The sequence below is a fragment of the Alitiscatomonas aceti genome (genome assembly GCF_025567195.1).
Taxonomy (GTDB): domain Bacteria; phylum Bacillota; class Clostridia; order Lachnospirales; family Lachnospiraceae; genus Alitiscatomonas; species Alitiscatomonas aceti.
On the sequence record NZ_JAOQJF010000007.1, the window covers coordinates 57,672 to 112,202 of the forward strand.

Annotated in this window: 68 protein-coding genes, 2 tRNA genes and 2 pseudogenes (2 of these 72 running past the window's edge); all 72 read right to left on the reverse strand. The window is 50.8% G+C overall.

All coding sequences use genetic code 11. The annotated features are described in order from the left end of the window. Positions 1–848 carry the 5' portion of a CD1107 family mobile element protein gene (locus OCV69_RS05035; RefSeq protein WP_158358139.1) on the reverse strand. It extends 316 nt beyond the left edge of the window, so 848 of the gene's 1,164 nt are visible here — the first part of the coding sequence; the start codon lies at positions 846–848; the stop codon falls past the left edge of the window. Next, on the reverse strand, positions 845–1,096 hold the full coding sequence (locus OCV69_RS05040) for a DUF4315 family protein (RefSeq protein WP_158358137.1): 252 nt from the start codon (positions 1,094–1,096) through the stop codon (positions 845–847). Before OCV69_RS05040 ends, OCV69_RS05035 begins: the two co-directional genes overlap by 4 nt. Before the next feature lie 35 nt (positions 1,097–1,131). Then, positions 1,132–2,901: a C40 family peptidase gene (locus OCV69_RS05045; RefSeq protein ID WP_158358135.1), complete on the reverse strand. Its 1,770-nt coding sequence runs from the start codon at positions 2,899–2,901 to the stop codon at positions 1,132–1,134. A 3-nt stretch (positions 2,902–2,904) separates the two neighbouring features. Then, a pseudogene (locus OCV69_RS05050) lies at positions 2,905–5,292 on the reverse strand (VirB4-like conjugal transfer ATPase, CD1110 family). Positions 5,293–5,311: 19 nt separating this feature from the next. Beyond that, positions 5,312–5,704, reverse strand: coding sequence for a PrgI family protein (locus tag OCV69_RS05055; protein WP_002576402.1), 393 nt, complete (start codon positions 5,702–5,704; stop codon positions 5,312–5,314). A gap of 17 nt (positions 5,705–5,721) precedes the next feature. Continuing rightward, positions 5,722–6,588, reverse strand: a complete 867-nt coding sequence (locus OCV69_RS05060; protein WP_158358133.1) for a VirB6/TrbL-like conjugal transfer protein, CD1112 family — start codon at positions 6,586–6,588, stop codon at positions 5,722–5,724. Positions 6,589–6,894: 306 nt separating this feature from the next. Continuing rightward, positions 6,895–7,110, reverse strand: a complete 216-nt coding sequence (locus tag OCV69_RS05065) for a Maff2 family mobile element protein (RefSeq protein ID WP_002576404.1) — start codon at positions 7,108–7,110, stop codon at positions 6,895–6,897. A gap of 206 nt (positions 7,111–7,316) precedes the next feature. Continuing rightward, on the reverse strand, positions 7,317–9,074 hold the full coding sequence (locus OCV69_RS05070) for a VirD4-like conjugal transfer protein, CD1115 family (protein ID WP_158358131.1): 1,758 nt from the start codon (positions 9,072–9,074) through the stop codon (positions 7,317–7,319). After that, on the reverse strand, positions 9,071–9,553 hold the full coding sequence (locus tag OCV69_RS05075; RefSeq protein WP_097772871.1) for a PcfB family protein: 483 nt from the start codon (positions 9,551–9,553) through the stop codon (positions 9,071–9,073). Before OCV69_RS05075 ends, OCV69_RS05070 begins: the two co-directional genes overlap by 4 nt. Before the next feature lie 18 nt (positions 9,554–9,571). After that, entirely contained in the window at positions 9,572–10,207 is a 636-nt protein-coding gene (locus OCV69_RS05080; RefSeq protein WP_002576407.1) for a DUF3846 domain-containing protein, read from the reverse strand. Positions 10,208–10,217: 10 nt separating this feature from the next. Then, complete coding sequence (locus tag OCV69_RS05085) at positions 10,218–10,724, reverse strand: hypothetical protein (RefSeq protein ID WP_158358129.1); 507 nt, start codon at positions 10,722–10,724, stop codon at positions 10,218–10,220. A 13-nt stretch (positions 10,725–10,737) separates the two neighbouring features. Beyond that, positions 10,738–11,658 (reverse strand): ParB/RepB/Spo0J family partition protein, encoded by a 921-nt coding sequence (locus tag OCV69_RS05090; RefSeq protein ID WP_158358127.1) that lies wholly within the window; start codon positions 11,656–11,658, stop codon positions 10,738–10,740. A gap of 75 nt (positions 11,659–11,733) precedes the next feature. Further along, positions 11,734–12,579, reverse strand: a complete 846-nt coding sequence (locus tag OCV69_RS05095; RefSeq protein WP_158358125.1) for an ATP-binding protein — start codon at positions 12,577–12,579, stop codon at positions 11,734–11,736. Next, complete coding sequence (locus OCV69_RS05100; RefSeq protein WP_158358123.1) at positions 12,576–13,250, reverse strand: helix-turn-helix domain-containing protein; 675 nt, start codon at positions 13,248–13,250, stop codon at positions 12,576–12,578. The genes OCV69_RS05095 and OCV69_RS05100 overlap by 4 nt, the downstream gene beginning before the upstream one ends. Next, positions 13,231–13,398, reverse strand: coding sequence for a hypothetical protein (locus OCV69_RS05105; RefSeq protein ID WP_009532276.1), 168 nt, complete (start codon positions 13,396–13,398; stop codon positions 13,231–13,233). Before OCV69_RS05105 ends, OCV69_RS05100 begins: the two co-directional genes overlap by 20 nt. After that, a complete protein-coding gene (locus tag OCV69_RS05110) occupies positions 13,395–14,225 on the reverse strand; it encodes a phage antirepressor Ant (protein ID WP_002576413.1) in 831 nt (276 codons plus the stop codon). The genes OCV69_RS05105 and OCV69_RS05110 overlap by 4 nt, the downstream gene beginning before the upstream one ends. A 433-nt stretch (positions 14,226–14,658) precedes the next feature. Then, positions 14,659–15,051 carry a 30S ribosomal protein S9 gene (gene rpsI, locus OCV69_RS05115; RefSeq protein ID WP_158358121.1) on the reverse strand — a complete coding sequence of 131 codons (393 nt, stop codon included), beginning with the start codon at positions 15,049–15,051 and terminating at the stop codon, positions 14,659–14,661. A 26-nt stretch (positions 15,052–15,077) separates the two neighbouring features. Continuing rightward, a complete protein-coding gene (gene rplM, locus OCV69_RS05120) occupies positions 15,078–15,512 on the reverse strand; it encodes a 50S ribosomal protein L13 (RefSeq protein ID WP_022272449.1) in 435 nt (144 codons plus the stop codon). Between the two features lie 179 nt (positions 15,513–15,691). After that, on the reverse strand, positions 15,692–16,519 hold the full coding sequence (locus OCV69_RS05125) for a putative hydro-lyase (RefSeq protein ID WP_158358119.1): 828 nt from the start codon (positions 16,517–16,519) through the stop codon (positions 15,692–15,694). Between the two features lie 11 nt (positions 16,520–16,530). Then, positions 16,531–17,628, reverse strand: coding sequence for a 5-oxoprolinase subunit C family protein (locus OCV69_RS05130; RefSeq protein ID WP_158358117.1), 1,098 nt, complete (start codon positions 17,626–17,628; stop codon positions 16,531–16,533). After that, positions 17,628–18,359 (reverse strand): 5-oxoprolinase subunit PxpB, encoded by a 732-nt coding sequence (pxpB, locus tag OCV69_RS05135; RefSeq protein WP_158358115.1) that lies wholly within the window; start codon positions 18,357–18,359, stop codon positions 17,628–17,630. The genes OCV69_RS05130 and pxpB overlap by 1 nt, the downstream gene beginning before the upstream one ends. A 72-nt stretch (positions 18,360–18,431) precedes the next feature. Further along, positions 18,432–19,196, reverse strand: coding sequence for a LamB/YcsF family protein (locus tag OCV69_RS05140; RefSeq protein ID WP_158358113.1), 765 nt, complete (start codon positions 19,194–19,196; stop codon positions 18,432–18,434). 383 nt (positions 19,197–19,579) lie between these two features. Next, positions 19,580–20,317 (reverse strand): annotated as a pseudogene (gene truA / locus OCV69_RS05145) (tRNA pseudouridine(38-40) synthase TruA); the annotation flags it as partial. Positions 20,318–20,359: 42 nt separating this feature from the next. Beyond that, the gene (locus OCV69_RS05150) at positions 20,360–21,160 is read right to left on the reverse strand and encodes an energy-coupling factor transporter transmembrane component T family protein (protein WP_158358110.1); all 801 of its coding nucleotides are present in this window, start codon (positions 21,158–21,160) and stop codon (positions 20,360–20,362) included. Next, positions 21,154–22,041, reverse strand: a complete 888-nt coding sequence (locus tag OCV69_RS05155) for an energy-coupling factor transporter ATPase (RefSeq protein WP_158358108.1) — start codon at positions 22,039–22,041, stop codon at positions 21,154–21,156. Before OCV69_RS05155 ends, OCV69_RS05150 begins: the two co-directional genes overlap by 7 nt. After that, the gene (locus tag OCV69_RS05160; RefSeq protein WP_022272441.1) at positions 22,042–22,908 is read right to left on the reverse strand and encodes an energy-coupling factor transporter ATPase; all 867 of its coding nucleotides are present in this window, start codon (positions 22,906–22,908) and stop codon (positions 22,042–22,044) included. It abuts the gene before it with no gap. Between the two features lie 194 nt (positions 22,909–23,102). Then, complete coding sequence (locus tag OCV69_RS05165; protein WP_022272440.1) at positions 23,103–24,155, reverse strand: N-acetylmuramoyl-L-alanine amidase family protein; 1,053 nt, start codon at positions 24,153–24,155, stop codon at positions 23,103–23,105. Between the two features lie 18 nt (positions 24,156–24,173). Beyond that, positions 24,174–25,439 (reverse strand): N-acetylmuramoyl-L-alanine amidase family protein, encoded by a 1,266-nt coding sequence (locus OCV69_RS05170; protein WP_158358106.1) that lies wholly within the window; start codon positions 25,437–25,439, stop codon positions 24,174–24,176. Positions 25,440–25,640: 201 nt separating this feature from the next. Then, positions 25,641–26,177, reverse strand: coding sequence for a bL17 family ribosomal protein (locus OCV69_RS05175; protein WP_022272438.1), 537 nt, complete (start codon positions 26,175–26,177; stop codon positions 25,641–25,643). A 135-nt stretch (positions 26,178–26,312) separates the two neighbouring features. Beyond that, a complete protein-coding gene (locus OCV69_RS05180; RefSeq protein ID WP_158358104.1) occupies positions 26,313–27,275 on the reverse strand; it encodes a DNA-directed RNA polymerase subunit alpha in 963 nt (320 codons plus the stop codon). Positions 27,276–27,434: 159 nt separating this feature from the next. Beyond that, positions 27,435–28,028 carry a 30S ribosomal protein S4 gene (gene rpsD / locus OCV69_RS05185; protein WP_022272202.1) on the reverse strand — a complete coding sequence of 198 codons (594 nt, stop codon included), beginning with the start codon at positions 28,026–28,028 and terminating at the stop codon, positions 27,435–27,437. A 15-nt stretch (positions 28,029–28,043) separates the two neighbouring features. Next, entirely contained in the window at positions 28,044–28,445 is a 402-nt protein-coding gene (rpsK, locus tag OCV69_RS05190) for a 30S ribosomal protein S11 (protein WP_022272203.1), read from the reverse strand. Between the two features lie 91 nt (positions 28,446–28,536). After that, positions 28,537–28,905 carry a 30S ribosomal protein S13 gene (rpsM, locus tag OCV69_RS05195; protein ID WP_022272204.1) on the reverse strand — a complete coding sequence of 123 codons (369 nt, stop codon included), beginning with the start codon at positions 28,903–28,905 and terminating at the stop codon, positions 28,537–28,539. A 109-nt stretch (positions 28,906–29,014) separates the two neighbouring features. Beyond that, the gene (rpmJ, locus tag OCV69_RS05200) at positions 29,015–29,128 is read right to left on the reverse strand and encodes a 50S ribosomal protein L36 (RefSeq protein WP_073992704.1); all 114 of its coding nucleotides are present in this window, start codon (positions 29,126–29,128) and stop codon (positions 29,015–29,017) included. 208 nt (positions 29,129–29,336) lie between these two features. Further along, positions 29,337–29,555 carry a translation initiation factor IF-1 gene (gene infA / locus OCV69_RS05205; protein ID WP_015553825.1) on the reverse strand — a complete coding sequence of 73 codons (219 nt, stop codon included), beginning with the start codon at positions 29,553–29,555 and terminating at the stop codon, positions 29,337–29,339. A 218-nt stretch (positions 29,556–29,773) separates the two neighbouring features. Next, the gene (gene map, locus OCV69_RS05210; protein ID WP_158358102.1) at positions 29,774–30,523 is read right to left on the reverse strand and encodes a type I methionyl aminopeptidase; all 750 of its coding nucleotides are present in this window, start codon (positions 30,521–30,523) and stop codon (positions 29,774–29,776) included. A gap of 4 nt (positions 30,524–30,527) precedes the next feature. Next, the gene (locus OCV69_RS05215) at positions 30,528–31,172 is read right to left on the reverse strand and encodes an adenylate kinase (protein ID WP_022272207.1); all 645 of its coding nucleotides are present in this window, start codon (positions 31,170–31,172) and stop codon (positions 30,528–30,530) included. A gap of 111 nt (positions 31,173–31,283) precedes the next feature. Then, on the reverse strand, positions 31,284–32,606 hold the full coding sequence (secY, locus tag OCV69_RS05220) for a preprotein translocase subunit SecY (protein WP_158358100.1): 1,323 nt from the start codon (positions 32,604–32,606) through the stop codon (positions 31,284–31,286). A 1-nt stretch (position 32,607) separates the two neighbouring features. Then, complete coding sequence (gene rplO, locus OCV69_RS05225; RefSeq protein WP_022272209.1) at positions 32,608–33,048, reverse strand: 50S ribosomal protein L15; 441 nt, start codon at positions 33,046–33,048, stop codon at positions 32,608–32,610. Positions 33,049–33,076: 28 nt separating this feature from the next. Then, positions 33,077–33,259, reverse strand: coding sequence for a 50S ribosomal protein L30 (gene rpmD, locus OCV69_RS05230; protein WP_022272210.1), 183 nt, complete (start codon positions 33,257–33,259; stop codon positions 33,077–33,079). A gap of 15 nt (positions 33,260–33,274) precedes the next feature. Continuing rightward, positions 33,275–33,784: a 30S ribosomal protein S5 gene (gene rpsE / locus OCV69_RS05235; RefSeq protein WP_022272211.1), complete on the reverse strand. Its 510-nt coding sequence runs from the start codon at positions 33,782–33,784 to the stop codon at positions 33,275–33,277. An 18-nt stretch (positions 33,785–33,802) separates the two neighbouring features. Further along, positions 33,803–34,171 carry a 50S ribosomal protein L18 gene (rplR, locus tag OCV69_RS05240; protein WP_022272212.1) on the reverse strand — a complete coding sequence of 123 codons (369 nt, stop codon included), beginning with the start codon at positions 34,169–34,171 and terminating at the stop codon, positions 33,803–33,805. A gap of 18 nt (positions 34,172–34,189) precedes the next feature. Further along, the gene (rplF, locus tag OCV69_RS05245; protein WP_022272213.1) at positions 34,190–34,729 is read right to left on the reverse strand and encodes a 50S ribosomal protein L6; all 540 of its coding nucleotides are present in this window, start codon (positions 34,727–34,729) and stop codon (positions 34,190–34,192) included. 164 nt (positions 34,730–34,893) lie between these two features. Then, positions 34,894–35,295 (reverse strand): 30S ribosomal protein S8, encoded by a 402-nt coding sequence (gene rpsH / locus OCV69_RS05250; protein WP_022272214.1) that lies wholly within the window; start codon positions 35,293–35,295, stop codon positions 34,894–34,896. A 307-nt stretch (positions 35,296–35,602) separates the two neighbouring features. Then, positions 35,603–35,788 carry a type Z 30S ribosomal protein S14 gene (locus OCV69_RS05255; RefSeq protein WP_008396318.1) on the reverse strand — a complete coding sequence of 62 codons (186 nt, stop codon included), beginning with the start codon at positions 35,786–35,788 and terminating at the stop codon, positions 35,603–35,605. Between the two features lie 17 nt (positions 35,789–35,805). Continuing rightward, on the reverse strand, positions 35,806–36,345 hold the full coding sequence (rplE, locus tag OCV69_RS05260) for a 50S ribosomal protein L5 (RefSeq protein ID WP_022272675.1): 540 nt from the start codon (positions 36,343–36,345) through the stop codon (positions 35,806–35,808). A 23-nt stretch (positions 36,346–36,368) separates the two neighbouring features. Then, positions 36,369–36,674, reverse strand: a complete 306-nt coding sequence (gene rplX / locus OCV69_RS05265) for a 50S ribosomal protein L24 (RefSeq protein ID WP_022272676.1) — start codon at positions 36,672–36,674, stop codon at positions 36,369–36,371. A 14-nt stretch (positions 36,675–36,688) separates the two neighbouring features. After that, entirely contained in the window at positions 36,689–37,057 is a 369-nt protein-coding gene (gene rplN, locus OCV69_RS05270) for a 50S ribosomal protein L14 (protein ID WP_022272677.1), read from the reverse strand. Positions 37,058–37,088: 31 nt separating this feature from the next. Then, a complete protein-coding gene (rpsQ, locus tag OCV69_RS05275) occupies positions 37,089–37,343 on the reverse strand; it encodes a 30S ribosomal protein S17 (protein ID WP_022272678.1) in 255 nt (84 codons plus the stop codon). A gap of 98 nt (positions 37,344–37,441) precedes the next feature. Then, complete coding sequence (gene rpmC, locus OCV69_RS05280; protein ID WP_021905521.1) at positions 37,442–37,651, reverse strand: 50S ribosomal protein L29; 210 nt, start codon at positions 37,649–37,651, stop codon at positions 37,442–37,444. Further along, a complete protein-coding gene (rplP, locus tag OCV69_RS05285; protein ID WP_022272679.1) occupies positions 37,641–38,078 on the reverse strand; it encodes a 50S ribosomal protein L16 in 438 nt (145 codons plus the stop codon). The genes rpmC and rplP overlap by 11 nt, the downstream gene beginning before the upstream one ends. Next, positions 38,078–38,734: a 30S ribosomal protein S3 gene (gene rpsC / locus OCV69_RS05290; protein ID WP_022272680.1), complete on the reverse strand. Its 657-nt coding sequence runs from the start codon at positions 38,732–38,734 to the stop codon at positions 38,078–38,080. The genes rplP and rpsC overlap by 1 nt, the downstream gene beginning before the upstream one ends. A 9-nt stretch (positions 38,735–38,743) precedes the next feature. Continuing rightward, complete coding sequence (rplV, locus tag OCV69_RS05295) at positions 38,744–39,130, reverse strand: 50S ribosomal protein L22 (RefSeq protein WP_022272681.1); 387 nt, start codon at positions 39,128–39,130, stop codon at positions 38,744–38,746. A gap of 29 nt (positions 39,131–39,159) precedes the next feature. Then, on the reverse strand, positions 39,160–39,441 hold the full coding sequence (rpsS, locus tag OCV69_RS05300; RefSeq protein WP_015553840.1) for a 30S ribosomal protein S19: 282 nt from the start codon (positions 39,439–39,441) through the stop codon (positions 39,160–39,162). A gap of 18 nt (positions 39,442–39,459) precedes the next feature. After that, positions 39,460–40,299: a 50S ribosomal protein L2 gene (rplB, locus tag OCV69_RS05305; protein WP_158358098.1), complete on the reverse strand. Its 840-nt coding sequence runs from the start codon at positions 40,297–40,299 to the stop codon at positions 39,460–39,462. 96 nt (positions 40,300–40,395) lie between these two features. Then, positions 40,396–40,695 carry a 50S ribosomal protein L23 gene (gene rplW / locus OCV69_RS05310; protein ID WP_022272683.1) on the reverse strand — a complete coding sequence of 100 codons (300 nt, stop codon included), beginning with the start codon at positions 40,693–40,695 and terminating at the stop codon, positions 40,396–40,398. Further along, positions 40,695–41,315, reverse strand: coding sequence for a 50S ribosomal protein L4 (rplD, locus tag OCV69_RS05315; protein ID WP_022272684.1), 621 nt, complete (start codon positions 41,313–41,315; stop codon positions 40,695–40,697). The genes rplW and rplD overlap by 1 nt, the downstream gene beginning before the upstream one ends. 29 nt (positions 41,316–41,344) lie before the next feature. After that, complete coding sequence (gene rplC, locus OCV69_RS05320; protein WP_158358096.1) at positions 41,345–41,980, reverse strand: 50S ribosomal protein L3; 636 nt, start codon at positions 41,978–41,980, stop codon at positions 41,345–41,347. Positions 41,981–42,237: 257 nt separating this feature from the next. Continuing rightward, on the reverse strand, positions 42,238–42,555 hold the full coding sequence (gene rpsJ / locus OCV69_RS05325; protein WP_022272686.1) for a 30S ribosomal protein S10: 318 nt from the start codon (positions 42,553–42,555) through the stop codon (positions 42,238–42,240). Between the two features lie 454 nt (positions 42,556–43,009). Then, a complete protein-coding gene (locus tag OCV69_RS05330) occupies positions 43,010–44,458 on the reverse strand; it encodes a S41 family peptidase (protein ID WP_158358094.1) in 1,449 nt (482 codons plus the stop codon). Between the two features lie 34 nt (positions 44,459–44,492). Continuing rightward, a complete protein-coding gene (locus OCV69_RS05335; RefSeq protein WP_158358092.1) occupies positions 44,493–45,692 on the reverse strand; it encodes a murein hydrolase activator EnvC family protein in 1,200 nt (399 codons plus the stop codon). 13 nt (positions 45,693–45,705) lie between these two features. Then, a complete protein-coding gene (locus OCV69_RS05340) occupies positions 45,706–46,620 on the reverse strand; it encodes a permease-like cell division protein FtsX (RefSeq protein WP_158358090.1) in 915 nt (304 codons plus the stop codon). Further along, positions 46,610–47,296, reverse strand: coding sequence for a cell division ATP-binding protein FtsE (ftsE, locus tag OCV69_RS05345; RefSeq protein ID WP_022272690.1), 687 nt, complete (start codon positions 47,294–47,296; stop codon positions 46,610–46,612). The genes OCV69_RS05340 and ftsE overlap by 11 nt, the downstream gene beginning before the upstream one ends. A 1-nt stretch (position 47,297) precedes the next feature. Then, positions 47,298–48,386, reverse strand: coding sequence for a PucR family transcriptional regulator (locus OCV69_RS05350; protein ID WP_158358088.1), 1,089 nt, complete (start codon positions 48,384–48,386; stop codon positions 47,298–47,300). Positions 48,387–48,533: 147 nt separating this feature from the next. Then, positions 48,534–49,634: an ABC transporter ATP-binding protein gene (locus tag OCV69_RS05355; RefSeq protein WP_158358086.1), complete on the reverse strand. Its 1,101-nt coding sequence runs from the start codon at positions 49,632–49,634 to the stop codon at positions 48,534–48,536. A gap of 250 nt (positions 49,635–49,884) precedes the next feature. Then, positions 49,885–50,259 carry a RidA family protein gene (locus tag OCV69_RS05360; RefSeq protein ID WP_022272693.1) on the reverse strand — a complete coding sequence of 125 codons (375 nt, stop codon included), beginning with the start codon at positions 50,257–50,259 and terminating at the stop codon, positions 49,885–49,887. Then, positions 50,256–51,113, reverse strand: coding sequence for a CvfB family protein (locus OCV69_RS05365; protein WP_158358084.1), 858 nt, complete (start codon positions 51,111–51,113; stop codon positions 50,256–50,258). The genes OCV69_RS05360 and OCV69_RS05365 overlap by 4 nt, the downstream gene beginning before the upstream one ends. 21 nt (positions 51,114–51,134) lie before the next feature. Continuing rightward, a complete protein-coding gene (locus OCV69_RS05370; RefSeq protein WP_022272695.1) occupies positions 51,135–51,866 on the reverse strand; it encodes an acyl-[acyl-carrier-protein] thioesterase in 732 nt (243 codons plus the stop codon). A 139-nt stretch (positions 51,867–52,005) separates the two neighbouring features. Beyond that, positions 52,006–52,077, reverse strand: a tRNA-Gln gene (locus tag OCV69_RS05375). Between the two features lie 168 nt (positions 52,078–52,245). Then, positions 52,246–53,631 carry an amidohydrolase gene (locus OCV69_RS05380; protein WP_158358082.1) on the reverse strand — a complete coding sequence of 462 codons (1,386 nt, stop codon included), beginning with the start codon at positions 53,629–53,631 and terminating at the stop codon, positions 52,246–52,248. Positions 53,632–54,071: 440 nt separating this feature from the next. Further along, positions 54,072–54,143: transfer RNA gene (locus tag OCV69_RS05385), tRNA-Gln, on the reverse strand. Positions 54,144–54,262: 119 nt separating this feature from the next. After that, positions 54,263–54,531, reverse strand: the final stretch of a protein-coding gene (locus OCV69_RS05390; RefSeq protein ID WP_158358080.1) for an ICP22 family protein. Its footprint extends 1,135 nt past the window's final position; only the last 269 of its 1,404 coding nucleotides appear in the window; its start codon lies off the right edge, out of view; it ends in the stop codon at positions 54,263–54,265.

Here is a 54,531-nt window from a genome sequence, read left to right on the forward strand (position 1 = left end):
GCAGGTTCCGTGACTTCCGGCTCCTTCTCCCGATACTTGGCAGCTTCCTCTTCATCCATCAGCGCAAGCAGATCGGCCTCGTCCACCATGTTCAGGAAATGCACATTCTGGTTGCCGTCTTTATCGCGGTCGATGATCAGATAAAAGGTGTTGCCCGCCTTTGTCACCAGCGTAATGAACTGCTGGCTGGATTTATCTTCTTCCTCACCGATATCGTCCACCAGCGTCATATTTCCTTCCGGAGTCAAAGCTGCACTGGATTTCGTCTCATCCTCGGATGACATTCCACTCTGCATCAGATCCAGAAACAGCTTCAGCGCATCTTCACTGAACATGCTGCTGTCTTTTGCAGAATCCGTGACATTCAGGTACTTTCCATGTGCATACCCGGTTTTGCCGTTGAAGTTTACCTTATACCAGTCACCGCATTTTTCGATAATCTCCACCGTATCGCCGGAATGCAGATATCCGATAATCTCCTGATCCATGCCGGGACCGGAACGAAAATGCAGACTGGTGATCCCCGGCACCACCGTACCAGTCTGCTTTTGGGACTTTTCGCTGCCGATATTGTATTCTTTGCCGCCCACCGTAACGATCAGGTTCCCATCCGCATCCGTAGAGACCTCATAGCCATCCGGCAGAACCTGCATGTCCGGGTCGATTTCGATGCTGTCGGTATTGTCCGTTTTCCCCGCATTTGTGCTTTCTGCTGCATCCGTCTCCTGTGCAGCGGTACTGACAGGCGTGTTCTTCTGCACATCATCGCCCGTATAGGCAAATGCAGTGGTCGTAAAGGTTCCTGCCGCCATCACGCTGGCAAGCAACATTGCCATCATCTTTTTCATTCCATATTCTCCGTTTCTTTCTCATCCAGTTTCAGGTTCTCCGGGTTGGGAACCGCAGCCTGCGCCAGCTGAATGATGACTGCCAGCTGTTCCGGGGTCAGGCTCTGGGCATGTACCATTTCACAGATTTCGCTGTTTTCCTGCTCGTGGTACTTTCTGTCCCATTCCTTTCTGCGCTCCTCCCATTCATCGCGTTTCCTGCGGGCTTTCTCGCGCTCCGCAGCAATCTTTTCCAGTTTCAAGCTCATATCGTATCCTTTCCGGGCGAATAAACGCCCTATTTTTATCGAATTCTTCCCATGCAGTAGTAGTGCTGCCGCCAGTAGCTCGTCTCAATGGAAGCATAGGAAATTGGTGAGCCACAGTGGATCATCATCCCGTTGCCGACATAAATGCCCACATGGGATGCGCCGCTGGTGTTGTAGGTTTTCTGGAAGAAGATCAGGTCTCCGGGCTTTGCTTCACTCTTCGGGATAATGTCGCATTTTCCCATCAGACCATTGGCCGTCTGTCTGCCTACATTCCAGCCATTCCCGCAGTGATTGATGACCCAGCTTACAAAACCGGAACAATCAAAACTGGTGCTCGGTGAACTGCCGCCCCAAACATAGGGATAACCGAGATATTTCTCTGCTTCGGTAATCATCTTCCGGAATTTTTCATCCGTCAGAGCTTCGCCCGGAATGTCGTAATCCTGGTATTCTCCGCTGGAACCCGCGCCATCCGGCGTTGCAAAGGCAATGCCTGCAAACAGATCATCCCTATTGCCCCGGCACTCCAATGTGACTTCGTAGCGTTGCAGCTGGTCATCTGTGAGGCCGGAATTTCTGGCAACATAGTCCACACCCCGATTGAGCAGCGTTACATTGAGGATTTTATACTCATACTGTACCGTCACTTGATAGGTGTAGGTGTGTCCGGTTCCGGTGATCGGATTATAGCGATAGCCCACACGGGTTTCTTTCCTTGTCCGGATTTCTACCTTTTCTTCCAACTTCAGCTCATACTGCGCTTCAAAAATACTCTGGAGCCGTGCCTGCACCTGGCTTCTCGTATAGTTTTCAAATTCTACGGTCAGCAGAGAAGCAAGCTCATAGGGATTGTGACCGATTTCCGCCAAATTGTAGCGATACTCGTCATAGCCCGGATGGTCGGTTTCAATGCGGTCGATTTGTTTGCGAAGTTTATCTTCCAGCTTGGTATAATCCGTCTCCACGCCTTTCAAATCTTCATCTTCCGCTGTATAGGAAGTCCCCAGCACCACATTGCCGCCGCCATTGATCAAGACAGAGCAGGACGATACCGACCCGGCAATCACCAAAACAAGCAGTCCCACGGCTGCAATCCCGATGATGATATGCGAGTGGCTCTGCACAAACTGAAACGCCTTTTCCGTCATGCTGGCAGTACCCTGCGCAGCTTTGGCCGTGCCAGTTGCTGTGTTCTCCGCTGCGGCTGCACCTGCCTTCGCAGCGGCATACTCTTTTTTGATAGCCTGCTTCTGCCGCCATCTGGAAAAGAAATTCGAGCCAGCCTGCGGATCAGACTTCATGCGTTCCGCAAAGATGGAATCCACGGCATCTTTATCTGCCTTTTTCTCCAACCGCTCCAGCTTTTTGTACTGCCGCAGCTTTCGACCATATTGGAACCGGGAACCGGCACGGGCTGCACCTTCCGCTGAACCTTCGGAAAAATGCGCTGCCTCCACACCGGAATTATTATCCTGGTCGGCATTGCGCACACTCTGATGTGCTTTGGCTGAAATCGCATCTGCCGCAAGATTCCCCGGCTTCTTTGGCTTACCGCCCTTTTTCCCGGAAGCCGCTTCATTCTTCTTCGCCTTTACCTCCTGCTCCGATTTCAGCTTCTTACTGCGCATCTTGGCAAGATCGGTCTCGTGACGAATCTGCCTTCGGTGTTCCGCTTTTTTCTTGCTGCTGTCTCCCGTACTGCTGTCTGCGGTCTTGCTTCTGGAATCGCGAAGGGTGTTCTCCGCACCCTCGCGCTCCTGCCGCAGCTTGTCTCCGAGATTCGGATTTTTCTTGCCAGCCATTGCTTACGCCTCCTTTGCTTCCTGAACTTCGGTTAATTTTGTCGTCATAATCCGGTACAGTTCCAGATCGGTCGGGAAACGATCAACGAACGGCAAAATCACATTTCCGTAGAACAGCAGTCCTTCGCCTTCGCCGGAGTGAGTCACATAGGACAGCTGGTGCGGGCTGATATTCAGCTGATCCGCCAGAATCTGACGGTCACCGGCTGCCTGATTCAGCATATAAATGAAGTCGCTGTTCTCAAAAATGTTCGTCACTTCGCGGGAAGAAAGCAGATCTTTTACGTTCTGGGTGATGCCGGTGGGAATACCACCCCATTTACGGAATCGCTTCCAGATTTCCACGCTGTAAGCCGCTGTCTGCTCTTCTTTCAAAAGCAGATGGAACTCGTCCATATAGTAGCGGGTGGCTTTACCGGCATTGCGGTTGGCGGTTACACGCCCCCAGACCTGATCCTGCACCACCAGCATACCGATCTTTTTCAGCTGCTTGCCCAGCTCCTTGATGTCATAGCAGACCAGCCGGTTATTGATATCTACGTTGGTGCGGTGGTTAAACAGGTTCAGCGAACCGGTCACATAGATTTCCAGTGCCGTTGCCACATGGTGTGCTTCCTTTTCATCCTGCCGGAGCAGTGCCTCGTACAAGTCCTGCAACACCGGCATGTTCTCCGGCACCGGATTCTCAAAATAGGTCTGGTAAATCTGATGAACACATCGGTCGATGACCGTCTTTTCTACCGGCTGCAAGCCTTCTTTTCCGCCCACGATCAGCTCACACAGGGACAGGATGAAATCTGCTTTCAGGGCAATCGGATTATCCTCTTCCGAATAGTTCGCATTGATGTCCATCGGGTTGATATACTGCGTGCTGGAAGGGCTGATTTTAATGACCTGCCCCTCAAATTTCTTCACCAGTGCCGTGTACTCGGCTTCAGGATCGCACACAATTACATCGTCATCCGTCACCAGGAACGCATTGGCGATTTCTCTCTTGGCAGAGAAGGATTTACCGGAACCGGGAGTACCCAGAATCAGCCCGTTGGGGTTTTTGAGCTTTTTCCGGTCAACCATAATCAGGTTGTTGGACAGAGCATTCAGCCCATAGTACAGAGCCTCTTTCCCGGTCTGAAACAGTTCCTAGGTGGTAAACGGAACGAAAATTGCCGTGCTGCTGGTAGTCATGCTGCGCTGAATCTCAATCAGGTTCTGTGCCAGCGGCAGACAGCTCATCAGCCCCTGCTCCTGCTGAAAGTCCAGACGGCGCAGGTTGCAGTTGTACTTCTGCGCGATACTGGAAGCTTGAAACACATTGGTTTCCAGCTCCTGCTCCGTCTCGCCGGTGTTCATCACCAGAAAGGTCAGCAGGAACATACGCTCATTCTGGCTCTGCAATTCCTTCAGCAGTGCCTTTGCGTCCTTGCCGTAAGTTGCCAAATCTGACGGAATGATGTCCATATCGTATCCGGAACGGACAGCTTTCTTCTGTTCCTCAATCTTGGAACGATCCAGCTCCGTAATGGTGTGCTTGATGGATTTGATTGCTTTATTCTGGTCTACCGACTGAATGTGCATAGTCACGATCTGGCTGGATTCCATATCCAGAAAATCCTTCAGCAGCTGATCCGACAGGTCGGAAGCCGTGATCTGGAGATAGGACATGGAGCCATACATCCCGCCCATCTGAAAAATACGGTTCTTCGGAAAGGCAAAACCGGTCGGTGCAATAAAGTCCTTTACCGACAGCCCGCTCTCCGGCAACCACTTCCAATCGAAATTGAATCGGTCATTGTCACCCATGTGGAACATATCGTGCATCAGATGAAGCCGTTCCTTGCCGTTCAGCAATTTTGCCCGGACACCCAAGCGTTTGAAGTTGTTCATCAGGTCGATCTCGATGTGAATGAGCCTCGGCTTTGCCTGTTTCATGGATTCCGCCTCAATGCCAAACGTCAGGTACTTCGTCTTGGTCAGGCCGTTGTTGCCCTGGGCAAGCTGGCGGCGCAGCATGGTGCTGTACTCCGTGCGCACCGGATTGAAATGATCCTTCTGGTACGGGATACGCACCATCTTCTCAAAATTCGAGGCATCCGTAGCCATATTCATAAAAGAAAGCTCAAAGCGGATGCTGGAATCAAAGAAGTTCAGGAAGCTGCACCATTCCTCAAAGATAGCCGTCTGATCCTCCTGCTGTGCCAGCTGGTAATTGATGTCCTGAAACTGAATGGTTTTGGTGTAGTAGTTGTCCGTCACACGGCAGATACCATCCGGGAACATCCGCTGAAAGGGAATGCTATCCTGAGCTGAGTGCGGAACCGTGCTGTCACCCCTTGCACGGTCAATCACCGTCTGCACCTGTTTTTGCTCTGCGGCTGACAGATGGGACGGCATTCGGATGTCATCCTGCTTTTTATTCTTCGCTGTCAGCTTTTCGAGAATTTTGAACAATGCGATTTACCTCCATTTCCACATCTGCCTGCTGCACCAGCAGTGCATAGTAATTTTTTGTTTTGTAAGGCCGCGTTTTCGGCCTCTTGAACTTTGCCTCATAGAAGTGCTTTGCCACCACTTCCAGCGGCTGACCGTCTTTCTCGTACATGGCAAGAAAGAAAAGCGGCAGCATCACTGCCATCATGCCAAGTGCGGCAAGGCTCAGATTTCCGCTGGATTTGAGCAAAAAGAAAACCGGAACGCCAATCAGCGCACCGGCTCCAAAGCAGAGAATCTGCCGTTTGGTCAGGTTCATAAAGACCTTGGTTTTGACCTTTGAAAGGTCTCGCGGCACAGAAATATAAGATGCCATGAATCATTCCTCCTTCCTTAGTGCGCTGCAAACACGGATTTCGCAAGGCTTCCCGTCTTAAACAGTGTAAATGCCAGCAAAACCGTATAGCCCATAACGCCCCAAATGCTGCTGATGATGTTATCCGAAAAGGACAGGTTCTGAATCAGAACTGCATAGATGCCTACACAGATCATGATAAGAAAGCCTTGGAATCCCAGTGCAAACAGGGAACGCAGGTAGTTTTGACCGGTATGGCTCTGCTCATGGTTTCCAAAGGTTGCGAACGGAATCGGCGCAAGGCTCACCATGAGATATATTTCCACCATTCGGCCATACACGATAACAAAGATAATAGCCGACAATGCCAGCATCGTGAACTGAACCACAAAGGTCTGCAAATACAGTCCCAGCAGCGGTCCCAAGTCCATTCCTTCCAATGTAGCCTGCATTGCTGTCAGGGTCGCATCACTGACGGACGTATTGCCGGAAATCAGACCGCCGCTTCGGGAGATCACTTGCTGCGCCACATCAAAGACAGCCATCGTGATATTGAATGTGTTCGAGATCAGAGTCACTGCCAGAAAGGTCTTAAAGACCCATTTGAAAAATGTCCACGTCTCGAAATTTGCCAGATTGTTATGCTCGATGAGCATCTGGATCAGCTCATAACAGGCGATGAATGTCAGCACCATTCCGGCAATGGGCAGGATCACGGATTCCGAGATGTTACGGATCATAGAGAAAACCGCAGGTGAAAAGTTCGCCGGTGTGGTTCCCACATCGCCTGCGATCTGTCCAACCTGTTGGTTGACCGAATCAAACATCCCTGAAAGATTTCCCATGATACCGCTGATGATCATGCTCTTGAGCCAATCTGTGATCTGTTCAAGGATACTCTGCATGAGCCGCCTCCTTCCTTACGCAAACACACCGAACAGCTTCGCCATCCGGGACAGAAGCATGAACAGCTGTGAGAAAAGAGACAGTGCCGATGCAGTTGTAGTAAGAAACGCCATAGATTTGTCCTCCTGTAACTTGTCCGGCCTATCAGCCGGTGCGATTCTAAACTGCGGTTATGCGCCAAACTTCCAACATGTGCACCTGCCGGAGAGCGCAGAAAATAGCCAGCTGCGGATATTGCCTGCACCTGACTATGTAACAGGCAGCTTTCGCCGCCCGGTCGGAATCTTCGCTCCGACAGCTTTCGCTTAACCGAACAGACCGGAAAGCAGTGGAACCAGAGTCGTGCCGATCAGTGCCACGCCGCCGCCAGCCATGAGCTGCTTCATGCCCTGAGACTTTGCACCAGGGTTGTCGTTGCCGTAGCCTTCCAGCAGGTTGATGGCTCCCCAGATACCGAGACCGGCACCCAGTGCGATAACGAGAGTCTGAAGAACGGTTACTGCGCTATTGAAAAATGCCATAAATGTGTACCTCCTTGTACGATGCGCCCTTGTGGGCTGATGAATAGTGATTTTCCATCTGCATGTGCACCTGCAAATGGGCAAACATATAGCCAGATTTCCAATCCCAATCAGAAACCTGGCTATGTAAAGAGGCGGCAGCTCGCCGCCCCTTCTTATTCTGTTGCCAACAGCACACCTATGACATCTTCGTCACCGGAACGAACTTACTTGGCATGATCTGCATTAAGCACTTCGTACTTATCACCGGGCTTGAGTTTCAGCCGATGGTCAAGAAACGCCTCGATGCTGAACGTGTTTTTCTTATCAGCACCGGCAGTGAGCTTGTAGTTCGGATGCTGGGTCAGATCATATTTATCTGACTTGAACGGTCTCACACCGCGCAGCTGCAAAATGCACTTACCGCCATCCAACACAGACAGTTCATCCACCGAGGCCAGGTCATGCCCGACTTTTTGGTAATTGGTGCCGTAGGATGGGCTATTACCTCTGGTATCGGAAGTGTTGTACAGATCAATCGTTTCTTTCCCCAGTGCCTGATTCAGCTCTTTCAGCGTAGTCGGCTCCGAACCGCCAAGAAAAATACGGGAATCCATATTGCCGATGATGGTATCGGCATTGTCCTTGTAGATTGCCTTCAACTGGCTCTGTGCCTGAAGCACCAGACACGCCGAGATTTCTCTTGATCGGATGGTGGCTACCAGCTTTTCCAGATTCGGAATCTGACCAATGTTCGCACACTCATCAATCAGGCAGCGCACATGCACCGGCAGTCTGCCGCCGTAAACATCATCCGCTTTTTCGCACAGCAGGTTAAACAGCTGTGTGTAAATCATGGAAATCAGGAAATTAAAAGTCGGGTCTGTATCGCTCGTAATGAGGAACAGAGCCGTTTTCTTATCTCCCACCGTATCCAGCGACAGCTCATCGTACATAGTGATATCACGGACTTCCTCAATATCGAAGGGAGCAAGACGTGCGCCGCAGCTCACCAGAATCGACTTTAAGGTCTTGCCCGCCGCCAGCTTGAACTTGGCATATTGGCGGACAGCAAAGTGGTTCGGTTTTTTCTTTTTCAGAGCTTCAAACATCTGATCCACTGGATTCTGAAAGGTTTCATCATCCTCGCGTACTTCCATCGCATTCAGGAATTCAATCAGCGTTGCAAAGTTCTGCTCTTCCAGCGGTGCCTCATAGTGGATATAACCAATCAAAGCACAATACAGCAAGGTCTCTGCCTTCGTCCAGAATTCGTCACCGGCCTTGCCGTCCCCTTTGGTGTTGGCAATGAGCGTTGTGGTCAGCTTCAAAATATCCTTTTCGCTGTGAATATACGCGAAGGGATTATAATGCATCGACTTTCTAAAATTGATAGTATTGAAAATCCGGATACTGTATCCGTTCTTCAAAAGGGCTTGGCCGCAGTCGATTACGATATCGCCTTTCGGGTCAGTGACCACATAGGAACTGTGGCATTGTAAAAGATTGGGTTTAAGCCAAAACCGGGTCTTGCCGCTGCCGGAGCCGCCCACCACCAGCACGTTTTTGTTTCGGGCATTTGCCGGATTCTTCGGGCGGTTGCCCATCATCAGCCGCTCCGTCCGGGTCAGAATCACATTGTTTGCAAACACTGGATCTTCAAACGGTTCGATGTCTTTCTGCGTACCCCAACGAGCAGAGCCATACTCCATGCCATGGCGATATTTCTTGGCATTTTTGCCTTTCAGGTACACAGCAAGCCGCAGACCCGCTCCGCAGCACACACCAATCAACAAATCCATCGGATGCAGACTTGGCATCGGATTGGAAAAGGCTGCACCCAGGGCAGAAAGAAAGCCAAGGAGCTTTTCAGACATGTCTGCGCCCTCGGCAATTCTCCACGCTTCTCCCAGATTGGTACATACAAGACCGGCAATGAAGTACGGCAGGTTCAGGAGCAGCTGCTTCTTTGTCTTATTACTCATAGATCACGCTCCTGACTTTTGTGGCGAACCTTATCCGGAAGAATTGCAGCAACCAGCTCTTTGAGCTTGTTAAGCTGCTCCAGAACACTCGGTTTTTCCTTTGTTTTCAGCTTTCGGTTGGTGAATTCCTCAAAAGCGGAAGTCAGTGCATCCGCATCCTTCGCCTTAAAGAACACCGTGTACTTGGGTGGCATTACATTTTGGTCTTTCGTAATGGCATAATCCACACCATATTTCCGTGCCACCTGTTCAAAGCCTTTCAAATCCGTTTTCTCAATGGGGATACTGCTGACTCCCTGATTCTGACCGATCAGTTCTTTGATGCTCTGCTTTCCAACCGGCAGCTGCGCTGTTTTCTGAGCCACCTTTGCCTGATGGTGCCGTTTCCACGCATTATAGCCATTCACGATGGTGCGAAAGGTCAATTTCGTGGTGCTGATTGCCAGATTGACGGTACGATTTTCAACTTCTTCCTGCATGAATCTCCGCCTCCTTCCTTACAAACTATCCCGATCCGGTGCAGGTTTGCTCTTTTCTTGGGGCTTTGCAGCCTTTTCCTCCATCTTCTTCACCATGTCATCCGGAACCGGAATCGCCATGATGCTGCGACCCATACGAACGAACATCTGGGGCTGATGGAACTGTTCCTCAAATTTCTGCATCTGCTCCGAAGTCAGAGAACCAAAGTCATCCTCTGTCAGCCCTACCACCAGAAAATCACCGGCATAAATGTCCTGCATATCCCCGTCTTCGGTGTAAATCGCACGGTTCAGCGGCAGACCATTGATTTTGCCGGATTCATTCAGAATAATGGCCACTTCATCCTCAAATGGATAGGTGACTTCAATATCGCCGCCGACCATGGCCTGCAAATCTTCCAGCTCCGTGCCAACACTGATTTTCTTCGGATAGGCATTGGGCTGTACCAGCAGCACATCCATTGTCCTGGTCTCTGCCAATTCATGTTCTCCAACGGTCTTGAAATCCACACCGGTGAAATCGCCGGAATCCAGAACATAGTCCTGATTGTTCCACGCCTGCGTCACCATGCGTTCCGCATCTTCCTGTGAGGCAGCTTCCACGGAAACCTTTCTCTGGAGAGTCTCTGTAATCTCCACATCAAATTTCTTCATAGGCACCTCCTTAGATCAGGCGCAGTGCCGGAACCAACTCGCCGCCAATGGAAACCACCGTCAGGTTCTCGTTCACATAGTCGATGGTGCGTTCCAGCGTAAACAGATTGATGCTGCATTCGTTGCCGTTCTGGTCGATTTCCGAAACCTCCGCAGCTCCCAACAGATAGCGGGTTCTGTCAGTCTCGATCACATCGCTCTTATCATAATGGAGAAGCAGTTCCCCATCTGCCACCAGATCAGCCTCCATCTCATCGTAAACATCCTCAAAGATGTCTCGACTGCCAGCCTCGGTCAGAAGTTCGCCGCCAGCCCCCGGCAGGATCACCATCACAATGCGTTCCTTCGGGTGATCTTCACGGATTGCCTCCAGCATCACCCAGTTATGAAGCATCGCAATGGACTTCTCAAACATGGGATCATCCATCGGATTCGGCTGCGATGCACCGTTCGGGCAATTCTTGCAGTCCATGCTGCACACTGCGTTGTTCTGATTCTTCTTAAAGTTCATCATCATAATAATCTCCTTCTTATCGTTCCATGTCTCGTTGTTTACTTCGCTGCCACTTTTCCAGCAGCCGGATAATCGTGTCCTGCATCTGCTTCGGTGTATAGGATTTTGGGAAATACTTCCGAAGAACCTCGTTTTTAATCGTCACATGGTCAAGCTCATCCTTTTTGATTTCATTCATCACTTCACACATGGCATCCAAGGTGCAGCCGCCCTCCTGCGAGAGTTTTTTCAACCGCTGTGCCTGCGACAGGGATGGAGATGCCTGTGCATAGTCCATTGCTTCCAGAAATTCTTTCTGTTCAGACGGTTTCAGATAGGAAAGCTCTACTGCCGGATTGAAGGCGATTTTCTTCTCATCCACCATATCCAAAATTTCGGGAATCAGGTTTGTAAGGCGAATATAGCGAAAAATCTGATTTTTACTTGTGCCAAGTTCTTCCGCCATTTCCTCGCTCGACAGTTTTCCAAAATTATTTCCAAGTTGGGAATCGTTTTCTTTCGATGGCCTTCCTGCCTGATGCTTCATTGCCTCCAACTTCATCTTGTAGGAAAACGCTCTCTCGCTGGGAAGGATATTTTCCCGCTGCAAGTTGCTGTCCACCATGAAAATGATTGCCGCATCATCGTCCATTTCATTAACGATGACCGGCACAGTCTCCAAACCTGCCAGCTGCGCCGCATGAAGTCTGCGGTGTCCTGAAAGAATTTCAAATCCGCCTTCCGGGTCAGGACGGACAATCAGTGGTGATACCACACCGATCTGCTTGATGCTCTCCACAGTCTGTTCCATCAGCTCATCGTCCAGCACCTTAAAGGGATGTCCTTCAAAGGGATGCAGGTCAGAAAGCGGCATCTCCGTCCGCTGCTCCTTAGCCGCAGCGTCGGCAGCTGAGCCACTGCGGTTTTCTGTTGTAATACTGGTTTTTGCTTTTGCCATTCAGATTCTTAACCTCCTTCCAGCGGTGATAGATGTCATTCTTACCTGCGAAAAACGCCTTTTTTGCCTTGCACTTCATAGATCAAGTACCTCCTTAACGACCTGCTGTTTTTCTTTTCCAATGCCCTTTCTGCGGTCCTCTCCGCTGATTCGCACCGGCGTACACATTTCCAAAATCCTGCTGTAAATCCGGGCGTATGCTACATCCTGCGGATTGCGGATTTCTGCAATCTTCAGATTGGTTGTGATAATGACCGGAAGCCCGGCCTTGTACCGTTCATCAATGACGGCATAGACCTGCTCCAACGCATATTCGGTACTGCGCTCAATCCCCAGATCATCCAGAATCAGCAAAGAATAGTTGGAAAACGAAGCGATATACCGGTATCGCTCTTCCGAATACATAGCCCCCATCTGGTTCAGGATTTTAGAGAAGTTCGTCATCAAAACCGGAATGCCCTGATCCAGCAGCGCATTGGCAATACATGCCGCCACAAAGGACTTTCCAGTTCCGACATCTCCCCATAACAAAAGGCCAAGGTTTTCAGCCTTGACCTTTTTCCACTGCTCCACATAGCGTTTTGCCATTTGGATATCCTTGTTGTCTTCTGCAACGTCAAAATTCCATTCCAGAAGATGCTTTTCCTGAATCCCAGTTGCTTTCAGCTGCCTGATTCTACGCTGCCGCTCCAGCAGCTCATCCTGGCGTTTCTTCTCCGCCATCGCTTCCTGCTGGCATCTGCAAAGGCATGGAACAATCTTGTCTCTGCCCCAGAGCTTTACCCTGCACTGCACCGGCGTATGGCAGTTTCTGCAATACAACAGTCCGTCATCGCCCTGGTATTCCAGCTCTCCGGGTTCTTTCGGCGTAAAGAGCGAATCCAACGCCGCATTCAAAACTTCAGGCACCATGTCGCTCATAGGCTGTCTCCTTCCTCAAATGTGTAGTCTGCCGGGTTATACTTCGGCTTTTCTCTCTTTGCCCAGCTCCGGATTGTTGCAAGGTGGTTTTTGTAGCTCCTGCCGGTGGAGGCCATATACTCAGAGAGCCGTTCCACTCGCATCTGATAATCTCCTGGGAACTCCTGCCGGAGCTTGCCGTATTCCGTGTCAGAAAGAAGGACATTTTCGTATGAGCCATACAGGTGTTGGATTTCCTTCTTCTCTCTTTTATTGATTGTTTCAGTACTTGTTCTATTAGTACTTAATTGCGCGGGATTTTCCGTAACCGGTGTGTCCGTATCCGGATTTACCGCATACGGCTTTTCCGTACACGGTGATTCCGAACACGGCTTTTTCCTTGGCATCTCATAAATCACATACTCAGCTCTGCCCATCCGACCGTTACTCTCACGCTGCTGGTTCCTTTCCAGATACCCAAGACGCTCCAGCTCCTTCAGAGCCGTAAGCACTCCATCTACGCCATCCGGCGTAATCGAAGATAACCCCCGTACCGAATAGTTCCATGTGTCTGGCAAACTGAGCAGCATGGAGAGAAGTCCTTTCCCTTTCAGGCTGAGACCCTGATCCCGCAGGTGGTAATTGCACATTGTTGTGTAATTGCTGTTCTTCTCAACCCTGAATACCGGCATGGTGCTCACCATCCTTTTTCGCAGGCTCCGCTTTTTTCTTCGGACATTTGCGCGGACGATCTTCGCTGTCCTCTCGGCGATGGTATTTGCCGGTATCCTGCATCATGCGTTCAAACGCCTGAAGGCGTCCCTCTGTAAAAAGCGTCATTCGATCACACCCCATTTCTTAAACAACTTGAAGAGATGATTCTTTCCCTTGCAGGTCACTCTCGTCTGCTGCACCAGTTTTCCGCTTCTGCCGTAGCAATCCCGGACAATAAAATAGCCCCTTGCAGATTTGTCTGCAAAAGGCATCAGCCAGCCACTCGGACTGCGGTACAAATAGCGATGATCCAATAAGAGAGCCACTGCCGTCTTCTCCGGGATTCCGATTTCCTTACAGAAATTCCGGATGCAGGTGCAATCCTCCGAATTTACAAAGGTGTCGAAGTAGTCTGCCTTGGGCTGTGCCGCATCCAGCTGTTTGCGGATACCCTCAAGCTGCTCTCTCTCGGCTACAAGCTCCTGTGCCAGTGTGTAGATGACCTCCGGATGCTGAATCACCTGATCCAAAATGGAATCGCTCATATACACACCATGCTTGCGAATGGAAGGAAGAACTTCATCAAACACCCAGTGTTCAAATCGTTCTGCCGATGGCAGCTTGCTGTGAACGATCAGCCGGTAAACATCGCCTTCTGTGATAAAGGAGATTTCAACGACCTGCTCTCCAGCATCTCCATACTGATTCACCTTCTGAACGACCCCCTCGCGTTTCGTTAGGGGGCCTCTGCAATGGCGTTTCACTGCGGCGTAGGGATTCACATACCCCAACGCTTTCGCCACATCGCTTGCACAGAAGAAGGTCTTGCCCGCCTCTTGCAACACGCGGATCGAACCAAACTCCTGGTTCTCAAACACCTCCATCATCTGCCTTGACTGTCCGCCATGACTGCCCACATCGGTGTCATGGGTCTTCTGATTGAAATCCGTCATACCTGTTACCTCCTGCTCAAATTTGTCTCGCCGGATTTCGGGCGAAAAAAATAGAGCCTCGACCCATTCTCGTTTTCAAAGAATGAGCCAAGGCTCTATGTAACAGGATACCTGATATTAAATTTTTGCAGAATTCGTCAGAACTCGCCAAACGAACCTGACACTGTTTTTCATTCCGTTTCAGCCGGATTTTTGCCGAAAATCTGTCAAGGATATGGGGCTAATTTCCCCTCCAAAATGGCCTTCTGTAAACCCATTTTCCCACCCATTAGGCTCAAAAATAGGCCGTAAACCCATGGTAAACCCATCAAAATGGGTTAATTTGAAGTCATATTTCCTCAAATTTCACCATCGAAATCAGGCGATTTCAGGCATAGAAAAAGCCCGGAAAATGGCGTATTTCCGGGCTTTTTTAGCATTATTAAGCTGTAGATTATCTCTTGCTGAACTGAGGTGCTCTACGAGCTGCCTTGAGACCGTACTTCTTTCTTTCTTTCATACGCGGATCTCTTGTTAAGAAACCAGCCTTCTTTAATACCGGACGGTACTCAGCGTCTGCATGAAGCAGGGCTCTGGAGATGCCGTGACGGATAGCGCCAGCCTGTCCGGAGCATCCGCCGCCGCGAACGTTTACTAATACGTCGAACTTGTCAGCTGTCTCAGTAGCAACAAGCGGCTGACGAACGATGAGCTTTAAGGTCTCAAGACCAAGATACTCGTCGATGTCTCTCTTATTGATAGTGATCTTACCTGTACCCGGAGTAAGATATACTCTGGCGATAGATTTTTTTCTTCTTCCTGTTCCGTAGAATTTTGCGTTAGCCATTGTGATTTCCTCCTTTCAGACCTCGATTAAAATTTGATTTCTAATACTTCCGGCTTCTGTGCTGCCTGCTCGTGGTCAGCGCCAGCGTATACGTGAAGCTTAGTCATCATGCTTCTTCCTAACGGTCCCTTCGGGAGCATACCCTTAACTGCTAACTCAACAACCTTCTCGGGCTTCTTAGCCATCATCTCTTTTAATGTGGTCTCTTTCATTCCGCCCACATAATCGGAGTGGCTGTAATATACCTTCTGGTCTAACTTCTTACCTGTTACTTTTACCTTGGAAGCATTTACTACGATCACGTAGTCGCCGCAGTCGATGTGAGGAGTGAAGATCGGTTTGTTCTTTCCTCTTAATACCTTAGCTACTTCAGATGCTAAACGTCCTAATGTATATCCCGTAGCGTCAACTACATACCATTTTCTTTCGATTGTTGCCGGACTAGCCATAAAGCTCTTCATGGGTTGACCTCCTGTTTGTGCTTAACTCAACTTTGTTCATTTATCGTAAAACACTGCTTCCGGGGCTTTGGTAACAGTATTTTCAACCGATGTCACAGTTATACATTATATTATACTCTTCCGGGTGTGTCAACCATTTTTTCTCGAAATCCAGCCGAAAAATCAAGGTTTTTCCGGTTTTACTCCGCCTTCCTCTTCCGGGTCTCCAGGTATCCGTTGAGCTCAGAATTTTTAATATCCGTGATAAACATATGTCCGGGCGCATGGGTAATGACCACCGGCGGCTTTGCATGCTCCACTGCTGCCTGAGGGGTCACGCCGCAGGGCCAGAATACGGGGATCTCTCCCTCATAGAGATCCACTGCATCGCCGTAATCCGGCTTCATGATGTCCCTGATCCCAATCTCCGCCCCATCTCCCATATGGACCGGAGCACCATGGACATTGGGCATCTTTTCTGTGATCGCATACGCCTTTTGGGCATTCTCCGGCGTCATGGGCCGCATGGAGCAGACCATGGGGCCCTCAAAGGGGCCGGCCTTCACAGTCTCTATATTCGTCTTATACATGGGCACGTTCCGGCCCTGGGCAATGTGGCGTACCTGGATCCCAGCCTCCATCAGCGCCTCCTCAAAGGAAAAGGAGCAGCCGATGAGAAAGCCCGTATATCCCTCTTTCCAGTATGCAGACGCGTCTGTAAGCTCTTTTGTGAAGACTCCGTTTTCATAGACCCGGTACCTGGGGATATCTGTAACGATATTGGCTCCCTCTCCCATATCATGGGTCTCCGGCGTTCCCCGGACGATCTCCAGAACGGGGCATGCAAACGGATTCCTTCTGGTAAATTCTTCAAAATCTGCCGCATACTCCGGCGGCAGGATCACCAGGTTCGCCTGGGCGTATCCCCGACACATACCGGCAGTGGGGAAATCGATCACTCCCTCCCGGATCAGTTCCCGTACCTCTGCCGGTGTCTTATCCACATACGGTGTAATATCAAAAGCCATCTCTTCCTCCTTTACCGGAACTGTTCTATTTCCCGCTTAAGCTCCACCAGGAATTCTGTTCCATTGACCACCACCCGGTAGGTCCCATGGTCTCCCCAGTACCTCCGGTCCTCGTTTACCGCTGCTGCCAGTCCCACTGCCTGTAACTCTGATGCAGGCTCCGCAGGGCAGTTCAGCTCTTTCTCCAGCCGTTTCAGATAATCCCGCCACTGACAGTATAGCTCCTGGGCCTCTTCGATCCCTATCTTCTTAAAGCGGACCGTATGGCCGGGCATGCACTGGGCCAGCTCCGGAAGGTCCACGGAGACCACACAGGCGATCTTTGTATATCCGCCGGTGGTCTGGTGGTCTGCCATCATCACAATGGGGTTTCCATGGGACGGCACCTGGACCGCGCCGAAGCTGATGCCGTCAGTGATGATGTCTCCGCCGTTTTTATGGGCAATGACTGGTCCCTCCATCCTGCAGCCCATACGGTCATACTCGTTGGAAATGGTATAGGCGCTTCCTAAAAACGTGGAGATCCCTTCCTCTGTAAAGCAGTCGTCCTGGGGCCCCATGACCACCCGCAGCGTATGCTCTCTGGAGAAAAGCTCCGGAAGGAGAAGCTTTCTGGCGGCCATGTTGGGAAGCCAGGTCTTTGGCGACCGGAAGCCGATCTCATCTCCCGCTCCCAGCTTTCTTCCTTCGATCCCGCCGATCTTCGCCTTCAGGTTGGTGGAGCGGCTGCCCATGACCACGGGCACGTCAAGACCGCCTGCAAACGCCATATAAGCCCGGCTCCCTCCATACATGCCGCCGAAGCTTACGGTCTGCCCTGCCTTTATAAGGACAGCCTCATACCGGGGCAGGGGATTTCCGTCCACCTTTGCGCCCAGGTCGCCGCCGGTAACAGCGATCAGTTCATCCTCTGTAAATTCCATTATGGGTCCCATCATGGTCACTTCCAGGACCGCCTCGTTTTCATCGTTTCCCACCAGAATGTCCGCCAGTGCCGCAGCCCTGGTGTCCATGACGCCGGACACGGCCATTCCCGTTTCCTGGCTGCCGTACCGGCCCATGTCCTGGACCGTTGTGAGAAAACCTCCGTTCAGGATCCGGATCCCCATTACTCCACCTCCTTATGGAAGATCACATACTGGTACGTACCGGCCTCCACCTGCTTTTCGATGGCTTCGTACTCCGCCTCGTCCACTGCGCGGAATTTTATATACTGGCCGGCCTCCAGGAGCACCGGCTTTTCCCGTTCTGCATCGTAAAGCTTCAGAGGCGTCCGTCCGATCAGCTGCCAGCCGCCAGGAGACGCCACCGGATAGATCCCCGTCTGCTCCCCGGCAATGCCCACAGAGCCTCCCTCGATCTTTACCCGGGGGCTTTTAAGCCTCGGCGCTGCGATCTCCCGGCTCATGCCTCCCAGGTACGGGAAGCCGGCGATAAAGCCCAGCATATAGATCAGATATTCCCCGGACGTATGGATCCTTACGACCTCCTCCGGGGTCTTATGGTTATGGGCCGCCACAAATTCCAGATCCGGCCCCATGTCCCCGCCGTAGAGCACAGGGATCTCGATGACCGACGGCGGCGGGATCTGGATGCTGTCCATGGTCTCCAGGACTGCGTCAAACTTCTTTGTCAGCTCCCCGAACCGGATCACCTCCGGCCTGTACACCACTGATAAGGACCGGTAGGTGGGGATGGTCTCCACCACTCCGTCTATGGCTTCCTTTTCCAAAGCGATCTTAAACGCCCGGATCCTCCGGTTGATCTCCGGGCTGATCTCATTTCCAAATTCCACGCAGACCGTGCAGTCGCCGGAAACCAGATATTTTATCTTTTCCACAGCAGAATCTCCCCTTTCTTTCCGCAGGCCGTCCGGCTTTCCCAGGCCGCCGGTCCGCGTCCCCGCCTGATCTTACCGCTCCGCCAGGCTCCGTACCTCCACGCCCTCGGCGGCCAGGGCTTCCCGGATATTTTTCACAAATTCCAGGGCCTTGGGATTGTCCCCGTGGACGCAGATGGAGTCGGCCCGGATGGCGATCTCGTGTCCGCTTATGGTCTCCACGGTCCCTTCCTTTACCATACGTACCACCCGGCGGATGGCCAGCTCCTCATCCTTTATGACAGCGCCAGGAAGCTTTCTGGACACCAGGGTCCCATCGTCATTGTACGCCCGGTCCGCAAAGACCTCGCTGGCTGCCTTAAGGCCCGTTTCCTCCGCTGCCTTCACCATCTGAGAACCGGCCAGCCCCATGAAGATGATATCCTTATCCACCTCGTATACAGCCTCGCACATGGCCCTGGCCAGCTTTTCATCCACTGCTGCCATATTATAAAGGGCTCCGTGGGGCTTCACATGCTGGAGCTTCATTCCCAGGCTCCCAGTAAAGGCCATGAGAGCTCCCAGCTGGTATTTCACATAGGCCTTGGCCTCCTCCGGCGTCACGTTCATGTTCCGGCGGCCAAAGCCCATAAGGTCGGGAAAGCCCGGATGCGCGCCCACCGCTGTTTTGTATTCCCTGGCCATGGCCACCGTCTCTGCCATAACCATGGGATCTCCGGCGTGCCAGCCGCAGGCCACATTGGCGGAGGACACATACTTTAAGATCTCCCGGTCCATGCCGATGGTATAATTTCCAAAGCTCTCTCCCAGATCACTGTTTAAATCCACATAATACATATACCTGTCCCTCCTGTTTCGCTCTTTTTTCCTACTGCTATTTTATCCGACTTTTCCCCGTAAATCAATAGGACAGCGACCAATGTCCCCTAAACCAGGCGTTTTTCCACAGCCCTCCACCGGCCGTTCTCCGCCTGTACCAGACGGTAAAAGCCATATGTCTCCGCTCCGTTCAGCCCGCAGGCCTCCGGCGCCTCTATGAACACAGTCTCTGCGCCGTTCCAGTACGCCTGGTGGACCATGCGGCGCACCAGCCGGATCACCTCCTCCGGCTCGCAGAAAAGGATCTTAAGCACCGCCGTTTTCGATGTTTCCAGCTCTGTCTGGTCCAGGATGTAGCTCCAGTGCTCATTTTCTCCGGTCACCATAAGAGCCGGTTCCTTTTCATATTCGATCCCCACCATGGTGAGCCCTCTGGCCGGGGCCGTTTCCCCTGCCTCCTTCCTGTCCCTGGCCTCCAGGATCTCCTTCACATGCTCCGGCGGCCAGACTCCCATGCCCACCTTCATTAAAGTCCCGGCAATGATCCGGACCATGTTGTAGAGGAATCCGCTGCCCTTTAACCGGATGGTGATGATATCATCCGTTCCCCGGTCCACCGAAATATCATAAAGAGTCCGAACCGTCTCCTCCGCCTGATGGCCGGAGGAACAGAAGCTGGAAAAATCATGCTCTCCCAGAAGATATGCGGCTCCCTGGCGCATCTTTTCCACATCCAGGCTGTAATAACAGAAATGGGCGTACAGCCGCCGGGTGGGCACGCTGATGCGGCAGTTTAAGATCTTATATTCATACGTTTTTACGCTGTTCTGCTTTCTGGGATGCCAGTCCAGGGGCACCTCCTCCGACTCCAGCACCCGGATATCCTCCGGCAGCTTCTGGTTCACCGCATAGCAAAGCTTTTCTCCCGGGATCCTGCTTTCCGTGTCAAACACCGCCACATTTCCCAGGGCATGGACGCCGGAGTCCGTCCGGCTGGCCCCGATAACGCAAACAGGCTCTTTCAGAAGTTCTGAAAGAGTCCCATTTAAAATTTCCTCAATGGTAACGCCGTTGGGCTGCAGCTGCCAGCCGCAGTAGCCCGTTCCGTCGTATGCCACAGTCATTTTTATCCGTTTCATAAAATGATCCCTCAAAATATTCTATATCGATCCCATCTCCCGTTACGCTGCGGCTTTGGCCGCCAGGAACAGAAGGAAATATCCGGCATAAACCAGATATGTGATCCTGTCTCTCTTCTCATAACGGAGAGGCTTCATCTTTGTGCGCCCCTCGCCGCCGCGGTAGCACCGGGCTTCCATGGCCATAGCCAGATCTGTGGCCCTCCGGAACGCGGAGATGAACAGCGGCACCAGGAGAGGCACCATGGCCTTGGCCCTCTGGATCAGGTTCCCGCTTTCAAAATCAGCCCCTCTGGCCATCTGGGCCTTCATGATCTTATCGGTCTCCTCAATGAGGATCGGAATGAACCGCAGGGCAATGGACATCATCATGGACACTTCATGGACCGGAACTCCGATCTTTCCCATAAAGCCCAGGCTTTTTTCCAGACCGTCGGTCAGCTGGTTGGGCGTGGTCGTAAGGGTCAGGATCGTGGAGCCCAGCACCAGGAAGATCAGACGCACCGCCATAAAGGCCGCAAATTCCAGGCCTTCCCAGGTCATCTGAAGAAAGCCAATCTTAAAGATCGGTGTTCCCGGTGTCAGGAACAGGTTGAAGCTGACGCTGATGAGCAGCAGGATCACAATGGATTTCAGCCCGCGCACCATAAATTTTACCGGCACCCTGGACAGGCGGATGGCGGCTGCCAAAAACAGGGCGGCCAGGCCGTAGGCCCATACAGAATCCGCAATGAACAGCGTCACGATATATACCAGGGTCCCAAACAGCTTTGTCCTGGGATCCATCCGGTGGAGCACCGAGTCCACCGGGTAATACTGGCCCAGCGTAATATCTCTTAACATGTCTTATCCTCCCCGCAGCAGCCGGTCCCTTTGGCCTTTTTCCACAGAGCCAGGATCGCATCCCGCGCTTCCTCCACCGTGGTGATATCCTCATCCACCGGGATTCCCCGCTCCCGCAGGGCATGGACCACATAGGTGATCTGGGGAGCCGCCAGGCCCATGGCCTCCAGCTCCTTATAGTGGCGGAACACCTCCCTGGGCGTCCCATCGAAAACCTTTTCCCCATGGTTCATGACCACCAGACGGGATACGTACCGGGCCACGTCCTCCATACTGTGGGACACCAGGATCACCGTCATGCCCTGTTCGGCATGGAGCCTTGCCACCAGGCCCAGGATATCGTCCCGTCCTTTGGGATCCAGGCCTGCTGTGGGTTCGTCCAGGATCAGTACCTCCGGCTTCATGGCCAGGACTCCCGCAATGGCCACCCGACGCTTCTGGCCTCCGGAAAGCTCAAAGGGGGACTGCTTATAAAAGCTCTCGTCCAGGCCGGTTAAGGCCAGAGCCTCCCTTGCCCGGGCTTCTGCCTCCTCCTGGGACAATCCCTGGTTCTTCGGTCCAAAGCATACGTCGGTAAGCACATCCACCTCGAAAAGCTGGTGCTCCGGATACTGGAACACCAGGCCCACATGGCTCCGCAGCTCCTTCATGGAAAAGCCTTCTCTGTAAATACTCTCTCCATTATAGAGGATATCGCCGCTGCTGGCCTTTAAAAGCCCGTTTAAATGCTGGGTCAGCGTGGATTTTCCAGAGCCTGTATGGCCGATCAGGCCGATAAACTCCCCGTCTCTGATGGTCAGATCCACGTTTTTCAGCGCGTACTGTTCAAATATGGTATCCTGTCCATAGATATGGCACAGGTTTTTTACTTCGATTGCCATTTAAGCCTCTTTTCTTTTTAACAGCGGCTCCAGGGCCGCCACCAGCTCGTCAATGGTCAGGATCCCGCAGGGGATCTCCATGCCGGCAGCCTTCAGTTCATCGGCCAGCTCCGTCACCTGGGGCACGTCCAGGCTGTATCGTTTCAGTTCCTTCACCCGGGAAAACACCTCCCTGGGCGTTCCGTCCATGACCACATGGCCTGCATCCATGACCACCACCCGGTCCGCGTCGATGACCTCCTCCATATAGTGGGTGATCAGAAGGACCGTGATCCCTTCCTGTTTGTTGAGCTCATGGACCGTTTTTATGACTTCCTTGCGGCCGTTGGGGTCCAGCATGGCCGTGGGCTCGTCCAGGACGATGCACTGGGGCTTCATGGCCATGACGCCTGCAATGGCCACTCTTTGCTTCTGGCCGCCGGAAAGCTTATTGGGCGACTGGAGACGGTACGCCGTCATTCCCACAGCTTCCAGGCTCCGGTCCACCCGCTTCCAGATCTCGTCTGTGGGCACGCCCATATTTTCCGGTCCAAAGCCCACGTCCTCTTCCACCACATTGCCGATGATCTGGTTATCCGGGTTCTGGAATACCATGCCGGCGGTCTTCCTCACGTCCCAGAGATGCTCCTCGTCGCTGGTCTTCATGTCGGAAATATAGACCGTTCCATCCGAAGGAAGGAGGATCCCGTTCATCAGCTTGGCAAAGGTGGATTTTCCAGAGCCATTATGGCCCAGAATGGCCACAAAGCTCCCCTCCTCGATATCCAGGTTCACCCCCCGGAGGGCATGGCTCACCTCGTCCTTATCTGTCTCTTCATCGTGTCTGATATAGTCAAATATCAGATTTACTGCTCGTATGATTCCCATAGCTGGCCTTTCTTTCCAGGCAGGTCCGGCCGGAACGCCGCAGGCTGCCTGTCTGATCCGTTTTCCAGATTGTTTACTCGTTCCTAAAGTGTAGTTGATAATTTCCGGTTCGTCAAGAGATTTTACAAAACAAATCGCAACAGTGGGCCGCACAGCTTCCGCCATACCGCCCACGATCTATTTTTCATATTTCCTTATTCCACCCAGAGGCCGCTGGGATCCAGCCTGCAGCCGTCTATTACCGTATCTGCCGCCATGGACCCGTCACTGTTTAAGTAGTACCACTGGCCTGGAGAATCCATGATCCAGCCCACGGCCATGGAGCCGTCCGGATTCAGATAATACCAGACGCCGTCCACCTTCTGCCACCCGGTGAGCATCACGCCCTCCGGATCCATCCGGTACCAGATCCCGTCTATCTGTCTCCAGCCGGTAGCCGCAGTTCCATTCTCATCGAAGTAGTACCACTGGTTCATGATCTTATACCACTGGTCCTTTACTACCTCACCGTCCGCGCCTTCATATTTCTTCCCATCCGTATAGGTTCTCCAACGGCCCTCCGTATCTCCCATATCGTCCAGAAGCTTTCCTGATGATGTAAGATATTCGCTGGACTTCATATATTTCCTATCGGAATCGTCTTTAGCCATGGAACGGATTTCATAGTAATAGCTGCCCTCTTTTGTCATATATTCCGAAAGATCCTTTGACGTTCCTGTGGCAGTGATGTTCCGAACCAGATATCCGTCCCGGTAGAGACGGATCCCATAAGCCGTGGCATGATCTGCTTTCTTCCAGACTGCCTTCTGGGGATTTTCCGCACTCCATCCGGCCTCCTCCGGGGAGTCCAGCTGGACCACCGGGTAATAGCTTGCCTTTATAATGGCCGTATCCCCGTCTCCCTTTGCAGAGGTCAGCCTGGCTCCGGAGATCTTGCAGGACTCCGCTCCATAGCTGGAGAGGAACTCCCGGCCACCGTCACTGGAGACCTCAATGACAGCCGTTACCTTCTTTCCAGGCTTCCACTGATCCGTATCCTTTTCCCAGGTAACGGAATCGATGGAGATCCCGGCGCTCACACAGGTGATCTCCGGCTCCACGATCACTCCCAGCTCATACTGATCCTCAAACCTCAGGTTCAGAGAGCGGACCGTTCCAGCCGCCAGCACCGGTACTGCCGCACAAAAGCAGAATACGCCGGCCAGCATAATGCTGGCCAGCCCTTTTATCCTAAATCCTTTTACCATTAGTTGAAACCTCCTATTTTACGGCCGTTTCCACACGCCGTTCATATCCACATAAAAGCCGTCGATGACCTCGTTGACCGCCTTATGGCCGTCGGGATAGAAGTAATAGATCTGGTCGTCGATGGTCTGCCAACCGGTCACCATGGCTCCGCTTCCATTCAGATAGTACGCCTTATCGCCAAGCTGGATCCAGCCCACAGCCATGGCCCCGTCATCCTTCAGGAAGTACCAGACATTTTTATCCAGAAGCCAGCCGGTCCTCATGGCTCCGCTGGTATCCATATAATAGTAGATCCCGCTCCGGAGCTGCCAGCCGGTCAGCATATCGCCGTTGCCGTCAAACAGATACCAGACGCCGCTGATCTTTCCCCAGCTGTCACGGATGTAGGTCCCGTCGGGATACCGGAAACGCCACCGGCCATTTCTTTCGATCCAGCCCACCTGGTTTCCAACATTGTCCCAGCCGTCCCGGTCGTACCAGTCTTCCCAGTCGTTTTTATCATCCTTATCCTGGCCGGAGCCATCGGATACCTCATCCTCATCCACATAGAGCTCGTCAGAGGTCACCCAGTCGCTTTTTTTCGCATATTTGGAAACCGAATCGTCTGCCGGCACGGCCCGTACACGGAAGGTATACGTTCCCTCAGAGGTCATATAGGGATAAAAATTGTAGGAGGATGTGTGCAGGTCCGTCACCTTTTTCACGTTCTTGGAGCCCCGGTACAGATATACGTCGTAGGCCGCTCCCTCTACCTTCTCCCAGTCTGCATAACCGAATTTAGAGCTGGTGTATTTTCCGCTGCTCCAGTATACCTCTTCCGGCTCATCCAGGCTGCCTTCAGCAGGATCCGTCTTTACCGTCACCAGGAGCTTGCCGCTCCCCTGCCGTTTGGCACTGACAAAGTCTCCGTCCCTTACGGTCACCTTGGAGGAAGAATAGCTGGAGCTGAACCGGTAGTCGTTGAGCGTTTCCAGAGTGATCTTAATGGTGTAGGTACCGCCCAGCTCTGCCTCGTCTATCTTTGAGCCCCATTCTGCTGAAACGATCTCATATCTTTCGTTGCTTGGGATTTTTACCTCATAGCCCGTATCACCTGTATATCCATAATGAAGGGCTGGAAGATCCTCTCCGGGAACCGGAGCTACATCCAGGGTAATGCTGATGCTCTTTACATAATCCGTAGACGCAAGGGCCGTCTGGGCTCCCAGGGCTGTCATAAGAACTGCGGCAAAGAGCACTCCCATCCATTTTCTGATCCTCATATTTTTTAATGTCTGCTTCATGGTCGTCCCCCCTGTTCACTGGTTATCCTTTCCTTATTTTCTACAATCATTATACCTTCCAGGGCCGTACTCCGTCAACTTAAGATATTCTTTCATTCCTGTGGCAAAAGTGTGAAAAATCGTGGCAAAAATAAGGCAGACGGCCTCCGGGAAGCATTTCCCAGTGAACGTCTGCCTTTGATGGTACGATATGAACTATGATTAAACTAACTCAAGAAGAACTGCCATAGCGCCGTCGCCCTTACGCTGGCCGATCTTTACGATACGGGTATATCCACCGTTGCGGGAAACGTACTTGGGAGCGATCTCGTCGAATAACTTAGCCGGAAGATCAACCTTCTTTGTGTTTCTCTTTCTGCCTGCTGCAGCAGTCGGAACGTTTGTTACACCGTACAGAGTCTTTAACATCTGTCTTCTTGCGTGAAGTCTGGACGGCATATCCTTCTTGATCTCCTTCTCAACTTCGTCGTAAACGGTTACTTTCTTTCCGTCAACAACCTCTTTGACTCTCTTGCCGTCTTTGTCCTTGCGGGCAACCTTGGCTGTAACCTTTACAGTCTCGAAGTTATCTTTTTCCTTCACTGCCAGAGCGATGATGCCCTCAGCAATCTTCTTTACTTCTTTGGCTCTTGCCTCAGTGGTAACGATCTTTCCATGATATAAAAGATTTGTTACCTGGCTTCTTAACATAGCCTTTCTCTGATCAGAAGTTCTTCCAAGTTTTCTGTAACCTGCCATGATTTTAATCCTCCATTTGTGGGACAGCCATCCACGCATCTTCTGGTCTTACTGGACAGCCGCCGTATTTCCATAAATTGTCCTGCGCCGGGACGCGCATCTTTGGTCTTACCGCCCCAGTGCTGTTTCTAAGAATTACTGCTCGTCGCTGGAATTGAGCTGTAAGCCCAGCTCCTTTAACTTTGCCAGTACCTCTTCCAGGGACTTTCTTCCAAGGTTTCTCACCTTCATCATGTCCTCGGAGGTACGGCTGCAGAGCTCTTCAACTGTGTTGATGCCTGCTCTCTTGAGACAGTTATAGGAACGAACGGAAAGCTCCAGCTCGTCAATGTTCATCTCAAGAACTTTTTCTTTTTCATTATTCTCTTTCTCCACCATAACCTCTGCGGTCTTGGCATTTTCAGAAAGATCGATAAAGAGATTCAGATGCTCGCTTAAGACCTTCGCTGCAAGGCTCACGGCCTCATCCGGATCAAGCGTGCCGTTGGTGTAGATCTCCAGTGTCAGCTTGTCATAGTCTGTCATCTGACCCACACGGGTATTTTCAACAGCCATGTTGACACGCTCAACTGGTGTATAGATGGAATCCACGGCGATCACGCCGATGGGAAGGTCGTCGCTCTTGTTCTTATCAGCACTTACATAGCCGCGGCCGTTGGTGATGGTAAGCTCCATATAGAACTTACTGTCGGCTCCGCCGCTTAAGGTGGCGATGACCTGCTCCGGGTTTAAGATCTCGATGTCAGCGTCCGTCTGGATATCGGCGGCTGTGATGACACCCTCGCCCTCAAACTCGATGTAGGCGGTCTTCGGCTCGTTTGTATCGCTGTTATTCTTGATCGCTAAGCTCTTAACGTTCATGATGATCTCAGTCACATCTTCCTTGACACCGGAAATGGAACTGAACTCATGCAGAACTCCGTCGATTTTCACCTGGCTGACAGCAGAACCCGGTAAAGAAGAAAGCATGATTCTTCTCAGGGAGTTACCCAGAGTTGTACCGTAGCCCCTCTCCATCGGCTCTACGACAAACTTCCCGTATTTCTTATCTTCAGAAATTTCAGCAATCTCAATGTTTGGTTTCTCAAAATCGAACACAAAAAGCCCCTCCTTTTGGGTATGCTTTGGCTCAAAAAAGGCCCGGAGGACCTTTTTTTACATGCTGGGCAACAAAATGCCGCGAAGCGGCGGCCCACAGAAACCAGGCCCGTATAAAACAGGCCGGGCCCCGGCAGCTGCCGCTTCGGTGAATCATTTTTATTTGGAGTATAACTCTACGATGAGCATCTCATCAACCGGAACGTCGATCTCTTCTCTTGTGGGCAGAGCTTTCACTGTACCCTTTAAGTTCTCCTGGTCAACCTCTAACCAGGCCGGGATCAGACGGCCAGCAGTCACGTCAAGGATCATCTTGTATCTTGTGTCGCCTTTGTGCTTCTCTTTGATTTCGATCACATCACCGGCTTTTACAAGATAAGACGGGATGTTTACGCACTTGCCGTTTACAAGAACGTGCTTGTGGTCAACGATCTGTCTTGTCTCTTTTCTTGTTCTGCCGAAGCCCATACGGAACAGAACGTTGTCAAGTCTGCTCTCTAACAGGATCATCAGGTTTTCACCAGTCTGTCCGTTTAAGCGCTCAGCTTTCTTGTAGTAGTTGCGGAAAGGCTTCTCAAGCACACCGTAAATGAATTTTGCTTTCTGCTTTTCTCTTAACTGAAGGCCGTACTCACTTACTTTCTTGTTGCCTTTTTTGGATTCTCTGTTGGATTTTTTATCTATTCCTAAATAAATGGGATCAAGACCAAGGGATCTGCATCTTTTAAGAACAGGAACTCTATCAACTGCCATTGTTTTTCCTCCTAATTAGACTCTTCTACGTTTGGGCGGGCGGCATCCGTTGTGCGGAACCGGTGTTACGTCCTTAATGCTTGTTACTTCCAGGCCACATGCCTGAAGGGCACGGATCGCAGCCTCACGGCCAGAGCCAGGTCCTTTTACCATAACGTCAACGGACTTTAAACCATGTACAAGAGCTGCCTTAGTTGCAGTTTCTGCAGCCATCTGTGCTGCATATGGAGTAGATTTCCTTGAACCTCTAAATCCCAGACCGCCTGCACTTGCCCAAGATAAAGCATTTCCCTGTGCATCTGTTAATGTCACGATTGTGTTGTTAAAAGATGACTGGATGTGCGCCTGTCCGCGTTCAACGTTTTTCTTAATACGCTTTTTTGTCACTTTCTTTGCAGTGGACACTTTTTTAGCCATTTTAAACTAACCTACTTTCTCGAATATTGAACCCTGTTTCCTGTCTTTAAAACATGCAACGTGATTCATTTTCACCTACTGGTTACAAAACTTATTTCTTCTTGTTTGCTACTGTCTTTCTCGGACCCTTACAGGTTCTTGCGTTTGTCTTGGTCTTCTGACCACGGCACGGAAGGCTCTTTCTATGACGGATTCCGCGGTAGCAGCCGATCTCCTGCAGTCTCTTGATGTTTAAAGCTGTCTCACGACGTAAGTCACCCTCAACCACCTGGGTCTCTGCGATCACTGCTGCGATGTTCTTCACTTCGTCATCGGTTAAATCCTTGACACGGGTGTCCGGATTCACACCAGCCTCAGCAAGAATACGGTTTGCACTTGTTCTACCGATACCGTAGATATAAGTTAAGCCGATTTCGACACGTTTTTCTCTTGGTAAATCAACACCTGAAATACGAGCCATGAGTGTACCTCCATTTAATTTAGTAGAAATAAAAATTTGCCGGCACGAACAACGCATCCTGGCGCGTCATGCCAAAGCCGCGCGAAAAAATACAGATGATCTGCGGCGATCAACCCTGTCTTTGTTTGTGTTTAGGATTCTCACAGATTACTCTGATGCTGCCTTTTCTCTTGATAACCTTGCACTTTTCGCAAATCGGTTTTACTGATGATCTTACTTTCACAGTAATTCTCCTTTCCTTCGTAGTCCATTTCCTTCCGGCTCCAGATACACACCACATTCCGGAGGCCCTGGGATAACGGCATTACGGGTTGCATACCTGTATATAAAGCTCTCTAAAAAAGGGCATAATACAAGCGTTCCAACAAAGTTCGCTTGAGCATTATACCATCTTTGTCCTGGAAAATCAAGTGTTTTTTTAAATTTTCAGCCTACTTGTCTCTCCAGATGATCCTGCCTTTGGAAAGATCGTAGGGGGACATTTCCAGAGTCACCTTATCTCCGGGAAGGATCCGGATATAGTTCATGCGGAGCTTTCCGCTGATGGTGGCTAACACTTTGTGTCCGTTCTCCAGCTCTACCTGGAACATGGCATTGGGAAGCTTCTCAACAACAACGCCCTCAATCTCGATCACATCTGCCTTAGACATATTTTCTTATTACCTCCTATATGACGGTTCGCCTTATTTTTTTATAACCTGAATGTGTTTCTTGTTCTTCCGCTGTATTTTTCCGTTTTCATCCGACAGGAAAACATATTCCCCGCAGTCTTCCTTTATGACGTATACCCGGCCCTTATCATTTCCGGCCAGGGACACCGCCCTCCATCCGGCGAGCATTTCCATGGAACCCCCTCCAGTTTCTGCTATTATAAGGACAGGATCTCCGGCTCGTCCTCTGTTATGAGAATGGTATTCTCATAATGGGCGGACAGGGAATGATCCTTGGTCACAACGGTCCAGTCATCGTCCATCCAGACCACCTCATAGGTCCCCATATTGATCATGGGCTCCACTGCCAGGGTCATGCCCGGCTGCAGCAGAAGTCCCTTGCGCTTCATGGCAAAATTGGGCACCTCCGGGTCCTCATGGAGATGGGTGCCGATGCCGTGGCCCACCAGATCCCGGACCACACCGTAGCCAAAGCTCTCGGCGTAAGACTGGATCGCCGCAGAGATCTCTCCCAGGTGGCAGCCTGCCTTCGCAAACCGGATCCCCTCAAAAAAGCACTGCTTCGTTACATCCATCAGCTTCTGCGCTTCCGGAGATACCTGGCCTACGGCCCAGGTCCTGGCTGCGTCAGAATGATATCCCTTATAGATCACGCCGGCGTCCAGACTGACGATATCCCCCTCCTTTAAGATCCTGTGACGGTTTGGGATCCCGTGGACCACCTCGTCGTTGACGGACACACAGATGGAAGCCGGGTATCCGTTATAATTCTTAAAAGAAGGAATGCATCCGTGGCTGCGGATGATCTTCTCTCCCAGCCGGTCGATGTCCAGGGTGGACATTCCAGGCCGAAGGGCTGCATGAAGCTCCTCGTGGGTCTTTGCCAGGATCTCCCCGGCTTTTCTCATCAGTTCAATCTCTCTCGGCGATTTAATCGTTACTGCCATTTTCTTAAGCTCCTAAAGTCTTCGTGATATCCAGAAAAACCTTCTCCATATCCTGCGTTCCGTCCACGGTGCACAGGACATTTTCCCTTCTGTAATAATCGATCAGCGGCTTCGTCTGTTCGTGGTAAACAAGGAGACGCTGTTTTACGGTCTCCGGCTTGTCATCCTCTCTCAGCACAAGGCTGGCTCCGCATTTGTCGCAGATCCCCTCCTTCGCCGGCTTCGCATATACAGTATGGTACGTGGCTCCGCATGTAAGGCATGCGCGGCGGCCGGACATCCGTGCGATGATGCTTTCATCGGGAACATCCACATCAACGGCATGATCGATGGACGTTCCGCGGGCCTTTAAGGCCTCCGTAAGGCTCTCTGCCTGGGGAATGGTCCTGGGGAATCCATCCAGGATATAACCGTTCTTACAGTCCTCCTGGCTGATCCTGTCCATGACCAGATCCACTGTCACGTCATCCGGTACCAGGAGTCCCTTATCGATATAAGCCTTTGCTTTTATGCCCAGCTCAGTTCCCGCCTTGATGTTCGCCCGGAAGATGTCCCCGGTAGAGATATGCGGGATCCCGTATTTTTTCGAGATCCGCTCTGCCTGGGTCCCTTTTCCAGCGCCAGGGGCGCCTAACATAATTATTTTCATGCTCTTTCCTCCTGAACTTCACGATCAAGAAACACATTATCTAAAAAACGGACGAAAAAAGTATTTCCGTCCGTTTTTGACTGCTATCCATATTGAACTGCCGTTTTCCAGCTAGTCGTTTAAGAATCCCTTATAATTTCTCACCAGCATCATGGAATCCACTGCTTTGATGGTCTCCAGGATAACGCCGGCAATAATGATCAGGGATGTGCCTCCAAAGGAGAGGCTTCCAACGTTGAACAGGCCGGATGCGATGATCGGGACGATACATACGATCACAAGACCTGTGGCTCCGATGAAAACAATGTAGTTCAAAATATTATTCAGAAAATCAGACGTGGGCTTGCCGGGACGTACACCCGGGATAAAGCCGCCGGATTTTTTCATATTGTTGGCCACTTCCAGCGGGTTGAAGGTAATGGACGTGTAGAAATACGCGAACAGTACCACCAGCACGATGTAGATCAAGAGGCCAACCGAATAAACCGGCATTTCCGGTCTGAACCAGTTGGCGGAACTTAACGCCATAAGAATCTTTCCTCCAAATGTGGAATAGTCCACATTGAAGAACTGGGCGATCATTACCGGCATGGACATGATCGAGGATGCAAAGATCACAGGGATCACGCCTGCGGTGTTGACCTTTAAGGGGATGTGTGAGGACTGGCCGCCGATCATTCTGCGTCCCTGCATTTTCTTTGAGTACTGCACCGGAATGCGGCGCTCAGCACCGTTTAATACAAGAACGAAAACGACGGTTGCAACCACTACTGCAAGAACGATGATGGCTGCCACTGTTGCCACTGCAACAGACTTGCCGGCCATAAAGCGCTCATACAGCATCATCACATCCTGCGGGAGACTGGAAACGATATTGATAAGAAGCACGATGGAAATACCGTTGCCCACTCCCTTTTCTGTGATCCGTTCACCAATCCACATAAGAAGGGCAGAACCTGCGGTCATTGCCGCGATAACGGTCATATAGCCCCAGACGTTCTGGGCATCCTCATAGAGAAGGCCCTGCTTTCCGAAACCAATGGCCATGGCTGAGGACTGAAACAGGGCCAGCGCCACAGTCAGATATCTGGTATACTCTGCGATCTTCTTTCTTCCATCTTCGCCTTCCTTCTGCATCTCCTCAAGCTTGGGGACCGCAATGGTCATAAGCTGCATAATGATGGAAGATGTGATATACGGGGTAATGCTCAGTGCAAACATCGACATGTTGGAAAAGGATCCTCCAGTGATCGCGTTGACAAAGCCCATGCCTGAATTCTGAAGATTCGTGAAGAACTCCTTCAGAAAGCTGGCATCTACCCCCGGGATCGGCAGACAGGAACCGATCCGGATCACAATCAGCATCATGAAGGTGTAAAGAAGCCGCTCGCGGACTTCTTTCACCTTAAATGCTTTTTGTATCGAATTTAACATATTAGATCACCTCGCAGGTTCCACCTAATGCTTCAATTTTTGCTTTTGCAGCTTCGCTGAACGCATTAGCCTTCACGTTAAGTTTCTTTGTTAACTCACCGTTTGCAAGAATCTTAACGCCGTCCTGCGGGTTCTTTACAAGACCGCACTCCATTAAAGTCTCAACAGAAACTGTGGAGTCGTTGTCAAATCTCTCAAGTGCGCTTACGTTGATACCTACGATTGTCTTAGAATTGATATTCTTAAAGCCTCTCTTCGGAATACGTCTGTATAAAGGCATCTGACCGCCTTCAAAACCGGGTCTCGGTGCTCCGGAACGAGCCTTCTGGCCTTTGTGTCCCTTACCAGCTGTTTTTCCGTTTCCGGAAGCGTGGCCGCGGCCTCTTCTGAAATTATCGCTGTGCTTGGATCCTTCAGCAGGATGTAAATTAGATAAATTCATCTCTGCACCTCCTTACTCTATATCAAGATTAGATTTCTTCAACTTTTACCAGATGTCTTACATTCTGGATCATGCCCCTTACTGCTGCATTATCCGGTAATTCAACTGTTTTCTGAAGCTTCTTTAAACCAAGGGCTTCAACAGTCGCTCTCTGCTTCGGAATAGCTCCGATAGGGGATTTTACTAATGTGATCTTTAACTTCTCTGCCATTTTTCTATCCTCCTATTAGCAAACAACTTCTTCAACAGATTTGCCGCGGTTCTTAGCAACCTCTTCCGGAGTCTTTAAGCTGAGAAGACCCTCGATGGTAGCTAAAACAACGTTTGTCTTGTTGTTGGAGCCTAAAGATTTCGTACGGATGTTCTTGATACCTGCAAGCTCAACTACGGAACGTACCGGGCCGCCTGCGATGATACCAGTACCTTCCGGAGCTCTCTTTAAAAGTACGGATGCGCTTCCAAACTTTCCAAGGAAATCGTGGGGGATACTGTTGTTCTCGTCCATGGGGATCTCAACCATGTTCTTGATGGCTGCTTCCTTACCTTTGCGGATAGCCTCCGGAACCTCGCCTGCCTTACCAAGACCTGCGCCTACATGGCCATTGCCGTCGCCTACTACTACCAGAGCGGAAAATCTCATGGTACGTCCACCTTTTACAGTCTTGGATACGCGCTTGATGGCAACAACTTTGTCATTCAGTTCTAACTGACCTGCATCAATGATTGTACGCTTCATGCTGTATTCTCCTCTCTACTAGAATTTCAGACCAGCCTCGCGGGCTGCGTCTGCTAAGGCCTGAACTTTACCCTGATAGATGAAACCGCCGCGGTCGAAAACAACTTCGGTAATTCCCTTTTCGATTGCTCTCTTTGCGATCACTGTTCCAACGTATGCAGCTGCATCAACGGTATCTGTGTTCTCTAACTCAGCCTTGATCTCCTTCTCAACGGTGGAGGCGGAAGCTAAGGTGTGTCCAACGGAGTCGTCGATGATCTGGGCATACATATGATTATTGCTTCTGAAAACTGCTAAACGCGGTCTCTCTGCTGTACCAGCAAAGCGGTTGCGTAATCTATAATGCTTTTTTCTGCGGATTTCGCTTCTTGACTGCTTGCTAACCATTTTTACACTCTCCTTAAATTATTTTTTACCAGTCTTACCAACTTTACGTCTGATAACCTCATCAGCATATTTGATACCCTTGCCCTTGTACGGCTCCGGCTCTCTCTTGCTTCTGATCTCAGCCGCATACTGGCCGACTTTCTCTTTGTTGATGCCCTTAACGATGATCACGTTCTGACCTTCCAGAACAGTCTCAATGCCTTCGGGATCTTCCATCTCTACCGGATGGGAATAACCAAGGGAAAGTGTTAATTTCTTGCCCTGCTTAGCAGCTCTGTAACCTACGCCGTTTACTTCCAGCTTCTTCTCGTAGCCTTCTGTAACGCCGTGGATCATGTTTGCGATTAAGGTTCTTGTGAGACCGTGTAAAGATTTCATTTTCTTTAAATCGTTCGGTCTTGTTACGATCACATTACCGTCTTCCTGCTTAATTTCCATTTCAACCGGAAGCTGTCTCTCAAGTGTTCCCTTCGGACCTTTTACAGTCATATAATTGTTTACGATCTCTACTGTTACGCCAGCGGGGATCGCAACCGGCATTCTACCAATACGTGACATGCCATATACCTCCTACTTAGATTTTCGGAGCACGCTTTTACGTGCTCTGTTTTCAGTTTCTATGTTATATTCGGGACAGGCCGCAGTCTCCTGCGTCTGTCCTTCACCCGCCGCCCTTCCTGGGATCTCCCAGGCTTTGCAGGCGGTGGGGATAACATCCTAAATTACCAAACGAAAGCGAGAACTTCTCCGCCTACGCCCAGCTCACGGGCTTCTCTGTCAGTGATCACACCGTGGTTGGTGGATACGATGGCGATACCAAGTCCGCCAAGTACCTTCGGCATGTCTTCCTTGCCGGCATATACACGAAGACCCGGTTTGGAGATCTTCTTGATGCCGGAGATGATCCTCTCGTTTTTGTCCTTGCCATACTTTAAGGCAATGCGGATGGTCTGGAAGCCGCCATCCTCAACGATGTCGTATTTCTTGATGTAGCCTTCTCTTACAAGGATATCAGCGATAGCTAATTTCATCTTGGAAGCCGGTACGTCTACTGTATCGTGTTTTGCAGTGTTGGCATTACGGATTCTTGTAAGCATATCTGCAATCGGATCGCTCATTGTCATGATTAAATTTCCTCCTTATGGATGTTGGTTTGTCACTGTGGTTCGCAGGGATCCTGCGCTGCACAGGAGTGTTCTTCGCCGGACGGCGAAAAGTTTCCCTGTGAAACGCCTGGGGCGTCACAGGGATGGTTCTTCTACCGTGGGGTGAAGAACGGGCCTTGCATCTTAGTAAGAGCCACCGGCCACGACAGTTCCCTCAGCTAAGCTCAGCTGCCGCCTTTCGGCTCGGCTTCGCTAAGATTCGGGAACGGCCTCGCACTAAGCTCGCCTGTCGCCTGCGGCTCCGGCTCACTAAGTTGCTTTCGGCCTACCAGCTAGCCTTCTTTACTCCCGGGATCTCGCCCTTGTAAGCGAGCTCACGGAAGCAGATACGGCAGATGCCGTATTTTCTCAGATATGCATGCGGACGGCCGCAGATTCTGCAGCGGTTATATTCTCTTGTGGAGAACTTTGCCGGACGCTGCTGTTTGATCTTCATTGAAGTCTTTGCCATGGATAAATCCTCCTAAATTACTTTGCAAACGGCATGTTGAATAATGTTAAAAGCTCACGGGCCTCTTCGTCCGTTTTAGCGGTTGTAACGAAAATAACGTCCATACCTCTAACCTTATCAACCTTATCATACTCGATCTCCGGGAAGATCAGCTGCTCTTTGATACCGAGTGCGTAGTTTCCTCTGCCGTCGAATGCGTTTGCATTTACGCCGCGGAAGTCACGTACACGGGGAAGAGCCAAGTTGATGAGACGATCAGCGAACTCATACATCTTCTCGCCGCGGAGAGTAACCTTACATCCGATTGCCATGCCCTCTCTGATCTTGAAGTTTGCAACGGACTTTTTAGCTTTGGTCAGAACTGCCTTCTGACCAGTGATGATCTCCAGGTCACGAACTGCAGAGTCAAGGACTTTCGCGTTGTCTTTTGCTTCGCCTACGCCCATGTTGATCACGATCTTGTCGAGCTTCGGCACTTCCATAACGTTCTTATATCCAAATTTCTTGATCATTGCATCAACGATCTCGTTCTGATACATTTCTTTTAATCTAGCCAACTTGTTTTTCCTCCTCTCTGCTCTTAGTCGATTACTTTGCCGGTTGCCTTTGCAACACGAACTTTTTTGCCATCTTTTACTTCAAAGCCAACTCTTGTAGCTTTTCCGTCTACGAGCAGCATAACGTTGGAGATGTCAATGGCAGCTTCCTGATGAACGATACCGCCGGTCTGGTTTGTCTGGCTCGGTTTGGTGTGCTTTGTCACCATGTTGCAGCCCTCAACCAGAACTGTGTTCTTCTTTGTATCTACATCAAGAACCTTACCGGTCTTGTCTTTATCTTTACCAGCGATAATTTTTACCATATCGTCTTTTCTGATCTTATGCATTACCTGGCACCTCCTTATAATACTTCCGGAGCCAGAGATACGATCTTCATGAACTGCTTCTCACGAAGTTCTCTTGCAACCGGCCCAAAGATACGGGTTCCTCTGGGAGTCTTGTCATCCTTGATGATAACTGCTGCGTTCTCATCGAACTTGATATAGGAACCGTCTTTACGGCGGGCACCTTTCACTGTACGTACAACAACGGCCTTAACTACATCGCCTTTCTTTACAACGCCGCCTGGTGTTGCATCTTTAACGGAAGCTACGATGATATCGCCGATATTCGCATATCTTCTTGTAGAGCCGCCCATAACACGGATGCAGAGAAGTTCTCTGGCTCCAGTATTATCAGCAACTTTTAATCTGCTTTCCTGCTGAATCATGCCTGATACTCCTTCCTCGAATCACTACCGACTATCTTGCCTTTTCGATGATCTCAACAAGTCTCCATCTCTTATCCTTGGATAACGGTCTTGTCTCCATCACTTTAACTGTATCGCCGATACCACACTCATTCTTCTCATCATGAGCTTTTAATTTATATGTCTTCTTAACGATCTTACCGATCAACGGATGTTTTACGTGGTCTTCAATAGCAACAACGATCGTCTTATCCATTTTGTTGCTAACTACCTTACCAGTACGTGTTTTTCTAAGATTTCTTTCCACGACGGATAGTCTCCTTTCAAATTTCGTTCAGTCACACGCATCGGCGTGTGTCACAATAGCGTCCTGTGATCTGTCTGGCAGAACGGCGCTGTTATGAATTAGTTAGCAACCCTTGCCTTCTCTGTGATAACAGTCTGAATTCTGGCGATGTTCTTGCGAACCTCTTTGATTCTGCTGGTGTTATCTAACTGATTGGTTGCGTTCTGGAATCTTAAGTTAAAGAGTTCCTTCTTTGCTGCAACTAATTCCTCGTTTAACTCTGCAGCTGTCTTCGCTTTTAATTCTTCTACATATTTATTAGTTTTCACTGTTATCACCGCCTTCTAAATCTGCTTTAGAAGCAATCTTACACTTGCAGGGAAGTTTGTGCATAGCAAGACGAAGAGCTTCCTTTGCTGTTTCTTCTGGAACGCCAGCGATCTCAAACATAACACGGCCTGGCTTAACAACTGCTACCCAGTATTCAAGAGCGCCCTTACCGGAACCCATACGAGTCTCAGCAGGCTTTGCTGTTACCGGCTTATCCGGGAAGATCTTGATCCATACTTTACCACCACGCTTGATGTAACGGGTCATGGCAACACGGGCTGCCTCGATCTGGTTGGACTTGATCCAGCACGGCTCAGTGGCGATCAGGCCATACTCACCGTTGGAGATTTTATTTCCTCTTAAAGCTTTACCGGCCATCGTTCCGCGGAACTGTTTGCGGCGCTTTACTCTCTTAGGCATTAACATTATTTATCGCTCCCTTCCTTATTTCCCTTAGTAGGAAGTACTTCGCCTTTGTAGATCCAAACCTTAACGCCAAGCTTGCCGTAGGTTGTGTCTGCCTCAGCGAAACCATAGTCAATATCTGCTCTTAATGTCTGAAGCGGGATTGTTCCCTCGCTGTAAAACTCTGTACGCGCGATATCAGCGCCGCCGAGACGTCCGCCTACGGCAGTCTTGATACCAAGAACGCCAGCCTTCATGGAACGGCCCATGGTGGACTTCATGGCACGACGGAAGGAAACACGGTTCTCTAACTGCTGTGCGATGGACTCAGCTACTAACTGGGCGTCGCGGTCCGGTCTCTTAACTTCCTTGATATCTACAAACAGCTTCTTGTCGGTCATCTTCTGGACTTCAGCTTTTAATTTCTCGATCTCAGCTCCGCCCTTACCGATCACAACGCCCGGTTTTGCTGTATGAACGATGATCTTGATTCTATCAGAAGCGCGCTCGATTTCGATCTTGGAAATGCCGGCGCTGTATAACCTCTTTTTCAGGTATGTTCTGATCTCGTGGTCCTCGATCAAGTTGTCAGCGAAATCAGCTTCAGCATACCATCTGGAATCCCAGTCTTTAATAACACCGACTCTCATGCCGTGTGGATTAACTTTCTGTCCCATAACTGCCTCCTATCTCTCATTGAGCACAATCGTGATATGGCTCATTCTCTTCTCGATCCTGTAAGCTCTGCCCTGTGCTCTCGGTTTTACTCTCTTCATGGTCGGTCCCTTGTTTGCGTAGCACTCCTCCACATACAGGTTCTCGGCACTCATACCGTTGTTATTTTCTGCGTTTGCGATAGCAGACTTTAATAATTTCTCAATTAAGCTGGACGCATATCTGGGATTGTAAGTTACAATACCAAGTGCAGTCTGAACATCTTTGCCTCTGATGGCATCTAATACGAAACAAGCCTTCTGAACAGATACTCTTGCATAAGACAGCTTTGCAGAGGGTCTTGTATCTTTATTTGCATTTCTTTCTCTCTTAATCTGACTTCTATGTCCCTTAGCCATTGATAAAACCTCCTTTCAAAGCGTCTTAGTTATTTACGACCGGACTTCTTCTCGTCTTTTCCGTGGCCTCTGTAAGTTCTTGTAGCAACGAACTCACCGAGCTTGTGGCCTACCATATCCTCTGTTACGTATACCGGTACATGCTTTCTTCCATCATGTACTGCGATTGTATGACCAACCATCTGCGGGAAGATCGTAGAACGGCGGGACCAGGTTTTGATAACCTGTTTCTGTCCTGCCTCGTTCATAGCGTCTACCTTTTTCAGTAAGCTAGCATCAGCAAATGGTCCTTTTTTAAGTGAACGAGCCATCGTTTTACCTCCTATCGATTACGCCTTACCGTTTCTTCTTCTTACGATCAGTTTGTTAGACTGTTTGTTTTTCTTTCTTGTCTTAAGACCAAGAGCAGGCTTGCCCCACGGTGTGCACGGACCCGGACGACCGATACCTGTCTTACCTTCACCACCACCATGCGGATGGTCGTTGGGGTTCATAACAGAACCGCGGACGGTCGGGCGGATACCCATGTGGCGTTTTCTGCCAGCCTTACCGATCTTAACCAGGTTGTGGTCGCCGTTGCCTACAACGCCGATGGTTGCGCGGCATGCGATCGGAACCATTCTCATTTCACCGGAGGGTAAACGAAGAGTTGCGTATTTTCCTTCTTTTGCCATTAACTGAGCTGCGTTACCAGCGGAACGTACTAACTGGCCGCCTTTGCCAGGCTGTAATTCAATGTTGTGTACCTGGGCACCAACCGGGATCATGGATAACGGTAAGCAGTTGCCGATCTTTGCCTCTGCCTTCTCACCGCTCATAACCTTCATTCCATCGGTTAAGCCCTCAGGTGCAAGGATATATGCTTTCTCGCCGTCTGCATAGCAGATCAGGGCGATGTTTGCGCTTCTGTTGGGATCGTACTCGATTCCGATCACAGTTGCCGGGATCCCATCTTTGGAATTTCTCTTAAAATCAACAATTCTGTATTTTCTTCTATTTCCGCCGCCGTGGTGTCTAACAGTGATCTTACCCTGGTTGTTACGGCCTGCGTTCTTCTTTAAGGAAACAAGAAGTGCCTTCTCCGGAGATTTTTTAGTGATCTCAGAGAAATCGGAACCAGTCATGTTTCTTCTGGAAGGTGTATATGGGTTATAGGTTTTGATTCCCATTATTTGCTCCTTTCAACGCCCTCTGGCGTTTCTTGTTTTTCATGTCGCGACTTTTCTGTCGCATAGGGTGCGGGCATTCACTAAGCCGCTTTCAGCTTATAATCCCTGGAAGATCTCGATCTCCTTGCTGTCAGCGGTCAGCTTTACGATGGCTTTCTTTGTCTTTGCAGTCTTGCCAACGATCATGCCGCGTCTCTTATTCTTACCGTCGAGGTTCTGGGTGTTTACGGAAGCAACCTTTGTGCCCGGGAACATCTTCTCAACAGCCTCTTTGATCATAGTCTTATTTGCTTCCGGATGAACCAGGAACGTATATTTCTTCTCGCTCATAGCGTTCATGCTCTTCTCAGTTACAACCGGTTTGAGGATTACGTCGTAATACTGTACATTTGCCATTATGCGTACACCTCCTCGATAGAAGCTACTGCAGCCTTGGTGGCTACTACTGTGTTGTATTTCAGAATGTCATACACGCTCAGTGTATTAACAAGGGAAGTTCTTACTTCCGGGATGTTTCTTGCGGAAAGAACTACGTTCTGATCGTTCTCTGCAAGTACAACCAGTGCCTTGGATACGTTTAAGTTGTTCATTACGTTCTTGAAGTTCTTTGTCTTGATCTCCTCGAACTTTAACTCGTCAACTACAACGAACTTGTTGTCGTTTACTCTGCTTGTTAAAGCGGACTTAAGAGCAGCTCTCTTCTCCTTCTTGTTGAGACGGATGGAGTAATCTCTCGGTGTCGGTGCGAATACTACGCCGCCGCCTGTCCACTGCGGTGCTCTTGTGGAACCCTGTCTTGCATGGCCGGTTCCTTTCTGTCTCCACGGTTTTCTTCCGCCGCCGGAAACTTCGGAACGTGTTTTAGCCTTCTGTGTTCCCTGACGTTTATTTGCAAGCTGTGCTACAACGGCAAGGTGTACGAGATGCTCGTTCACTTCAACGCCGAATACGGCATCGTTTAATTCCATTGTGCCAACTTCTTTGCCTTCCATATTGTATACGGATACGTTTGCCATTTCTATGTTTCCTCCTTTCCTGTAAAAGCTTACCTAGAAACTTTTACTGTTTCCTTCAGTGTTACTAAGGATTTCTTCGGGCCCGGTACTGCGCCCTTAACCAGAATCAGATTCTGCTCTGCATCAACTCTTACAACTTCCAGGTTCTGGGTTGTGATTCTCTTATGACCCATGTGACCCGGCATGCCTTTGCCCTTGAATACGCGGCCCGGAGTTGTTGCGGAACCATTGGAACCCTGATGACGGTGGAACTTGGAACCGTGAGCCATGGGTCCTCTGTGCTGTCCTAATCTCTTAATAGCACCCTGGAAACCTTTACCTTTGGAGATCGCTGTTGCGTCAACCTTGTCGCCCTCTGCGAAGATATCGGCTTTGAATTCGTCCTTTACATTGTACTCTTCTGCATTCTCAAAGCGGAACTCTCTCACATATCTCTTGTAAGATACGCCAGCCTTGTCAAAATGGCCTTTTACCGGCTTGTTCACAAGCTTCTCTCTCTTGTCAACAAAACCAACCTGTACAGCTTTGTAGCCGTCGTTTTCTTCTGTCTTAACCTGTGTTACTACACACGGTCCAGCCTGAAGAACAGTTACCGGAACAAGAACGCCTTCGTTATTGAAGATCTGTGTCATTCCGACTTTTGTAGCTAAAATCGCTTTCTTCATTTCTTTACCTCCTGTTACTAATCTACAGCGGAACACAGGACCTTTCGTCCCGCGTTCATCCTAGAGCAGCCCAACATAGGTGGAACACTATGACACCGTTTTTTCGGTGATGTTGATTCCCTTTCAGGAAAGTGTTGCTTTTATATCAGAACCATTCTGGATTAACATGTTCATTCCCCGGACAGCTTTTTCCACGCTGCCTTCCAGGGACCGCCCGCTTAAGCTCTCTGCTTTCCGGGCTCCAGGAAAAACAAATCTTATTTGTTTTTCATCTTAATGTCGATAAACACGCCTGCCGGCATTTCCAGTCTGGACAGAGCGTCCACTGTCTTCTGGCTCGGGCTTGTGATATCGATGAGTCTCTTATGAGTTCTCTGCTCGAACTGCTCTCTGGAATCTTTGTACTTATGAACAGCCCTTAAGATCGTTACAACCTCTTTCTTGGTCGGCAGCGGAACCGGTCCACTCACCTTAGATCCTGTCTTTTTTACTGTCTCGATGATTTTTCCAGCGGACTGATCAACCAGCTGATGGTCGTACGCCTTTAATGTGATTCTCATAACCTGACTTGCCATAAAAAAAGTCGCCTCCTTTTCGCACTTTTAACGAAGTACGACAAGCGGTGACTGTACACGGTCTCGTGTGTATCATCCGATCCACACGTTGTTACTGCCCCTTACCAAGAGCAGCTGTTAATTTGGTACAGTGACTTGTCGCCAGTTTCCTAACTTGACATTCGCTCCACGGAAAACCTGCCATTTACAGGCAGCAACCTCACGCTTCTTAGCTATCATGCCACAGCTCAGACAGCATAACATAAAATCTTTTAAAATGCAAGCACTTTTCCGCAATTTTTACAATCTGTGCATATCCTGTTTTTCTGTGCCTATATAATAGGAAGAAATCCACATAAAAAAGCGGAGACCGCTGCTGGAAGAGGGGATAAACCCTCCTTTTGCAGCGATCTCCGCACTCTCTTTATCTGCCCGGATACTCCGTTTCCATCGGCAGTATACCTGCCTGTTTTCCTTACTGCCCCTCTTCGGCAGTTCCTTCCTCTGCGCCGTCCTCAGCCTCCAGCGCCGCTGCGGATTCCTCCACGCGCTTTTCCGCTTCCTCCAGCCCGTTGACAGCCACGTCCATGGCTGCCTTTAGCTGGTTGTCCTGGTCCCTGGGGATCTCGATCATGCTCTCCAGCCCCTCGTCCAGCTCCACCAGAAGATCCGGCTCAATGCCCACCTCATGGATGCATTCGCCGGAGGGAACGTAATAGTACGCCGTTGTGAGCTTTAAAGCACTGCCGTCGGGCAGATCAAAGATTCCCTGGGCAATGCCCTTTCCGAAGGTCTTTGTGCCCACCACAGTGGCCCAGCCGTTGTCCTTCAGCGCTCCTGTGAGTACCTCCGACGCGCTGGCGCTCTCTCCGTTGACCAGAAGGATGATGGGAACGTCCACCTGATGGCCGTCCTCCGTGATCTTTACGCTGTCGTCCACTCCTTTTCCTTTAAAGCTCACGATGGTCTTTCCATCGGGGAGCAGATAGTCCGCAATATCCGTAGACGCCGTCACCACGCCGCCACCGTTGTTCCGCAGATCGACGATGAGGCTCTTCGCCCCCTTGCCCAACAGGGAGTCTGCGGCCGTTTTAAACTGGTCGCCGGTGACCTCCTCAAAGGCAGAGATGGAAATGTATCCCACATTATCCTCCAGCAGGTCATACTCCACCGTGGGGTTCTCCACGATCTCCCGGGTCATGGTCAGATCCAGGCTGTCCTCGATGGACTCCCGGAACACAGTGACCGTCACCTCTGTTCCCTCTTCGCCCTTAATGTGGTCGCTGACCAGGATGCTCAGATCCATTCCCGCCGCATCCACATCGCCTACGCCGGTGATCACATCCCCCGGACGCATGCCTGCCTTATCTGCCGGAGAATCCTTGAACACCCGGATCACCGTGATGATCCCTGTATTCACATTCTGGCTCACCTGGACGCCGATGCCGCAGTATTCGCCGTTGCTGCTTTCCTGGACACTCTCATATTCCTCTGCCGTATAGTAAGTGGAATAGGGGTCCTGAAGGGAATATACATAGCCCGTATAGATCCAGTCCTCCGGGTTTTCCCGCTCCTCGTCCTCATCGAACAGATAATACTGGTCAATGAGCTGCTGCATATAGCCCAGCTTTGGAGCCAGCCTTCCCATATCCAGGCCGTATTCTCCCTCCGGCTCCGGAAGGACCGCCTGGCGGGTCTCCTGGGTCTGCCTGCCCATGATCCAGATTCCGGCTGCCATTCCCACCGCCGCCAGCACCACGAAGGCTGTTACCAGGGAACCGGCTAAGGCCCCCTTCCAGAACCGGCTCCGGCCCTCCCGGCCGTTTTCCTTCCGGTCCTCTTTCTCCTTTTCCAGGCCTTCGTTCCTGCCGTTATCCTGGTTTTCTTCTTCCAGTTTTTTTTCTTCCAGGTTTGTTTCTGTCATAGCAATTTTGTCCTTTCCTGTTTTACGCCCCCGGTCACGGGCTCACATACTGGCTGGGATTCACATATGTACCGTTTACCCGGATCCCGAAGTGCAGATGCGGCCCTGTGGAATATCCCGTAGAACCCACCTTGGCAATGGTCTGCCCCTTCTTCACCTGATCGCCCACAGATGCCAGCAGCTTGGAGGCATGCATATAGACCGTATAAACTCCGCCTCCGTGGTTGATCATCACATAATTCCCAGCCGAATAGCTGTACGTGGACACCACCACCTCTCCGTCTGCCGCTGCCACGATCCCCGAGCCTGTGGAGGCGCCGATGTCGATGCCCTTGTGGTTGGAGGAAGCTCCCTCCGTCGGTGAGGACCGGCCGCCAAACCCCGAGGTGATCCGCCCGCTGGACGGACAGGGCCATGTGAAGCTAATGTCCCCAAGATTCTTCGTTTTATACGTCTTTCCAGCCGCCTCAGCCTTTTTCCTGGCCTCTTCCTCTTTCCGCCGCATCTCCGCCTCGATGGCTTTGATGGAGTCCTCCTGGGCCTTGATATCCTTTTCATACTCGGAAAGCTGGCCCTCAGCTGCGCTTATCTGGCTCTCATACTTCTTAAGCTCTGACTGCTTGGCGGAAAGGAGCTGCTCCACCGACGCATGCTTGGCCTCCGTCTGCTCCTGAAGCCCCAGAAGCTCCCCATGCTCCGCCTCCAGCTCTGCCTCCTTGGCCTGGATCTGCTCCTTGGTGGCCACGTATTCGTCCAGCTTCTGCCGGTCATAAGCCGAGATCTTTCCAATATATTCCGCCTTATTTAAAAGCTCCGACAGGGAATCGGATTCCATGAGAAGATCCACATAAGAGCTGTCTCCCTTCTCATACATATATTTTATCCGCAGCTTCATGGATTCATACTGGTCTTTTTCCACCTGCTTTGCATCCTCCAGCTCCGCCTTTGTGGTCTCGATCTGGCCCTCCTTGACCTCAATATCCTTCCCCAGCCTGGAAAGCTCGTCGCTGATGGCCTCCAGATTGGCGTCCAGCTTCTTTACATAGGCCGCCGCGTCGCTCTTTAACCCTTCCAGGCTCTTTATGGCAGCTTCCGTCTTCTTTTTTTCCTCTTCCAGACTGCTCTTTTTCTTTTTCGCATCGTCCAGGCTTCCCGTGGCCCAGGCCGGGATCGCCAGACACAGACTTAAGACAGCCGCCAGTCCGGCCACCGCCGCTTTTCCTGTTTTTTTCACCTTGCCGCGCCTCCTATACCTTTAAATGCCGCCGGATGGTCAGAAAACTCACCACAAGGCCCAGACCTCCGCCCAGCGCCAGGGAAATGGCCGCCATGGACGGATAGATCTCCTCGATCGGGAGAAACTGGATGATCCCAGACAGGATCTGGAACCGGCCCACCACATACGTCACCGTCTGACGGTATCCGAAATACATGGCTCCCAGGGGGATGGCGGCTCCCAGGAGTCCCAGGATCGTTCCCTCCACCACAAAGGGAGCCCGGATCATGAAATTGGTGGCCCCGATGAGGCGCATGATCTTATTCTCATTTTTCCTCATTCCGGCCGCCACAGAGATGGTGTTGCTGATCAGGAATACCGCCACCGCCAGAAGCATCAGGATGATCGCTCCAAACAGCAGGGCCAGGACCTTATTGAAGCTGGAAAGCCCCGCCGCTGCGCTGTTGGAATAGTTGACCTTCCGGACGCCGGAAAGCCCCTCCAGATACTTAACCACCGGCTCCTGGTCATTGATGTCATAAAGATATATTTCATAGGAAGCCGAGCCAGTCAGAGGATTATCGTCAGAAAAGCCCTCCGCCAGATCGCTGTTCTCCCCAAAGTATTCCTTTTTAAAGCTCTCCCATGCCTCCTCCGCAGAGGTAAACTTCATATCCTTTATGATCGGCCCCTGGGCCTTCCGGATCTCATCCCCGATGGCGTGGATCTCATCCTCTGGCAGCGACTCGTCAAAAAACACCGTGATCCCCATGGTGGACTCAGCCGTGACCACCATATACTGGACGTTGGTGATGATCGAATAAAATACACAGAATAAAAAAATACATGCAGAAATGATCGCGGCTGACGCCAGGGAAAACCAGATATTTCTGCATATATTCACAAGGCCCTGCTTCAGGCAGAACCAGAACGTGCTAATCCTCATACCAGTACCCGCTTTCTTTCTCATCACCCACCACGATACCTCGCTGGATGGTGATCACCCGTTTTCTCATCATATTTACGATCTCGCTGCTGTGGGTCACCACCACTACTGTGGTCCCCTGACGGTTGATCTCCTCCAGAAGGCCCATGATCTCCATGGCGTTATGGGGGTCCAGGTTTCCCGTAGGCTCGTCGGCCAGAAGGATAGCCGGCCGGTTGATGAGGGCCCTGGCAATGGCCACCCGCTGCTGCTCGCCGCCGGAAAGCTGGTGCGGAAAAGATTTATATTTTGATGAAAGGCCCACCATCCTCAGCATCTCCGGCACCGATTCCCGGATCTTCCTTCCTGAAACGCCGATGACTCTCTGGGCAAAGGCCACATTCTCATAGACGTTCCGGTCCTTTAACAGACGGAAATCCTGGAATACCACGCCCAGCTGTCTCCGGTACTTGGGGACATAGCGGCGGGGCATCCGTCCCAGGTCCATGTCATTCACGACAACACGGCCGGAAGTGGGTTCCACCTCTTTCAGAAGGATTCTGAGCAGGGTTGACTTTCCGGAACCACTCCGGCCTGTAATAAAGACAAACTCCCCATCGTCGATGGTAAGGCTTACGTCCTTAAGAGCGCGGCTGCTCTTTTCGTAGGTCTTTGTCAGCTTTGAAATTTCTATCATATTAGTAATCCAGATTCTCCATATACTTCATGTATTTCACCACCATCAGTGCGATCTTAAAGGTAATGGCGTCCTCAAATACACGAAGATCCAGCCCTGTACTCTTCTGAAGCTTATCCAGACGGTATACCAGAGTATTTCTGTGGATGTAAAGCTGTCTGGAGGTCTCCGAAACGTTCAGGCTGTTTTCAAAGAACTTATTGATGGTCGTCAAGGTCTCCTCGTCGAATTCATCCGGGTTCTTCCCATCGAAGATCTCCTTGATGAACATCCGGCACAGGGGAAGCGGAAGCTGGTAGATCAGGCGTCCGATACCCAGGTTGGAATATGCCACCACATTCTTTCCGCTGTAAAAGATCTTTCCCACATCCAGGGCCATCTTGGCCTCCTTATAAGAGCGGGAAACGTCCTTGATCTCGTTGACAATGGTACCGAAGGCAATATGCACCTTGGACATGGCCTCTGTATTCAGCATATCCAGGATCGTATTGGCCGTCTTTTCCAGATCCCCATACGTCTCTCCAGGCTTTACCTCGCGCACAAGGATAATGTTTTTTTCATCCACAGCCGTGATAAAGTCCTTGGTCTTTGCAGAAAACAGGCTTCTTACGGTCTCCAGGGCGTTGACGTCCTTCTCATTTTTCGTTTCAATGAGGAACACCACGCGCTTTACGTTTGTCTCGATATGGAGCTTTTTGGCCCGGTTATAAATATCCACCAGAAGCAGGTTATCCAGCAGAAGGTTTTTAATAAAGTTGTCCTTGTCAAACCGCTCTTTATAGGCCACCAGCAGATTCTGGATCTGGAACGCCGCCAGCTTTCCCACCATGTAAACATCGTCGCTGCCTCCCTTTGCAAGGAGGATGTATTCCAGCTGGTGCTCGTCAAATACCTTAAAAAACTGATAGCCGGAAATCACCTGACTGTCTGCCGGAGAATCTGCAAAGGCAAGGATAGAGCTCTCATACTCTTCTGCCTGCTCAAACGTGGATGCCAGAACTTTTCCTTCCACGTCGCAGACGCAGAGGTCGATCCTGGTAATTTCTTTCAGTCCGTCAATGTTCGACTGCAAGATCTGATTTGAAATCATAACGTTCTCTCCTTTTCACAATATAGACATTCATACAGATTCTATTTTAATGCAAAATCACAAAAAAGGAAAGAAAAATTTTGTGTTTTTCCACAAAAAAACAATCCGGCACCACAACCGGCACCGGATTGTTGGGAAATCATCCCTTTACAGAATGTTTTTTTCCGTATCCTTATCAAACAGATAGATCTTTTCAGCGTCCACAAAGAGGTATATCTTTTCATTTTCCCGAAAATCTGTTCTTCCCTCTGCCTGGCAGATGCCGTCGGCGTCCTCAGCCTGGAAGCGGAGCATGGTCCCGTCTCCAGTCATGCTCTGGAATCTGGCGGAGAAATGGCCGTCCTGGCCGTCCTCTGAGGCCCGGGACAGGCAGACATCCTCAGCCCGTACCCCTGTGATCACTTCTTTTCCCACATAACCATTGTTTTCCAGGACTGCGCCCACAGCCTCCGGAACCAGCATACGGCCGCTGGCTCCCTGAAGCCCGATCCTGCCGCCTTCAGAAAATACCTTCATAAGAAAGAAGTTCATGGGCGACCGGCCTACGACTCCGCCCACAAAGCAGTTTGCCGGATGGGCCGCCAGTTCCTCCGGCGTACCGTCCTGGCAGATGGAGCCCTCATTCATGACTACCATTCTGGTTCCCAGGGCCAGTGCCGTTTCCTGGTTGTCGGTCACATAGATCACCGTCATATCCATTTTTTTATGGATATCCTTAAATTCCTTCCTCATCACCTTCTGGAGGCTCTTCTCCAGATCTGCAATGGTACTGTCCAGAAGAAGGATCCCCGGACGGCGCATCATGGCACGTCCCAGAAGTGCCCGGTATGTCTCCTCCCCGGTCAGCTCCTCAGGCTTTTTATCCAGAATATCAGAAAGCTTCAGATACCCGGAGATCTCCCGGATCCTCCTGTCGATCTCCTCCTGGGCCATCTTCCCCATACGAAGCGCAAAGGAAAGGTTATCTTCCACCGTCATGCCCGGATACAGCACACTGTTTTTAAACAGCATGGCAATATTCCTGTCCTTGGGATCCGCGTCCGTCATATCCTTTCCATCAATGAAAAGGGAACCGGAGCTGATCTCATCCAGTCCGCCGATCATCCGCAGAAGCGCGGATTTTCCGCACCCGGCAGGCCCCACAAGGATAAGGAACTCCCTGTCCCTGATCTCCAGAGAAAAATCCTTCACCGACTGCTGTCCCCCAGGATAAATCTTATTCACGTTTTTTAATACTAATCCCGACATGCTTCCTCCCCATTGTAAAACTCAAAAAAACAAAATACCCGCCGGCATCCGTGACAACACAATGCCTGGCGGGTATACCTCTGTTCCCTATGGTACACAAAACAGAAGTGTTTTTCCATATTGTAATTTACCAAAATATCGTGATAAATTCCATGACTTTTGCATATGGGGCCTGGGAGCCGCGGAAAAAGCATCCGTTTTCCCCAAAAAACAAAGCTCTTTTCGTCCTGTTTTAGCAAAAATAACGGTTTTATTTTACAGCGATGGCTTCCATCTCCAGCAGAACACCCTTGGGAAGCTTTGCAACCTCCACGCAGGAGCGGGCCGGGCAGTCCTTCTCAAAATATTTGGAATAAATTCCGTTGATGGTTGCAAAATCGTCCATGCTCTGGATGAATACGGTTGTTTTTACAACGTTCTCCATGGAGGTGCCTGCTGCTTCCAGAAGGTTCTTCATATTCTTCATTACCTGCTCTGCCTGGCCTTCGATCCCTTCGGCAACCTCGCCAGTGGCCGGGTTTACCGGAATCTGGCCGGAAGCGAATACAAAGCCGTTGGCCTCAATGGCCTGGGAATAAGGACCGATTGCTGCTGGTGCGTTTGTTGTGCTGATCACTTTCTTCATTTTGTTTCCTCCAATACTCTGATACTTTTTTCTGTTATCTCTATCTTACCCTCTTTTAAAAGATGGCCGACAGCGCGTTTAAAGGCGTTCTTGCTGAGCTTAAATTCCCTGGCGATCACTTCCGGGTCTGCCTTATCGTTAAAGGGCAGCACTCCGTCAAATTCCCCGATCACCTTTAATACAAGCTCTGCATCCTCAAAAATCTGGTTATAGGCCTTTTCCCTGGCGCTCAGATCCAGCTTTCCATCCCCGCGCACCTTTGTCACACGGCAATGGACCTCCTGGCCCACCTTAAAGCCTCCGAACAGCTCCCGCCTGGGGATCATCCCGTGGTAGATCCCGTCCACGGCCACAAAGGCTCCCAGCTCCGGGTTGATCTCAAATACAAAGCCGTTTATATCGTCTCCCGTTTTATAGGGAGCGTCGCTCCTTAAATACGAATATACCTTCATGGTAGCCGCCAGACGCTTACTTTTATCCACATAAAGGGCCACCAGACATTTTTCTCCCTTTTTCACTGCATGGGTCTGCTCCTTAAAGGGCAGAAGAAGATCCTTTTCCAGCCCCATGTCCAGGAATGCGCCGATCTTTGATGTTTCCTTCACCTCCAGCACTGCCGTCTCTCCCAGGGAGATCTTCGGTCTTGTGGTGGTGGCAATGATCCGGTCCTCCGAATCCTTATATAAAAACACTTCCAGGGGATCGCCGGTCTTTGCGCCCTCGGGCACCTGCTTTTTCGGCAGCAAAACGCCCTTTTCAGCTCCCCCGGCGCTCTTTCCAGGTTCCCCCAGATACACTCCGAAATCCTTTTCCTTTACGATCTCCAGTGTCTGCATTCTTCCAAGTTCCAGCATGTCCTTCGTCCTCTCTTTTTTCTAAACACCCTCCGGCGTTACCTTCAGTTCCACATTGGCAAAGATGCTTCCGTCTCCGCCGCAGACAGATACCACGTATCCATCCTCTCCGGCCGCCCGCATGAGGACCGCCGTATCTCCCAGCACCGCCGCCTTTTTATACTCGGCGCGGATCTCCGTGATCTCCCTGCCGTCGGCTTCCTCCGGGAGGGCCTCCACCGCCATATCCACGTACTGGGCATTGTTGACATGGTGGTTAGTGTCGATCTGGTGCTTCATGATCACCAGCCGCCCCGCCTCCTCCATGTGCTCCGGAAGACGGATCTTTCTGGGAGCATAGTCCATAGAAAGCTTCGGTTCCTCATCCCCGTAGGCATCCACATCCTCCCGCGTCACGCGGACCGGTTTTCCGGCTTCCGTATCCAGAAGGAACCAGCAGGAATTGGCCTTTACCAGGTATTCCCCGGTCCCGTCCATCAGCGTAAAATTCCGCAGGCCGTAGATCCCCTTGATCTCATAGGGCCAGGTGCAGACGGTGATCTCCTCGCCCAGAGCCGGTCTCCTTAAGATCTGGATCTGCCAGGATGACAGAAGCCACGCACGATTTTTTTCTTCCAGATAAGCAAGCCCCACTCCGCAGTCCTCCGACTGGAAGGTGGAGCAGTCCTGCATATAATTCATGATCCCCATCAGGGACAGCCTTGCGTCCACGCCGGTCTCACTGTACCGGACACGGCTCTTAAACTGGTACATGTTCTTCCCGCCTCACTTAAATCCTCCGGGCAGCCCCGGCGCTCGTTTCCATTCTAACCCATTTTTCCCTTCCAGGCAATAGGCTCTGTATCAAAAAAGCGTCTAAACATTGGATCCCCAACATCTAAACGCTTTCCAGCTGGGCTACAAGGATTCGAACCTTGAAATGACGGAGTCAGAGTCCGTTGCCTTACCATTTGGCGATAGCCCATTATTCACGATCTGTCTCTTACAGTTTTTCAACTGCGAGTTATATTATACCCACACTTTTTAAGAATGTCAAGTATTTTTTCCAGACTGCGGGACTTTTTCCTGTTTTCTGGAAAAAGCCCCGCCCTTTAAGCCTCCGGCTTCCAAATCCCGGATCTTATATTCTCATCTACTGTACCGGCGCCGGAACCACGATCTCCTCGGTCACCGGGCACTTATACGTTCTTCCGTTCATCTGCTTCTTAAACTCTTCCTTCGCCTCGTCCACCAGCTTGGGATCATCCACCAGCTTCATGGCTGTGGCTGCCATGACCTTTGCGCCATAGAGCATGCCCTTCATTCCGATGCTCATACCGGCGCAGGCAGTGATCTGCCAGCTATGGCCCGGGGCCGCCAGGTTGCAGGTAGCCGTCATCACCTGTACACAGGGAACGATATGCTGTACGTCTCCCACATCGGTGGAGCCGTAGCCGTTCTCATTCAGCACAGGAGATACCTTAGTATCCAGAGGACCATCCTCCAGAGCGCCTGAGGCTTTTACCTTCTCATACTGCTGGCTCTTTTCATTGAGGATCTTTGCAAATGCCAGCTCCTCCTCTGTCCAGTGGGGTCTTTCCACCTCTTCCATCACATCGTGGGTCAGGTTGGTGAGCATCACCGGATTTAATGTATTGTAGCAGCCGCCCAGGTATTCTACCTCCAGCTCAGTCTCTGTCATATGGGCTGCGCCTTCCGCCACCTTCACCAGACGTCTGTATGTATCCTCCACGGCCTCACGGCTTAATGCGCGGACATAATACCATACACTGGCCTTATCGGGAACGATATTGGGCGCTGTGCCGCCTTCCTTGATCACATAGTGGATACGGACATCGCTGGTCACATGCTCCCGCAGATAGTTGGCTCCCACACTGGTCAGCTCCACGGCATCCAGTGCAGACCGGCCGTTGTGGGGATCTCCTCCAGCATGGGCCGTGATCCCATTAAAGTGGAAAATGGCGCTGTTCAGTCCAGTCATGGTCCCCAGAGTCACATGGTTATTGGTGGAGCCGTGCCAGGAAAACGCTGCATCCAGCTCTGTGAACGCTCCTCCTCTTGCCATAAACGCCTTTCCGGTGAGGACCTCCTCTGCCGGACAGCCATAAAATACCACTGTACCCTCTTTGCCGGTGGCCTCCAGCTCTGCCTTCATTCCAAGAGCAGCGCCCAGGCAGGCAACACCTAAAAGGTTATGGCCGCAGCCCTGTCCCGCAGCACCCGGAGTTACCGGTTCCTTTTCTGTGCTGACCTTCTGGCTCAGGCCGGGAAGCGCGTCATACTCGCCCAGGAAACCGATCACCGGATGACCTTTTCCCCATACGGCGCGGATGGCTGTGGGCATTCCCACATACCCTGTCTCCACCTCAAATCCGGCGTTGCGGAGGACTTCTGCTGTCCATTCACATGCCTTCACTTCATTAAACGCAGTCTCGGGATTTTCCCAGATCTTTTTAGCCAGATCGGTAAGGACCTTTTCATTCTGATCAACGGCTCTGGTAGCAATGGTGTCAATCATAATATTCTCTCCTTTTTCTGGGCGCCGCAGGCTCACACACCGCAAGAGACGCCTGTTATTGATTCCAACGGACTCACCCCTTCATTTTAACCTGGAGAACAAAAAATGTCAATCACCTTGCACAATAAAATCTTTTATTTACTATGTATTCATGTGCACTTTCACGGTTCTTTCCAATGTTTTTGGAATGCCAGCGGACATTCCATCTCCTTTGAAAGATGTTTTCTTTTTCCTGTCCTCTGGGCCCTGGAGAGGAAAGTCCTGGATCTTGCCCAAACGGGCCAGTTAAAATGGAGTAAACGGTCTGGATTTTTAGTGATTTTTGGGCACTACGGAAAAATCCATATTTGCGCCCCCACGCTTTGAAGTTCTCTGCATCCAGGAACAAAAAAAGAGACGAAAAACCATTGTAAACTCAATGTTTCTCGTCTCTATTCCAGCTGGGCTACAAGGATTCGAACCTTGAAATGACGGAGTCAGAGTCCGTTGCCTTACCATTTGGCGATAGCCCATCGCATCAACGTGGACTATTATAGCGCGGCTTTCTGTTTTCGTCAAGTGGTATTTTCGATTTTTTTCAAAAACATTTTTTCACAAAAAATGTCCGTTTTCCGAAACGCTCCGGCGTACATCAGCCTGCCGGAACCACATCCTCTAAGATCCCCGGCCCTACGGTATGGGGCTCCGTGGCTGGAGGCGTTTCCGGCGGCCTGGACGGCTCTGTTTCCGGAGCCGGAGTCTCCTCCGGCGTCGGGCTCACCGGAGTAAGAGTGCCCGGTGCGGCTGTGGACGGCTCCGGTGCAGCCATTTCTGCAGCCGGCGCTGAGGTCTCTGGTGCGGCAGTCGTCTCCGGCTCTGCGGTGGTCTCTGGTGCCGCAGGAGATGTCTCAGGCGGCGCTG

Excerpts from the sequence above, each read along its gene's own strand:
- OCV69_RS05060 (WP_158358133.1), bottom strand. The coding sequence starts at position 6,588 with ATGCAGAGTATCCTTGAACAGATCACAGATTGGCTCAAGAGCATGATC.
- rplC (WP_158358096.1), bottom strand. The coding sequence starts at position 41,980 with ATGAAGAAAGCGATTTTAGCTACAAAAGTCGGAATGACACAGATCTTC.
- rpsS (WP_015553840.1), bottom strand. The coding sequence starts at position 39,441 with ATGGCTCGTTCACTTAAAAAAGGACCATTTGCTGATGCTAGCTTACTG.
- rplB (WP_158358098.1), bottom strand. The coding sequence starts at position 40,299 with ATGGGAATCAAAACCTATAACCCATATACACCTTCCAGAAGAAACATG.
- rpsH (WP_022272214.1), bottom strand. The coding sequence starts at position 35,295 with ATGACAATGAGCGATCCGATTGCAGATATGCTTACAAGAATCCGTAAT.
- OCV69_RS05370 (WP_022272695.1), bottom strand. The coding sequence starts at position 51,866 with ATGTACCAGTTTAAGAGCCGTGTCCGGTACAGTGAGACCGGCGTGGAC.
- rpsM (WP_022272204.1), bottom strand. The coding sequence starts at position 28,905 with ATGGCTCGTATTTCAGGTGTTGATTTACCAAGAGAAAAACGTGTCGAA.
- OCV69_RS05110 (WP_002576413.1), bottom strand. The coding sequence starts at position 14,225 with ATGACGGATTTCAATCAGAAGACCCATGACACCGATGTGGGCAGTCAT.
- OCV69_RS05140 (WP_158358113.1), bottom strand. The coding sequence starts at position 19,196 with ATGTATTATGTGGATTTAAACAGTGATCTGGGAGAGAGCTTTGGAAAT.
- OCV69_RS05165 (WP_022272440.1), bottom strand. The coding sequence starts at position 24,155 with ATGGTAAAAGGATTTAGGATAAAAGGGCTGGCCAGCATTATGCTGGCC.
- OCV69_RS05130 (WP_158358117.1), bottom strand. The coding sequence starts at position 17,628 with ATGGGGATCCGGATCCTGAACGGAGGTTTTCTCACAACGGTCCAGGAC.
- OCV69_RS05255 (WP_008396318.1), bottom strand. The coding sequence starts at position 35,788 with ATGGCAAAGACTTCAATGAAGATCAAACAGCAGCGTCCGGCAAAGTTC.
- rplR (WP_022272212.1), bottom strand. The coding sequence starts at position 34,171 with ATGGTTAGCAAGCAGTCAAGAAGCGAAATCCGCAGAAAAAAGCATTAT.
- OCV69_RS05150 (WP_158358110.1), bottom strand. The coding sequence starts at position 21,160 with ATGTTAAGAGATATTACGCTGGGCCAGTATTACCCGGTGGACTCGGTG.
- infA (WP_015553825.1), bottom strand. The coding sequence starts at position 29,555 with ATGTCTAAGGCAGATGTGATCGAGATTGAGGGCGTTGTTGTTGAGAAG.
- OCV69_RS05100 (WP_158358123.1), bottom strand. The coding sequence starts at position 13,250 with ATGCCGGTATTCAGGGTTGAGAAGAACAGCAATTACACAACAATGTGC.
- OCV69_RS05080 (WP_002576407.1), bottom strand. The coding sequence starts at position 10,207 with ATGAAGAAATTTGATGTGGAGATTACAGAGACTCTCCAGAGAAAGGTT.
- OCV69_RS05055 (WP_002576402.1), bottom strand. The coding sequence starts at position 5,704 with ATGGCATCTTATATTTCTGTGCCGCGAGACCTTTCAAAGGTCAAAACC.
- rpsE (WP_022272211.1), bottom strand. The coding sequence starts at position 33,784 with ATGAAGCGTACAATCATTGATGCAGGTCAGTTAGAACTGAATGACAAA.
- map (WP_158358102.1), bottom strand. The coding sequence starts at position 30,523 with ATGGCAGTAACGATTAAATCGCCGAGAGAGATTGAACTGATGAGAAAA.
- OCV69_RS05360 (WP_022272693.1), bottom strand. The coding sequence starts at position 50,259 with ATGAAGAAAGTGATCAGCACAACAAACGCACCAGCAGCAATCGGTCCT.
- ftsE (WP_022272690.1), bottom strand. The coding sequence starts at position 47,296 with ATGATAGAAATTTCAAAGCTGACAAAGACCTACGAAAAGAGCAGCCGC.
- OCV69_RS05075 (WP_097772871.1), bottom strand. The coding sequence starts at position 9,553 with ATGCAGGAAGAAGTTGAAAATCGTACCGTCAATCTGGCAATCAGCACC.
- rpsD (WP_022272202.1), bottom strand. The coding sequence starts at position 28,028 with ATGGCAGTTGATAGAGTTCCTGTTCTTAAAAGATGCAGATCCCTTGGT.
- rplM (WP_022272449.1), bottom strand. The coding sequence starts at position 15,512 with ATGAAGAGCTTTATGGCTAGTCCGGCAACAATCGAAAGAAAATGGTAT.
- OCV69_RS05215 (WP_022272207.1), bottom strand. The coding sequence starts at position 31,172 with ATGAAAATAATTATGTTAGGCGCCCCTGGCGCTGGAAAAGGGACCCAG.
- OCV69_RS05365 (WP_158358084.1), bottom strand. The coding sequence starts at position 51,113 with ATGCTGGAACTTGGAAGAATGCAGACACTGGAGATCGTAAAGGAAAAG.
- rpsI (WP_158358121.1), bottom strand. The coding sequence starts at position 15,051 with ATGGCTAACGCAAAATTCTACGGAACAGGAAGAAGAAAAAAATCTATC.
- OCV69_RS05380 (WP_158358082.1), bottom strand. The coding sequence starts at position 53,631 with ATGATTGACACCATTGCTACCAGAGCCGTTGATCAGAATGAAAAGGTC.
- OCV69_RS05160 (WP_022272441.1), bottom strand. The coding sequence starts at position 22,908 with ATGGGAATCATACGAGCAGTAAATCTGATATTTGACTATATCAGACAC.
- OCV69_RS05095 (WP_158358125.1), bottom strand. The coding sequence starts at position 12,579 with ATGAGCGACATGGTGCCTGAAGTTTTGAATGCGGCGTTGGATTCGCTC.
- rpmD (WP_022272210.1), bottom strand. The coding sequence starts at position 33,259 with ATGGCAGAGAAGTTAAAGATCACATTAGTAAAATCCCCTATCGGAGCT.
- OCV69_RS05340 (WP_158358090.1), bottom strand. The coding sequence starts at position 46,620 with ATGAGGATTAGCACGTTCTGGTTCTGCCTGAAGCAGGGCCTTGTGAAT.
- OCV69_RS05105 (WP_009532276.1), bottom strand. The coding sequence starts at position 13,398 with ATGACGCTTTTTACAGAGGGACGCCTTCAGGCGTTTGAACGCATGATG.
- OCV69_RS05090 (WP_158358127.1), bottom strand. The coding sequence starts at position 11,658 with ATGGCAAAAGCAAAAACCAGTATTACAACAGAAAACCGCAGTGGCTCA.
- rpsJ (WP_022272686.1), bottom strand. The coding sequence starts at position 42,555 with ATGGCAAGTCAGGTTATGAGAATCACATTAAAGGCGTACGACCATCAG.
- secY (WP_158358100.1), bottom strand. The coding sequence starts at position 32,606 with ATGTTAAATTCGATACAAAAAGCATTTAAGGTGAAAGAAGTCCGCGAG.
- OCV69_RS05355 (WP_158358086.1), bottom strand. The coding sequence starts at position 49,634 with ATGTCGGGATTAGTATTAAAAAACGTGAATAAGATTTATCCTGGGGGA.
- OCV69_RS05065 (WP_002576404.1), bottom strand. The coding sequence starts at position 7,110 with ATGGCATTTTTCAATAGCGCAGTAACCGTTCTTCAGACTCTCGTTATC.
- OCV69_RS05045 (WP_158358135.1), bottom strand. The coding sequence starts at position 2,901 with ATGGCTGGCAAGAAAAATCCGAATCTCGGAGACAAGCTGCGGCAGGAG.
- rplV (WP_022272681.1), bottom strand. The coding sequence starts at position 39,130 with ATGGCTAAGGGACATAGAAGTCAGATTAAGAGAGAAAGAAATGCAAAT.
- rplX (WP_022272676.1), bottom strand. The coding sequence starts at position 36,674 with ATGCATAAGATCAGAAAAGACGATATGGTAAAAATTATCGCTGGTAAA.
- OCV69_RS05125 (WP_158358119.1), bottom strand. The coding sequence starts at position 16,519 with ATGGCTTTTGATATTACACCGTATGTGGATAAGACACCGGCAGAGGTA.
- rplP (WP_022272679.1), bottom strand. The coding sequence starts at position 38,078 with ATGTTAATGCCTAAGAGAGTAAAGCGCCGCAAACAGTTCCGCGGAACG.
- rpsC (WP_022272680.1), bottom strand. The coding sequence starts at position 38,734 with ATGGGACAGAAAGTTAATCCACACGGCATGAGAGTCGGTGTTATTAAA.
- rplO (WP_022272209.1), bottom strand. The coding sequence starts at position 33,048 with ATGAATTTATCTAATTTACATCCTGCTGAAGGATCCAAGCACAGCGAT.
- OCV69_RS05040 (WP_158358137.1), bottom strand. The coding sequence starts at position 1,096 with ATGAGCTTGAAACTGGAAAAGATTGCTGCGGAGCGCGAGAAAGCCCGC.
- rplN (WP_022272677.1), bottom strand. The coding sequence starts at position 37,057 with ATGATTCAGCAGGAAAGCAGATTAAAAGTTGCTGATAATACTGGAGCC.
- OCV69_RS05170 (WP_158358106.1), bottom strand. The coding sequence starts at position 25,439 with ATGAAGCAGACATTAAAAAATATGAGGATCAGAAAATGGATGGGAGTG.
- OCV69_RS05175 (WP_022272438.1), bottom strand. The coding sequence starts at position 26,177 with ATGGCAGGTTACAGAAAACTTGGAAGAACTTCTGATCAGAGAAAGGCT.
- OCV69_RS05085 (WP_158358129.1), bottom strand. The coding sequence starts at position 10,724 with ATGATGATGAACTTTAAGAAGAATCAGAACAACGCAGTGTGCAGCATG.
- OCV69_RS05155 (WP_158358108.1), bottom strand. The coding sequence starts at position 22,041 with ATGGCAATCGAAGTAAAAAACCTGTGCCATATCTATGGACAGGATACC.
- OCV69_RS05070 (WP_158358131.1), bottom strand. The coding sequence starts at position 9,074 with ATGAGTAATAAGACAAAGAAGCAGCTGCTCCTGAACCTGCCGTACTTC.
- rplF (WP_022272213.1), bottom strand. The coding sequence starts at position 34,729 with ATGTCACGTATTGGTAGAATGCCGGTTGCGATCCCCGCTGGCGTAACA.
- rpsK (WP_022272203.1), bottom strand. The coding sequence starts at position 28,445 with ATGGCTAAAAAAGTGTCCACTGCAAAGAAAGTGACAAAAAAGCGTATT.
- rplD (WP_022272684.1), bottom strand. The coding sequence starts at position 41,315 with ATGGCAAACGTATCCGTATACAATATGGAAGGCAAAGAAGTTGGCACA.
- rplW (WP_022272683.1), bottom strand. The coding sequence starts at position 40,695 with ATGGCAAATGTACAGTATTACGACGTAATCCTCAAACCGGTTGTAACT.
- OCV69_RS05330 (WP_158358094.1), bottom strand. The coding sequence starts at position 44,458 with ATGACAGAAACAAACCTGGAAGAAAAAAAACTGGAAGAAGAAAACCAG.
- OCV69_RS05350 (WP_158358088.1), bottom strand. The coding sequence starts at position 48,386 with ATGATTTCAAATCAGATCTTGCAGTCGAACATTGACGGACTGAAAGAA.